The following is a 53,930-nucleotide window of genomic DNA, read 5'->3' on the forward strand; positions in this document are numbered from 1 at the left end:
GAGGGGCAGATTGCCATTTTGGCGCAGACGGCGGACACGGCCGCCGGTGCGGCCTTCCCGCCGGATTTGCGCCATCTGACGCCTCGCCTGAGGGGCCTGATCTGGGATGAGGCCTGTCTGCGGCAGAACCTCGGTCTATCACCGGCCAGCGACAGCAACGGCCAAGATCTGACAATGCTTGCCCGCACGCAGCTTCTCCTGTCGGCGCGCGCCGCAGGACTGATGGCATTGTCTACCCTGCCTGAGGATGTGGCGTTTGGCGCGGACGCCGTAACACTGTTGCCGCAAAGCCAAAAGGCAATGCAGCTCGGGTTTGACGGTGTCATCGTCGGATCGCGATCTGCGAAAGCCATCCGGGCCATTCCCGGTCCGTCCGCGACAGTCTAGGTTTCAGCCGCGCGGCCGCGCAATCTGGAACACGTCCGCGCCGCCATCGGCATAGTCCATGTAGCCCATGCGCGCCACGGGGCGGGCAAGCGCCATGTCGATGCGCCCGTCGCGGATGATCGTCTCGCTGATGTGGATACCGACGACCTGACCAAACACCATCACCGATTCGGAAGCCTCGCCATCAAGTCCGTGCGGAACGACGATCTGCGTCACCCGGCATTCGAGCGCCGCATGCGCCTCGGCCACATAGGGCGCATCGACCAGTTCGCCGTCCTTCGGCGTCAGACCGGCCAGCGCAAATTCGTCCACGCCATATTCTACCGGCGCCGAGGAAGCGTTCATCTTCTCGACGATGAAACGGCTGACGAGGCTTGCGGTAAAGACGCCGGTTTCCTCGGCGTTCTTCAGGCTGTGTTTCCTGCCGCTCGAGGAGAACATCACGATCTTCGGGTGATCCGAGACGATGTTGAAGAAGGAATAGGGCGAAAGATTGCGCGAGCCATCCCTGCCCTTCGTGCCGATCCAGCCGATCGGCCGCGGTGCAACGATCGCCTTGAAGGGATCATGCGCCATGCCGTGGCGGTTTTCATCCGTGGCGTAGAACATCAGGCGTCCTCTTCCCCGGTCCAGGTCACGATGTCGGACAGGTTCGGGCGTGGCCGGTCGGTCTGCGGGAAGGTGGTGGAACCGATATAGAGGAAACCGGCCACCTTCTCGCCCTGACCAATGCCGAGGATTGCCTTGGCATCGTCGTCGTAGGCCACCCATTCGGACAGCCAGTTGGCGGCGAAGCCATGCGCATTGGCGGCCATGAACAGGTTGAGGCAGACGGCGCCCGCCGAAAGCTCCTGTTCCCAGACGGGGATCTTCACATGCGGGGCTGCGGTGCTGACGACGGCAATCACCACCGGCGCGCGGGTCAGCCGGCTGCGCTCCACCGCCTGCATCTCCGGGGAGAGCGCCGGGTTCTTCGCAACAGCAAGGTCGCACAGAGCCGCACCAAGCCGGGCCCGCTCCCCGCCGCGATAGACGATGAAGCGCCAGGGCGCGAGCTTGCCGTGATCCGGCACGCGCGAGGCGAGCGTCAGGATCGATTCGATCGTCGTGCGGTCAGGACCGGGCTCGGTCATCTGCGGGGCCGGGATGGAACGACGGGTGGACAGATACTGGAAAAGGGAAACATCGGTGGTCATGACTGGATGGGCACCCTGCTGACGGTCACGGAAACGGAAGGCGATCCGCCGGTCACGCCACCGGGAGTGGCGGTCGCAACCGGTGCAAATGCAAGGAGCCCGCGCACTGCAAGGTCGGGATGGACGTCCAGAGCGTGCTTTAGGCCTTGAATTTGCCGCCTCGTTGGTCTTCAAGTGGCTGCTGTGCAACAAAGAGTCAACGGTCGCCACGGCATGAAATCTTCTCCCCTCGCGGTCGCACGTCTGGCCACGCTCCTGCTTTCGCTGGGCGCCACCTGTGCCGTGCCTGCGGGCGCCCGCGCCGAGGACGCCTTCAAGACGTTCAAGCAGCTGGACGGCACGGTCAAGATGCCGAAGCTCAACGCCTTTGCCGGCGCTCCAGCCCCCAAGGCACCCGTCGTGCGTGACGTCACGCTGCAGGCAACGCTCACCCAGGGCGGACCGATCATGCAGACGGGGCTTAACTGGCGCGTCTTCAGCCCGATCCCCGGCTCGGATGGCAAGCTGCCGGTGGTGGCAAGTGCCGAAGGCGGTTCTGCCAATCTGCTGCTGCCGCCCGGAGACTATTTCGTCAACGTGGCCTTCGGCCGGGCCGGTGTCACGAAAAGGCTGCAGGTGCCGGCCAATGGCGATGTTGTGAAGCAGACCCTGGTGCTCGATGCGGGCGGCTTCGTGCTGAACGCGGTCGCCGGCTCCGACCAGCGCATTCCCGCCGACAAGCTGAAATTTTCGATCTACACCGCCGAAGCGCGGGAAGACGGCGAGCGCGGCCTGATCATGTCGGACGTCAAGGCCAATACCATCGTGCGGCTCAATGCTGGCACCTATCACGTGGTCTCCGAATACGGCACCGTCAATTCCGTCGCCCGCGCCGATATCCAGGTCGAGGCCGGCAAACTGACGGAAGCGACGCTGCAGCACCGTGCGGCGCAGATCACATTGAAACTGGTGTCCCAGCCAGGCGGCGAGGCGGTGGCTGATACCGCCTGGTCGGTGCTGACCTCCGGCGGCGACGTGGTCAGTGAAAGCGTCCGCGCCTTTACCACCATGGTGCTGGCGGAAGGCGAATACACCGCGATTGCACGCAACAAGGACAAGATCTACCAGCGCGACTTCACCGTGGCCCCCGGCCGCAACAAGGATGTCGAGGTACTGATGAAGGAAGCCCAGCAGGTAAGCGGCATCGACGCCGACTGACCGCCCTCATCTCGAGCGTTTCCGGCGAAAACGGAATCACCCGGAACGTTCTATCGGCCCGTTTTCAGGCGATCGCGCGGGCAGGAAATCGGTCCCCGCTTTCGCCGGAATTGTTCCTGGCGCCGCCAGCCTCCCTTGTGGGAGTCAGCCCGCCTTGCGGAAGCGCGGCTTCGGGCTTTCCCGCATCACGAACACGGCGTGATAGAGCTGCGCCAGCAGATCCTTGCGGTCGGAAAACGCGGCCATCTGTTCCCATGTCATCAACGGACCGATCTTCGCGCGGATCGTCGTGCCAGAAAGACGCTTGAACTCTCGGATCAGCAGGGAAAGCCTGAGCGTCAGCGACACGCGGCTTGCCAGATGGAAGAGCCGGCCATTCTGGCCGTGGAAATACACAGGAATCACGTTGGCCCGGGCAGCCTGGATGAGACGGGCCGGAAACATCTTCCACGGGAGATCCTCGGCCCGGCCGAACCCTTTCTTCGCCGTCGCCACCCCGCCGGCCGGAAAGATGATGATGGTGACACCTTCCTTGAGAAGCCGCACGGCCTCGCGGCGTGTTTCCATGTTGATGGCCAGCGCCTCCTTCGTTTCCTCGAAGCAGACGGGCAGCGAATAGGGCGCGATCTCCGGCACCTTCAGCAGTTCGTTGTTGATCAGCACCCTGAACGGGCGACCAAGCTGCTCGGCCAAAGCCAGGATCGCGATGCCATCGCCGATCCCGAAGGGATGGTTGGCAACGATCACCAGAGGCGTGTCCGGAAGGTCTTTCGGCGGCCAGGCGCCGTCCACGGCAAGCCTCACCTTGATGAGGTCCAGCATCTCGCCGAACACACGCTCCGACTTGCCAACCACATCCTTGCGCCAGATGTCGTAGAGACGGATGTAACGGTCGCGACCGGAGAGACCTTCGATGGAGCGGATCAGCCACCGTTTCAGGCGCGGATCCCGTTCATTGGCGTAAGACAGTTCCTTGAAACGCAACTTGCCTCTCTCCGGGCAGACGAAATGAGGATGACACTATTATTGCACGTTCATGTCAGAATGCTGACAGCCCCGGCCTTTTCCAAGGCCGGGGCTGTCTTCTGTATCACTCCGCAGCGGCCTTGCGCAGGGCAAGACGCCGCTTGACGTCCGGCGGCGTTGCCTCGTCGGTCAGGGCGGCGACCGCATCGGCAAGCGCCATCGGGGTCTGAGCCTGGGAGCCCAGACGACGGATGTTCACCGTGCGGTTTTCCGCTTCCTGGCGACCGCACACAATGATGACCGGCACCTTGGTCACCGAATGCTCGCGGATCTTGTAGTTGATCTTCTCGTTGCGGAAATCCTCCTCAACGATCAGGCCCGCATCACGCAGCGTCTGGACGACCTCGCGGCCGTAATCATCGGCATCCGAGGTGATCGTCGCGACGACGACCTGCAGCGGCGCGAACCACAGCGGCATGTGGCCGGCAAAGTTCTCGATCAGGATGCCGAGGAATCGCTCCATCGAGCCGCAGATGGCACGGTGGATCATCACCGGCTGCTTCTTGTCGGAATTCTGGTCGATGTAGAAGGCGCCGAAGCGTTCCGGCAGGTTGAAGTCCACCTGCGTGGTGCCGCACTGCCATTCACGACCGATCGCATCCTTCAGCGTGTATTCGAACTTCGGACCGTAGAAGGCGCCCTCGCCCGGCAGGATGCCGGTCTTGATGCGACCACCGGACTGTTCCTCGATGGTCTTCAGCACCTCCATCATTACGCTTTCGGCGCGATCCCAGAGCGCGTCGGAGCCGACGCGCTTGTCGGGACGCGTGGAGAGCTTCACGACCACCTCGTGGAAGCCGAAATCCTCGTAGACGGAGAGGATCAGATCGTTGATGCGCAGGCATTCCGCGGCCATCTGCTCCTCGGTGCAGAAGACATGCGCATCGTCCTGCGTGAAGCCGCGCACGCGCATCAGGCCATGCAGGGCGCCGGAAGCCTCGTAACGATGCACCAGTCCGAATTCGGCAAGGCGAACCGGCATTTCACGGTAGGACTTCAGGCCATGCTTGAAGATCTGCACGTGACCGGGGCAGTTCATCGGCTTCAGCGCGAAGACGCGGTTGTCGGCGTCCTTGTCGTCCGGATGGGTGAAGGCATAGGCGGATTTCACCGCAAACATGTTCTCCTGGTACCAGCCCCAGTGACCCGAGGTTTCCCAGAGCGAGGAATCGAGCACCTGCGGCGCATTCACCTCCTCATAGGTATTGGCGAGACGCCGGCGCATATAGGCCGTCAGCGTCTGGAACATGCGCCAGCCCTTGCCATGCCAGAAGACCACGCCCGGCCCCTCTTCCTGGAAATGGAAGAGATCCATCTCGCGGCCGAGCTTGCGGTGATCGCGCTTTTCCGCTTCCGCCAGCACGTGCAGATACTGGTCGAGTTCCTCCTGGGTCGCCCAGGCGGTCCCGTAGATGCGGCTTAAGACAGGGTTGTTGCTGTCGCCGCGCCAGTATGCGCCTGCTACCTTCATCAGCTTGAAGGCGGTGCCGATCTGGCCGGTGGAGGCCATGTGCGGACCGCGGCAGAGATCGAACCAGTCGCCTTGGCTATAGATCTTCACGTCCTGGTCGGCCGGGATCGCATCGACCAGTTCCACCTTGAAGCGTTCGCCCTTTTCGCCGAACACCTGCTTGGCCTTGTCGCGGGACCAGACCTCCTTGATGAACGGCTTGTTGCGGCCGATGATGTCCTTCATCTTCTTTTCGATCTTCGGCAGATCGTCGGGCGTGAACGGCCAGTCCTCGCCGCTCTCGGCATGAACGCGCTTGAAATCGTAGTAGAAGCCGTTCTCGATGACAGGACCGATGGTGACCTGCGTGCCGGGCCAAAGCTCCTGCACGGCCTCGGCCATCACATGGGCGGCATCGTGGCGGATCAGTTCGAGCGCACGGCCATCGGTGCGGGTGACAATCTCGATCCGGCCCTCGGTGACGGGGTCGGAGAGATCGCGCAGTTCGCCGTCGATCGCAACGGCGACCGCCTTCTTGGCCAGCGATTTGGAAATGGATTCGGCGACCGCAAGGCCGGTCGTGCCGGCATCATAGGTGCGGATCGAGCCATCGGGGAAAGTCAGGGAAACGGACATTGTGTGCTCCTGTCATCCAGTCCCGCCAACGAATGCGGGTGGTTTAATCTTGCCGTCGGCAGACGGCGTCCAACGCGCGCGTTGATACGCGCGAAACGCACCGGAGTAAAGCAAGGACGCGAGGGTAATAGGGGCGGCTTCAGGCCCTGAAACCCCAGAAGGCAAGCGCGCCGTCCGGCAGTTGCCGAAGCACCGCTTCCAGCCGCGCATCGTCCACATGCCGGCGAATGGCGGCCGTCACGTCCTCGATGGCCGTCGGCGTCGAGAGATTGTGGTTGTGGCGGAGCAGCCTTACCTCGGCCATCAGCGTGTCGCGATCGGCAAACGGACGCCGCGGCTCGGCCGTGTCCCAGTCGCTGACGAAGATCGCCCGCACCACCGGCGGCAGCAGATCGGCAAAGGCAATGGCCTGCGGCAATGTCAGGCGGCGGCGAAACACCTGCAGCACCGCCTGCAGCATCGTATAGGCCTGATGGCGGGTCTGAAGCATCGAAATCTCGATGAGATCAGCCATGAAGGCCTCGAAATCGCGGCCGGCGTGATGGTATTCCATGGGAATCGGCATGAATCACCCTCTCCTTGACGGCCGACCGCGCACGATTATCCCTGCGCGGCGATTGCCAGGCAATCCAGCTTCTTCTTCTTCAGGGCGGAGCAGGCCTTGTTGGCATCCACGCTGGAGGCAAAACCCGCGAAGCGCACCTTGAATATCTGCTGCTGGCCCTTGCCGCTGCGCACCACCTCGCCCCTGGCCTTGGGATTGCTGCTCTTCAGAACGGTTGCGACCTTGTCCTTCAGCGCATTGGCCCCGTCACGGGTGGCGGAGGTTCCGGCCTGCACTTTCCAGCGTCCGGCTTCGGCTTTTTCCAACGGCTCTCCACCGTCGCCCTGCTCCAGTTCGACAGCATCGCCGCGCTTGCCCTTGCCGCGGATCTTCGCCGAATGCGCCTTCGGCACCGAGGTCGACGCAACCGTCATCGGCTTTGCATCAGGCTGGTCGTCCTCGTCCTCCTCTTCGGCCCGGGCAACAGCGCCCGATGCCTTGGAATATTTGGTGAGCAGTGCCGCCATCTTGTCGTCGCGGCTGCGCGCCGTCGCACCACCCAACACCACCCCGATCAGATGGTGGCCGTCTGCATTCAACGAGGACACCAGATTGTAGCCGGACGCGTCCGTATAGCCGGTCTTGATCCCATCGACCCCGCCATAGCGATACATCAGATTGTTGTGACCATGCAGCTGGCGGCCGCGGAAGGTAAAGGCCCGCTGGGCAAACAGCGGATACTGGGCGGGAAAATCGCGTTTCAGCGCCAGCCCCAGCCGCGCCATGTCCTCCGGCGTCGTCACCTGCCGGGCCTTGGCCGTGAGGCCGGACGGCGTGACGAAAATGGTGTTCTTCATGCCCAGCCGATGCGCCTTTTCCGTCATCATGCGGCCGAACGCGGCTTCCGAGCCGGCCAGGTGTTCGCCCATTGCCGTGGCGGCATCATTGGCGGAGATGATGATCATGCCATTGACGGCTTCACGCACGGTCAGCGTCGTGCCGGCCTTGACGTTCAGCTTCATGCGCACCTTGGAGGCGGCGTTGCTGGACATCGTGATCCTGTCATCCCAGTGCAATCGGCCGGAGCGCAGCGCCTCGAAGGTCAGGTAAAGCGTCATCATCTTGGCGAGCGACGCAGGCGGATGCAGCGTGCTGCCGCCCTCATCCGCAATGATGCGGCCCGTGCGGGCATCCATGACCGCCCAGGACACCTGATGTCCCGCGGCCGATGCGGTGGCGGTGAGTGATGCGGCAAGCAGCAAACCGAGCGCGAGCCGGCGCGCCATCCATGTCCAGATCTGCATAAACCCTGTCCTGGCGATGTTCTTGTATATCCTGCGCGATGGCCGCCAATCGCGACGCAAATCCGGACGGACTCGGTCGAATCGGGCGGCCCGCGGCAGAATCCGCAAACGTCACTAACAGAGCGTTAATCAGATTTTTGGAGCGCCAGAACCCGCGCGGTAACGCCAGGGCATAAACCAGCGCTGCAGTGGCGGGCGCTTGTCCGGGACAGGGTCGAGACCGGAGGAGCCGAAGGGCCCGCAGCACATCACCCGGAAAACGGTCATCCAGCCGCCGAACCACAGTCCATGGCGAGCGACCGCTTCATAACCGAATTCGGAACAGGTCGGGATATGACGGCAGGAATTGCCGACAAAGCCTGACAGCGTCAGCTGGTAGAGACGGATCAGCCCCATGCCGATCAGGCGGTCAGGTGTCTTGCGAAAGGGGCCGGCATAGTTTCGCCCGCGTCTGCGCGGCCGCTCCTCTTCATCGTCCTCCAGCTGCTCGCAATGCTCGCACATGGGTCAGCCCGCCCTTGCCACCTGCCCGGCCTCGATCTGGTCGAGACAGTCGACCACCGCATCGAAGGTCAGCATGGTCGAGGCATGACGCGCCTTGTAGTCCTTGACCGGTTTCAGCACGCGCATCTCCTCGAAGCGACCGTCAGGACCTTCGCCGCCCTCCTTCAGCATGGCCAGCATCGCCTCGCGGGCCGCCCGCACCTCTTCGGCTGTCGCGCCCACCACGTGGCGGGCCATGACCGAAGACGAGGCCTGCCCCAGGGCACAGGCGCGGACCTGATGTGAAAACGCGGTGATGGCGCCGTCCTGCATCTTCAGGAACACGCGCACCCTGGAGCCACAGAGCTTGGAATGCTTTTCCGAACTGGCATCGGCCCCATCCATTGGGCCCGTCAGCGGAATGTTTCCGGCGAGTTCCAGGATTCGGCTGTTGTAGATATCGTCCATGCGGGTCTGCCTTCACGGGTCTCTGGCGCCGGGCGTAATGGTTCGCGCGGGGCGCGCAAGGCGAACACTGTGTCAATTGCACCCTGCTGGCGCAAGCTTGAACTCCGCTCTATATGAGGGGCGAACACGCAGGCATCAAGACGCAATGTTTTGCCCCAAAGCCATGCGAAAGCAGGAAAGCCTGTCTTGTCAAAAAAGATCCGGCAGGTCAGATAGCCCGTAACGCTTCATCGGGGTGCCGGACATGCCCATCCGCATGCCAACCCGAAGGCTGGTCAGGTGCGGCCTTGAACCGCATCAGGAGACGATAAAATGGACGCCATCGTGAAGAATTTTCCTGCCGGCCAGAAACAGGCTCGCCCCACCCAGCAGGAAGCGGAAGAGGCCGTGCGGCTGCTTCTGCGCTGGGCCGGTGACGATCCGACCCGTGAAGGCCTTCTCGACACGCCGAAGCGTGTGGCTGCCGCCTATCGGGAGCTGTTCTCCGGCTACGAGCAGACGCCGGAAGAGATTCTGGGCCGCACCTTCGAGGAGGTTGCCGGTTATGACGACATGGTTCTGGTGCGCGACATCCCGTTCTTCTCGCATTGCGAACATCACATGGTGCCGATCATCGGCAAGGCGCATGTCGCCTATCTGCCGAAGGGCCGCGTGCTCGGCCTCTCCAAGATCGCCCGTGTGGTCGATGTCTATGGCCGCCGCCTGCAGACGCAGGAGGCCATGACGGCACAGATCGCCCACGCGATCCAGGAGGTGCTGCAGCCGCGCGGCGTCGCCGTGATGATCGATGCGGAGCATATGTGCATGTCGATGCGTGGTATCCAGAAGCAGGGCTCGACCACCCTGACCACCACCTTCACGGGCGAGTTCCAGAACAATGCGGCGGAACAGGCACGCTTCCTCACCATGATCCGGCGGTGATCGCCCGCCTCCTCGACTGACAGGATATCTGGCATGACGATCGAGTTTCTCGCGCCCTCCGCCGACAAGACGGTGCTCGAAGGCGAAGGCGCCTTCACACCGCGCTTCGATGAGGCGGGGCTGGTAACCGCTGTGGTGACCGACGCGCGCGACGGGGCCGTGCTGATGCTGGCGCACATGAACAGCGAGGCGCTGGCGCTGACGCTTCAAACCCGCATTGCCCATTATTACAGCCGCTCCCGTGGCAAGATCTGGAAGAAGGGCGAAACCTCCGGAAACCTGCAGAAGGTCGTCGAGGTCCTGACCGACTGCGACCAGGATGCCGTTCTGCTGAAGGTCTCGGTCGCCGGCCACGATGCCAGCTGCCACACCGGCCGCCGCTCGTGTTTTTATCGCGCCGTCCGCATCGATGACGGAGCCCCCCTCCTTGAAGTCGTCGATGAACAGCGACATTTTGATCCCCATGCCGTCTATGGCGAGGGTGCCCACTGAGCAGGCAAAATGCCTTCTTTCCGGTAACCGTCGAAGCATCAACGGTTTCTAAACCGGAACGGGCGCTGAATGTCTCTCTGGGAGACGTTCAGCCGGAGGAGCGGGGCATCACATGCTGAGCTGGAGTTGGAACAGAACCGAACCGCAACTGGCACAGTCAGAGGCAGGCTCCGCGGTGCCGGCAACACCGGCGCAAGTCGCGACCCCGCCACGCCGTGCCAAGCTCGCCCTGGCACTGGGCGGCGGTGCCGCACGCGGCTGGGCCCATATCGGTGTGTTGCGTGCCCTGGAGGAAGCGGACATCGAGGTCGGCATGATCGCCGGCACCTCGATCGGCGCACTCGTTGGGGGCTGCTACCTGGCCGGGAAGCTGGACCAGCTCGAAGGCTTTGCCCGCTCGCTCACCATGCGGCGTATCGCGGGGCTTCTCGATCTGACGATTGGCGGCGGCGGCCTGTTTGGCGGCATGCGGCTCACCAAGCGCATGCAGGAGGATCTCGAAGACATTGCGATCGAGGATCTCGACCGGCCCTTCGTCGCCGTTTCCACCGAGCTCAATACCGGCCACGAGGTGTGGATCACCAATGGTTCGCTGATCACGGGCATGCGCGCGTCCTACGCGCTGCCCGGCATCTTCGAGCCGGTGAAGTGCAACAACCGCACGCTTGTGGACGGGGCGCTGGTCAATCCCGTTCCAACCTCCGTCTGCCGCGCCTACGAGCAGCCGCTCGTCGTCGCCGTCAACCTCAACTATGACATATTCGGCCGCTCTGCCGTGGTCAAGCACAGTGCCAGCGTGCAGCCCATCGTGCAGGGGCAGCATACGCGGGTGCGCGAAGCCAATATCGGCATGACGGGGGTGATGGTGCAGGCCTTCAACATCATCCAGGAGCGCATTTCGCGGGCACGCCTCGCCGGCGATCCGCCGGATCTTGCCCTGCATCCGCGGCTCAGCGATATCGGCCTGTCGGAATTTCACCGCGCCGGCGAAATCATCGACCGTGGCTACCAGGAAGCCCGCACCCGCATCACCGAGCTGAAGCGGATGCAGGACGTTTTCGCGACCTAGAACGTTTCCGGCGAAAACGGAATCGCCCGAAACCCTCTATCTTTTTCGCTCTACGCAATTCCTGACGCGAAACCGGTCCCCACGTTCGCTGGAACTGCTCCAGGCCGCGTGTCTCATGAACGGCAACCCAGACACCTGTCGGCGCGACGCGTCCGACAGGTATCTTATGGACGGCAGTGCAGCCTCAGCCGGCGATATAGGCCAGCATCTGCTCGCTCTCGGCCTCCACTTCGCGAATGCGCGCCTTGACGATATCACCGATCGAGATGATGCCGACGAGCTTGCCGGCATCCTCGACCGGGACGTGGCGGAAGCGGCCGCTGCTCATCACTTCCATCAGTTCGTTGAGGGTGGTTTCCTCGCGGCAGCGCGTCACATTGGTGGTCATGACGGACGAGACCGGTTTGTCCAGCACGGCAGCGCCACCTTCCGCCACGCCCCGCACCAGATCGCGCTCCGTGAAAATGCCGGCGATTCGCCCTTCGAGACTGGTGACGACCACCGCACCGATACGGTTTTCGTGCAGGATCGCCGCCACTTCGGCGATCGTCTTCTCACGCGAGACGGAAACGACGTTGCGTCCCTTGGCATCCAGCATGTTTTTGACGGAAACAGGCATTCATTCCTCCTATGGCCAGTGTCCTGGAGGCGCCGCCCCTTCAACTCCCACCCAAGGCCGCCCCTCCGTCAGAAGATGGTGCGCGCAGTCGTGCGGCTTTGCAACAGCTGAAAGCCGGGGTTTTCCGGATGTTTAAGCAATTTCTGATTCAGACGGTAACGGATCGAACAGGCCAAACAGCAGATAGCCGAACAGGAAACCGCCGATATGCGCATCCCAGGCGATCGCCCCCATGTCGGATCCGACAAGCGGCAGACCGAACGCAATCAGCACGTTGCCGAAGAACCACAGCAGCGTGAAGACCAGAACGGTACGGTTGCGAAGCGCCCCGACGATGCCCTGACGCGGCAGCACATGGGCCTTCATCCGCCGCATGCCGCCCCCCTCCTTCGGAAAGGCAAAACGGCAGGCCGCTCCCATGAGTGCGGACACCACGCCGGAGGCACCGATCAGCAGCGTCTCCTGCCCCCAGTTGAGCGCTGCATGGAAAAATGCCGCCGCCGCCGCGGATGTCATCCAGAACAGGACGTAGCGAACCGTGCCGATGCGGCGCACCACAGGTGCCCCGAACGCCGTCAGCCAGAGGCTGTTGAACACGATATGCTCGACACCCCCGTGCAGCAGGGAATAGGTCACTGGCGTCCACAGCCATTCGAGCCCCTGCTGTCCGAGCGGATAGACATAGCGCAGAGGGGTAAAGGCGAGTTCGAACAGCACAAGGCCGCGCGCGTCCTCGTTGAGCACGTAAGCGTCGACCAGATAGAGCAGAATGAGCAGGGCAAGCGTTACAGTCAGCGCGGTCGGAAGATTGAAGGCCGGCTGTGGCGGCGGACGCCAGCGCGGTGGCTCGCTTTGTCCGCTCTGGTCGGCACCGGCCTCGGGCAGCGTGTTGCGACGGGGCGGTTCACCGCCGTCCGGCGAGGTGTGACGGGAATCATCCATGAGCCTTCAGCCTTTCCTTCAGTACCCAGACATACATGAGGCCCCCTTCAGCGAAAACCCGGACAGCATCACAAGGCAGTGGGCCTTGCCCAAAGAAATCGGGGAAAACATCAGGGTTGTCAGAAAACTGTCGCAGCAATCCACTAAGCGCCATGCCGCAGCGCACAAGATTGATGCGGACGCCATCGGCCGTGCGGCCTCCTCCCTCCGGCGCCGCTCGGTTCGACGCTGATGCTCCGCGAGGCTGCCACCCGCCGGCACCCGCAAACCTGAAGGAACAGTTCTTGATGAACCGCTGCGTTCTCTTGTCCCTCACGGCCAGCCTGTTGCTGGCGACAGCCCTGACCCCGGCGCTTGCCGATTCGATCGTGCTGCCGGCCCCGCCGGCAGGTGTCGGCCATGCCGACAGCGCGCCGCCGCCGGCCGGTGTTCCGGCCTATGTCGATCTCGGCGCCACCAACCAGCGCGGTGATGCCTGCCACGCCACGCTGGAAACCAATGCCGGCGTACGCCTGCTGTCCGGCTTCCTCGATCTTTGGACGCCGCGCAGCCCGTTCGTTGATGCAGACCAGGACGCACCAGCCAAGGACGGCTGCCCCGCCGTGGCGAAGTCCGACTGGGACGGGCTGCCGCGCAGCGCAACCGACGGCACGATGAAGCATCCGGAAGTGCACGCCGCCAATCTGGATTATGTGATAAAGACCACAACGGCCAACACGCCGGAAGACGATCTGGAAGCCTATCTGGACGATCGCCGCGGCAAAAGCGTCAGCATGACCGATGGCCTTGGCCCGCTGGCGGATGCGTGGCGCAAGGGCGTTCAGCAAACCACGACGATCACCGGGATGCCGGCCGATGCGACGACCGTCAAATATGACGACAAGGGCAACAATCGCGGCGTCGGCAGCGCCAAGGGCAATACCGACATGGGCAAGGCCGTGGATCTTGTGGATGCCGGCAGCGCCGATGGTTCGACCGAACCGGCCAAGCGCTATTTCAAATATGCCCGCCCCTATCGCTGGAGCGACAAGGTGCGCGTCGTGCCACAGCTGGTGCCCGCCAAGAGCGACAAGCCGGCTGGTGACGGGGGCTTCCCGAGCGGTCACACTGCGGAAGCCTGGCGCGATGCTCTTGTGATGGCCTATCTCGTGCCGCAGCGTTATCAGGAAATGATCACCCGCGCCGTTCGCATGGGCGAGAACCGCATCCATGCCGGCATGCACCAGCCTTTTGACGTGATCGGCGGCCGCATGCAGGCCCTTGCCGTCGTCTCCTACAATCTGAACCGCTCGGACTATGCGACACTCAAGCAGGAAGCCTATGCACAGACGCAGAGCTTCCTGCAGAAGCAGACCGGATCGACGGGCTTCGCCGACCTCCTGGCACGCGCCCACTCCGCTCCTGCATCGGCTGATCGCTTCGCGGATCGGGAAGAAAACGCCGCCTTCGTCCAGCCCCGCTTCACCTATGGCCTGCCGAAAATCGGCGCAAGCGGGGCGCCGGTCGTGGTGCCGAAGGGAGCGGAAGTGCTGCTGGAAACCCGCCTGCCCTATCTCACCGCCGAACAGCGCCGCGTCGTGCTGAAGAGCACCGCTCTGCCTTCCGGATTCCCGATCATGAGCGATGCGGAAGGGTGGGGCCGCCTCAACCTGTTTGCCGCTGCCGACGGCTATGCCAGCTTCGACGGCGATGTAGCGGTGGTCATGGACGCGGCCAAGGGCGGCTTCAACGCCGCCGACAGCTGGAAAAACGATATTTCCGGCGCAGGCAAGCTGACCAAGGATGGCAGCGGCAGCCTGATCCTGTCCGGCAACAACAGCTTTGCCGGCGGCGTGGTCGTCAACGGCGGGCTGCTGGTCGCCGCATCGCCGACGGCCTTCGGCAAGGGTGACCTGTACATCGCCGGCGGCGGCCTCGCTGTGGCGAGCAGGGATCTCTGGCTCGGCGGCAGCCTGACGGTGCGCAAGTCAGGCCGTCTCGAGGTCACCGTTTCCGGCAAGGATGGCGGCATTACCGCCGCCAATGGCGCCGCAATCGAAGGCGGCACCCTCGAACTTGTCCCTGCTGCCGGCTACAAGCCGACCAAGGGCGATGAAATCCCGGTCATCCGCGCCGCCAATTTCGTCGGCACCTTCGACAAGATCACACTGGACGGGCATACGCTGACGCCTGTCTATCGTCCCGATGGACTGTCGGTGCGCATCGAAGGCTGATCCTGCCGAACGCAGCACGGCATCCTCGCATACGGCCCGCCCGAATGTCGCCCGGGCGGGCCGCTTGCTGTTCGTGACCGATCTCGTCGGTTGCATGCGAGCACCTGCCTCGCCCACGGAACCGGATGTTAACGTATCGAGCGCTATCTGTTCGGATCGATGCAACCGACGAAAGTCAGCGATGTTCTCGGCCCAGAACACCCCGGCGACGGCACAGACGATGCCGCAGCGACAGTTCCAGCGGGTCTCGGTCAACATGCCGGGCCGCCTGATGCTGGCGAACCATGAGGAATATCCCTGCACGGCGAGCGACATGTCGCCGGGCGATGTGGTGATGTCCTGCGTTGGCACGCCCTCGCCCGCCGAGCGCGTCATCGCTTATCTTGACCATCTTGGCCGCATTGAGGGTCATGTCCTGCAACTGACCCATGATGGCTTTATCATGTCGATCAATGCAACGGACCGGAAGCGCGAGAAGCTTGCCGCACAACTGACCTGGCTTGCCAATCGGCATGAACTTGGCCTGGCCGAGGATCGCCGTCACGATCGCCTGGCGCCCCGCATTACCCGAGCCGAACTGACGCTGCCCGATGGCATGCGCTACCCCTGCCGTCTGGTCGACCTGTCGCTGTCGGGTGCCGCGCTCGACATCGACGTTCGCCCGCCGATCGGCACACCGGTTTCGCTCAATCATCTGCGCGGCCGCGTGGTCAGACATTTCGCGGAAGGCGTGGCCGTGGAATTCGCCAGCGTCCAGACGCGGGAAAGCCTGCGCGGCTTCTTCTGATTTTATGGAGATAACCAGAATGGGCAGCCGGCGGACCTTGTCTGCCGGCTGTTTGCGTTCGCTGACCGTAACATCCGCCAGCCCTCCCCCAAAATGATCCCGATCCAGCACATTTTTTTGAAGGCGAAAAAGGCCGGAAAAAGCGGCAGGCATCGCCATCTTGTCGCCTGACACGTCACCGGCATGGCCTCGGAAGGCTGACCAACACCGCGACGGAAGGCAGAACAGAGCGTCCGGCAACGAGGCCTCGCATAAAAAAAGCGAAAGAGAATCAGGTCCTTCGGCGCAAATCATCGCAAACTGATTCAAACTTGCCGAAATTTCGCTCCGCATTTTAGGCGAATACAGATTGGATTTTCAGCGCAATCGAGGCGAATTTTGCGCTCTTTCGAATGGTATTCGACTAAAACAAGCCCTTGTTTTGACTATGGAATTTGGCGGTCAGTCAAACCCCGTATGGCATGGTTTTTCCACCCACGGAGAAACCATGCATGTTGCACATACGACCCATCGGCACTGGCATTGCCGCCCTGTGCCTGACACTTCTGTCCAGCCAGTCGGCCTTTGCCTTTGCCGGCAGCATGCGCATTACCGCCACAGCCAATCCGCCGATCGGCCATTACGAATTCTGTCAGAACTATCCGAGCGAGTGCCGGCGCACCTCGGGCGATGCCGGGCCGCTGGTTCTGACCGAAGAGAAGTGGCGCAAGATTCTCGACGTCAACTACACCGTCAACACCACCATCCAGCCGGCGACCGACCAGGAACTCTACGGGGTGGAGGAGCGCTGGACCTATCCGACAACCGCCGGCGACTGCGAGGACTTCGCCCTTCTCAAGCGCAAGATGCTGATAGAAGAGGGCTTTGACGCCTCGGACCTGCTGATGACCGTGGTTCTGCAGCCGAATGGCGAAGGCCATGCTGTCCTGACTGTCCGCACCGATCGCGGCGATTTCGTGCTCGACAACATGCGCAACCGCGTAATGCTCTGGTCTGAAACGGAATACACCTATCTCAAGCGCCAGTCAGCGGATGATCCCGCACGCTGGGTGCGCCTGCAGGACGGCCGCGCCACGGCAGTCAGCAGCGTGCGCCGCTGACTGATCGCCCAAGTTCATGAACGAGACTGTGAGATGCGGCCACAAGGCCGCATCTGCGTTTGGGGGCGCCTCACCGCGCTCCGCCCCCGGGAGCGCGTCACCCGACTCCCGTCCCGAAAATCCCGACCTCACCACATTCACGCCGCCTTCGACACGCAAAAGGCGAGCAAGCCGATCCGGGCGCACGCCAACGAGCGGTAAATTGCCGGCGAAAATCGTAACCTGGCGTTCATCATAAACCACTTGGTAACGCTGTCCCCTTAAGGTGCCGCAAACGGATGCTGCCGGGGATGCGCCCGGATAACAATAACATGCAATGAGTGAGTGCCGCTGTGCTGAATAGGGTCAACACAACATCCTGGTCCCGGGATGGTGCCTCGATAATCAAAAATGCCGCTGGTTTGGTCGTAGTCTTGATGGCAATGATGCTGCTCGGCATAGAGCCTGCGGCTGCCGATCCGAAATATGCCGGCATCGTGGTCGATGCGAAGACCGGCAAGGTCCTCTACAGCGAGGACGCCGATTCGCTTCGCTATCCCGCGTCGCTGACGAAGATGATGACACTCTATCTCACCTTCGAGGCGCTCGAATCCGGTCGGCTGACCCTTGATTCGCCGGTTCCCGTTTCCGCCCATGCCGCGTCCCAGCCGCCGTCGAAGCTCGGTGTTCGTCCGGGCGGGGCCGTCACCGTCGAGCAGGCGATCCTTGCCCTGGTTACCCGCTCCGCCAACGACATGGCAACGGCGCTGGCCGAACGGGTCGGCGGTTCGGAAGATCGCTTTGCCCAGATGATGACCACGAAGGCCCGCGCACTCGGCATGACGCGCACGACCTATCGCAACGCCAACGGCCTGCCAAACACCGCACAGATGACCACGGCGCGCGACCAAGCCCGCCTCGGCATCGCGCTTCGCCAGCACTTCCCGCAATATTACGGTTACTTCTCCACCCGGGTCTTCAAGTTCGGCAAGCAGACCATCGGCAATCACAACCGCCTTGTCGGAACGGTGCGTGGCGTCGACGGCATCAAGACCGGCTATACCCGCGCCGCCGGCTTCAACCTGGCCACCTCCGCAGAACTCGATGGTCGTTCCATTGTCGGCGTGGTCCTCGGTGGCAGCAGTTCCGCATCGCGTGACGCGCAGATGCGCAAGCTCGTCGCGACCTACCTGCCGAAGGCATCCAAGGGTGCCACCAGCAACCTGATCGCCCAGGCGCGCAGTGTCGCTCCGCCGCCGGCCGCCGCATCGGTCCCCGTTCCTGTCCAGCCGCAACCCGGCATTCGCGCGGCCGTGACCGAAGTGGTGGCCGAAGCCGAGTTGCCGACCAGCGCGCCGGCCCCAAGCGCCCGCATGCCCCAGGAAAAGCTTGCCGGCGCCTCCGCCTATGCCGCAGAGCCGACGTCGCAGGGCGCGGCCGCAGCCGTCGCTGCCGCGATGAGCCGTCCGTCCGTTACCGCCCCGCCCCGTGCGCCGGAGCCAGCCCGGCAGATGGCTTCTCGTGACGAGGAGCCGGTTGTCACCGACAAGCTGACGACGGCCTCGACCCGCGCCTCTGCCACCCAGAAACTACCGGAAGGCTGGGTCGTCCAGATCGGCGTATCCGACAGCAAGGACCGCGCGATGGACATGCTGGAAAGCGCGCAGGGCAAGGTTGGCCACGCGCTTCGCTCCGCCACGCCCTTCGCCGTTGCCGTCAATACCGGCGGCTCGCAGGTCTACCGCGCACGCTTCGGCGGTTTCGATGACCAGAAGTCCGCCGTCAATGCCTGCAATGCCCTGAAGAAGAAGGGCGTACAGTGCTGGGCTGCCCAGCAGTAACCGGTCACGATGGGCCGGCAGTGCCGGCCCGTCCGGGCGGTGTGAACCGCCCGATCCTGCTCCTCGATTGTTTTTGCGTTACGAGGTCGTCATGGCAATGAATGAAAACAACATCGACTTCCATCTGCCCGAAGGGGCAAAGGGTAAGCTGATGCAGGGTGCGCTTCACCCGCTGCACGAGGCCGCGATGCGGCTGGCCGGCATGGGTATTCCCAAGCCGCGCGAGCGCACGCGCGACCTCGTCGGCATGCTTCTCTGCCACGGGGCGCGTGCCTGGCGCCACTCCCAGCCGGAAGCGCAGATTCATCTGCATGTTTCTGCCCGCGCCGGCCGCGCGCCGATCTACATGAAGCTTCGTTGATGCAATCCAAACGGCGCAGGGCTGTATGCGTTCCGCCGGATGCCTGCCGACACAGCGGCGCAGGAACTGTCCTGCGCTCGCAGCCCGGGTCCGACGAGAACCGGGCGACGTACAAGATGCCGCAGGCGGGGAAACCGCTCAGAGCAGGCCGAGATCAGCCAGTTCGCGTCTCAGATGCTCCGGCATCTCCGCAAGATCCTCGCCAACGGCACCCAGATCGCGCGGCACATCCTCCTGCTTGTAGTAACGCCAGCCCTGGAAGGGCCGCTTGGGCTGCGGCGCTGTCTCGATGATCTGCGGCGAGAGCACCAGCACGCAACGGGCAATGCCATCCGCGCCCGTGGTGGTCTGGATGTCGAGGAGCGGTTGGCGCGCAGCCACCTGCCCCTTGATCACCCAGTAGAGCGATCCGCCATCCAGCAGTTCTTCCACCCGCTTCGGCACCATGCGCGTCACATGGGTGGTGTGAGGCTCGAGGCCGGCGGCGATTGCCGTGATAGAGCGCTCGTTCACCCAGTCCCGAAGGTCCTGAAGGGAATCGGCGCCGACGCAGAGCTTGATCAGATGGAGTGCCATGGCCTGCTTGAAGCGGTTTCAGGCCGCAAGGTCAAGATGAAACCTCAAGGCCGCGCTTCAACATTCGACCACGTTGACGGCAAGGCCTCCGGTCGATGTTTCCTTGTACTTTTCGCTCATGTCATGGCCGGTCTGGCGCATGGTCTCGATCGCCGCATCAAGCGGCACGAAATGGGTGCCGTCCCCCTTGATGGCGAGCGACGCCGCCGTGACAGCCTTCACGGCGCCCAGTGCATTGCGTTCGATGCACGGGACCTGCACGAGGCCGGCGACGGGATCACAGGTCATGCCGAGATGATGCTCGAGGGCTATTTCGGCCGCATTCTCGATCTGCTCCGGCGAGCCGCCCATCACGGCCGCCAGCCCCGCCGCCGCCATGGCCGCCGCCGAACCCACCTCGCCCTGACAGCCGACTTCCGCACCCGAGATCGAGGCATTGTGCTTGATGATGCCGCCGACGGCCGCCGCCGTCAGCAGGAAGGTGCGGATGTCATCCACGGTGGCATCCTCGTGAAAATGCAGGAAGTAGCGGATGGTGGCCGGAATGACGCCGGCCGCCCCGTTGGTCGGCGCGGTGACGACACGCCCGCCGCCTGCGTTTTCCTCGTTGACGGCCATCGCATAGACGCTCAGCCAGTCATTGGCGAGAAGCGGGTTCAGCCGGTTGCTGCGCCATTCGTCCGTCAGCTTGTCATGGATCGCCTTGGCGCGACGCTTGACCTTGAGCCCGCCGGGCATGATGCCTTCAACCTTCAGACCCCGGTCGATGCAGCTGTTCATCGCCGCCCAGATGCGGTCCAGCCCCTCGTCCAGTTCCGCGGCACTCATCTTGGTGAGTTCGTTGGCGCGCTTCATCGCGGCAATGCCAAGCCCGGACCTGCGGGCCATGTCCAGCATCTCGCGGGCCGAGGCAAACGGATAGGGCACCCTGTCGGCGGACTTTGCCTGCTGGCCCCGCATGGCCTCCAGTTCGGTGTCCGTCACCACGAAGCCGCCGCCGATCGAATAATAGATCCGCGACAACAGCAGGCGACCATCCTTGTCATGTGCGGAAAAACGCATGCCATTGGCATGGCCGGAGAGCGGCACCTTCTTGTCGTAGACCAGATCGTCCTTCGGCTGGAAGACGTAATGCGGATGGCCGGGTGGCGTCACCTGCCCCTGCCGCTCCACGGTCTCCAGGATCTCCTCCATCCGGTCCGGATCAACGCTATCGGGTGCCTCGCCCATCAGGCCGAGGATCACGGCCCTGCCCGTTCCATGCCCGATGCCCGTAAAGGCGAGTGATCCGTGCAGGCTGACCTTCAGATGCCGCACCGCAGCACCTTTCGGCCGGGGCCATTCATCTGACACGATCAGATCCAGAAAGCGGTTGGCCGCCGACATCGGCCCCATGGTGTGGGAGCTGGAGGGGCCAACGCCAATCTTGAAAACATCGAATACGGAGAGAAACATGGCGCGCGATCCTGAATTCTGTTCAAGTCAGATCGCACAAAACCTAGACATGCGAAAGGCACAAGTCCGGCGACGCTCCGACACGCGATGAAGCGGATGCGACAGTACCGCTGTTTCCGGTCGCAATGGAGCAAAACGCCTGTCAGGACGCCGATGTCTCAGAAGGTGCCGCAGAGATAGGCGAGTGCAACGATGGCGGCGAAACCTGCGAGCGCCTTGACGGTCACTCCCCAGCAGGACTTCTGAAGACTGTCTTCCATGGTCTCTCCGATGGCACGCCTGCGCGATCTGCGCACGAGGCTGTAACCGTATATTAATGACGCTTCATCTTCGCAACCGCAAAACCGCGCTCCGCACCACTTTTTTGCCATAATTCGAACGGGCGAGAGCCGCCCTCGCCGTGCAGATCGCGTCAGCTATCCGTGAGCTGCGCCGCCGCTTGTGATCCTGCGGCAATTGACGCATGAAGTGGCCAACGATGCCGGATTCGTCGTGCCACGGAGCCCTGCCATGACCCTGATCGATTATGGTGCCCTCGCCCTGTTTGCGGTCCTCTGGATCGGCTATTCCTGGCTGACCAGCGGGGAGCCGGTCCTGTCACGCCAGAGCCTCAACCAGGCCATGGCCGAACGCCGGCGGCAGTGGATCTACAATTCGCTCTCGCGCGACCTCAAGATGATCGATACCCAGATCATGGCCGGGTTGCAGAACGGCACAGCCTTCTTCGCCTCAACCTCGATCTTCGCCATCGGCGGCTGCTTTGCCCTGCTGGGGCAGACCGACCGCGTCGATGCCGTCTTCCGGGATCTGGCCTTCGTCGAATACAGCGGTCGTGCCGCCTTCGAAATGAAGGTGGTCGGACTGACCGCCCTGTTCGGCTATTCCTTCTTCAAGTTCGGCTGGTCCTACAGGCTGTTCAACTACTGCACCATCCTGTTCGGCGCCCTGCCGATGATGCACGATACCCATGCCGACCGGGCCGCCGCCGAGCGCGCGGCCGATCAGGTGATCCGCATGAACATCATCGCCGCGCGCCACTTCAATGCGGGGCTCCGGACGATTTTTCTGTCCATCGGCTATCTCGGCTGGTTTATCGGGTCCTATATGTTCATGGCGTCAACGCTGTTCGTGATCTTCGTGTTGATCCGTCGTCAGTTCTTTTCGGAAGCCCGACGCGCCATCATGGATCACCTCCAACCCTGAATCCGGATTGTCCGCTTGTCTTCCACCGATGCCTCCCTGCCCGTCGCCGGCTCCCGCACGCCGCGCATCCTGCTGATCGATACGCTGCGCGGGGTAGCCCTTCTTGCGATGGCCTCCTACCACTTCACCTGGGATCTCGAATTCTTCGGCTACCTCGAAGCGGGCACCGCCACGCATGGCGCCTGGAAGATCTATGCCCGGGTGATTGCCAGTTCCTTCCTGTTTCTGGTCGGCGTCAGCCTGCTGCTCGCGCATGGGTCCGGTGTGCGCTGGCAGGCATTCGGCAAGCGCCTCGCCATGGTTGCTGGCGCAGCGCTCGTCATCAGCATCGCCACGCGCTTCGCGATGCCGGAGGAATGGATCTATTTCGGCATCCTGCACAACATCGCCCTCTCCAGCCTGATCGGACTTGCCTTCCTGCGCCTGCCGCCGCTTCTCACCGGGCTGCTATCGCTGGTGATCGCTGGCCTGATGGTACTGAACAATTGGGTGGCGCCCGGCATTCTCGACAGCGAGATCTTCAACACCCGCATGCTCGCCTGGATCGGCTTTGCAGACACCATGCCGCGGTCCAACGACTATGTGCCGGTCTTTCCATGGATCGCCGCCGTTCTGGCCGGCATTGCCGTCGCCGGACTGCTGCGCAAGCACGGTGGCTTTGTGCGGCTCGCCAGCCTGCAGGGAAAGGCGAACAGACTGACCTGGCTTGGACGCCACAGCCTCGTCTTCTATCTCGTCCACCAGCCGGTGCTGATCGGCCTTGTCTATCTGGCCACGCTCGTCGCACCGCCACCGGCACCCGATCCGCTGGCAAGCTTCACCCGCAGTTGCGAGCGATCCTGCCTTGACGATGGCAACGATGCCGGCCTGTGCACACGCTTCTGCGGCTGCACCGCCGAACGGGTGGTCTCCCAGTCGCTGTTCCAGCCGATGCTGAACGGCACGCTGGACGCCGCCGGCCAGGAGAAGGTCCGGTCGATCGCGCAGGAATGCACGGCGATCAGCCGCTGACAGCCGCAACGCGCCGCCACACCTCGCCTTGTACGGCAGCGCAAAGAAGCGCTCCGCACGAGGCGGAGGATGCCGCGTTGGAATGGAATCAGGTGCCCACGCCGATTTCGGCGAGCCGCGTCAGGCAGGCTTCCTCGACATTATCGAGTTCGTTCAGGGTGTCATCGATGTCCTTGCGCTTCTGGCGCAACTCGTCGCGCTTTTCGTCGATGCGCTTCATCAGGAGCTTCAGCTGGCCCATCTCGCCCGGCGGCTCCTTGTAGACCTGAATGATTTCCCGGATCTCGGCGATGGTGAAGCCGATGCGGCGGCCGCGCAGGATTTCCTGGATCAGGCGACGATCGGCCGCGCGAAACAGCCGGGTGCGGCCACGCCGTTCCGGGTGAATGAGGCCTTCATCCTCGTAGAACCGCAGCGTGCGTGTCGACACGCCGAATTCCCGGGTGAGCTCGGTAATGCTATAATATTTTTTCAAGCCAGCTTCCTGCATCGCGCTCTCACCGTAATTGACTTTTACGTAACAGTCAATTTTACGCCGAGGCATGGCCTCTGGCGGACCTGCCAGGCAAGACGCCACTCAGCCGATGGCAAACCACCAGGTGGCAAGGCCGAGGAAGGAAAAGAAGCCGGTCACATCCGTCACCGTGGTCACGAAGACGGCGGAGGAAACGGCCGGATCGGCGCCGATCTTGTCGAGCAGCAGCGGGATGAGGATGCCGGCCAAAGCCGCAGCCATCATGTTGATCAGCATGGCCGACGCAATCAGGCCGCCGATGCTGGTATCCTGAAACCAGAGGCCGGCACAGACCCCGATCAGCACGCCGAAGATCAGGCCGTTCAGCAGGCCGACGCCGGCCTCGCGGCGCACGACGCGCCAGGCATTGTGAATGTCGAGATTGCGGGTGGCGAGCGCGCGCACCGTGACCGTCATGGTTTGCGAGGCGGCGTTGCCGCCCATGCCGGCAACGATCGGCATCAGCACGGCGAGCGCCACGATCTGCTGGATGGTCGCATCGAACAGCGCGATGACGGAGGCTGCCAGGATGGCCGTCAGAAGGTTCACCAGCAGCCACGGCACGCGCGACCGCGACGTGTCGACGACCGTGTCGGACAACTCTTCGTCACCCACGCCGCCGAGGCGCATGATGTCCTCTTCCGCCTCCTCCTGGATCACGTCGACGACGTCATCGATGGTCAGCACGCCGACGAGGCGGCCGTTCTCATCAACGACCGCCGCCGAGATCAGGTCATATTGCTCGAAAAGCTGGGCCGCCTCTTCCTGGTCCATGTCGGCGGGAATGGGATAGTTGGTCTCCCGCATCACCGCCTCGATCTTCACCTGGCGCTTGGTGCGCAGGATCCGGTCGAGATCGACCACGCCGAGCAGCTTGAAGGTGGGATCGATGACGAAGATCTGCGTAAAGCTGTCCGGCAGATCCTCCTCTTCGCGCATGTAGTCGATGGTCTGCCCGACCGTCCAGAACGGCGGCACCGCGACGAATTCCGTCTGCATGCGGCGACCGGCAGAGCTTTCCGGATAATCCAGCGCGCGGCGCAGGCGCACCCGCTCGGTAAAGGGCAGCTGCGCCAGGATCTCTTCCCGGTCCTCCTGGTCGAGGTCTTCCAGAATGTAGACGGCGTCGTCCGAATCAAGCTCGCCAATCGCCGCGGCGATCTGCGCGTTCGGCATCTGGTCGACGATTTCGAGACGGATCGCCTCGTCAACTTCGGTCAGCGCCGTCAGGTCGAATTCATTGCCGAGCAGGCGCACGAGTGCCAGACGCTGGTCCGGCAGGATCGATTCGAGCAGGTCACCCAGTTCCGATTCGTGCAGGCTGGCCACGTTATGGCGCAGGAACAGCAGATCGCGGTCGGCGATCGCGGCCCCCACCATGGCGAGGAAATCGCCGCGAATGGAGCCGTCTTCGGCGTAGATGTCGTCATGTGGCTCATCCACATGATGGCGCACGCGGTCTTCTTCGATGTTCGTCATGCCCGCCCTCGCCTGCACATCTGTGGGTCGCCCTTGGCTGCCGATGGCAGAATGGCTGCGAAAAGCCGAATGTCAACAATTGGATAGGACGGAAATCCGGGAAGGCTGCACGTGCCGCCGACAAGCTGATAGAAGGCTTGGCGGGAACCTTCGCCCGCCCGCCCCGAACCGCCACGCCAGACGGAAGATGCCGTGCCTGTCAGACCGATTCTCCGCTATCCCGATCCCCGCCTCTCGACGCCCGCCGCCAGGGTCGACGAGTTTGATACGATCCTTCGCCAACTGGCCGACGATCTCTTGGACACCATGCGGGCCGCCCCCGGCGTCGGCATCACCGCGCCGCATATTGGCGTGATGCGGCGGATCTCCGTCATCCAGCTCGCGCCGGACGCGCCAGTCCTCGTCCACGTCAATCCCGAAATCATCGCGGCCTCCGGCCCGGAGCAGCGCTTTACCGAAGGCAGCGTCTCCATGCCGGGCTTCACGGAAGAGGTGGAGCGCCCCGGCCACATCCGCTTCCGCCACCAGGACCTTGATGGCACCTGGCACGAGGGCGAGGCGGACGGCTTTCTTTCCACCTGCATCCAGCACGAGATTGACCAGCTCGACGGCATTTTCTGGACACGCCGCCTTTCGCGGCTGAAGCGGGACAGGCTGCTGCGCAAATACGAGAAAAGCAGCCGCTGACATCACCCTGACGACAAGGTCACCATTATGCGCGGCACACTTTTGCGCGACCCGTTGCTGCGCGGTCGAACCATCCGGCTGCATCTGCGTTAAGGGCCCAGCAGACATCAGGAGGCACAGATGGCGTCGAACAAACCTGTCAACGACACTTCCCGCGAGGAAGACTATCGCGACTACGACAGCCGCAACATTGATGACGGCTGGCCCTATGCGGATGCCGCCCGCGCCGGACAGGTTGACAATGCAGCCTATGGCGACACGAGCGCCAATGTCGACCGGGAGCGCAACAGGGGCTACGGCGTGGATACGGCGGATGTGGAGGGACAGGAAGAACCGGTTCGCGACAGCAACACACCGGCAACCATCGGTGCGGAACAGGCCGACGATCTGGAAGAAAGGGTCAGCGACACGATCGAGGCCCTGGATCTCGTAGCCATGGAAACCATCGACGTGCGCGCAGACGGCGGCACGGTAACGCTGGAGGGTGAGGTGGATGACGATGCCACCGCCCGCAAGATCGTCGCCGCCGTTCGGCGCGTGCCTGGTGTTTCCCGCGTCGTCAACGACCTGACGCTGCTCGGCATCGACAGCCTCATCCCGGACGAGGACTGAGGAAACACGCAGCCGTCAAGCGGCCGCTGCGGTGACGGTGATCTCCGGAAGCACGGACAGCGTGTTGCTGACGGTGCAGAGCTTCTTCGCGAGCGCGACAATCTCCTGACGCTGCGCGTCGGTATAGGCACCGGCGATACGGATGTCGGCATGGATGGCCGCAACACGCGACGGCCCCTCATGCGCCTTTTCACCGGCCACATGCGCGGTCACGCTCTCGAAAGCGTCCAGCAGGTGCAGCTGCGACACGGCGCCCTTGACACTGAGCACCAGGCAGGCTGCCAGCGACGCATAGAGCATGTCGAGCGGATTGAAGCCCGGATCGGAAACGCCTGTCGTGACGTCCAGCGCTCCGCCGGTCTCGCTGACCAGCGAGGCATGGCCACGCGCCGCCATCGTTGCGGTGGCGCCGGTTGCGCGCGTCTTCATCTTGATCTCGACCATATTGCCGTCCTCGTCCTGAATGTCGACCGGGTGAACAGTGCTCACAGCCAGCCAGAAGCATTGCAAGGATATCGGCGAGTCTTCACCAAGCCGTCAATGCCAAACCGGTTTCCGATGGTCGCGTGACAGCCGTGCATGAAGGAAGCACCCTCGGGCTCGTATTCCATGGCTCAGATGAAGAGAATGACGGCAGCCGGGCACCGGAACGAACTTCGCACCATACCCGAGACAATGTCGGCAAGTGGCTGCCAGACAACAAAAAACCCGGCTTGCGCCGGGTTTGTTTGGTGCGGTCGAGAAGACTCGAACTTCCACGGGTTGCCCCACAGCGACCTCAACGCTGCGCGTCTACCAATTCCGCCACGACCGCATCGTGGTAGGCCGTCTTGCGTCGGCGAGGGAGCATCTAGCAAAGGGTTTTCCCCGGCGCAAGTGTGCCGTGACAGTTTTTTGAAAGATAAAATCACGCGGGAAAATCCTATATAGGGAAATCCCGCATTTGCGGGCTTTCCGCCTGTGGATAGTCCGCCGCCATTTCGTTTGAAGAGAAAATGCCATGCTGACCCGCACCGATCTCGACCATACCATGTTGCCCGCAGAAGGTTCGCCGCCCGTACGCTGGCGGATTTCCGATTCCCTGGTGCCCTATGACGAAGCGCTTTCGGTGATGGATGCGGAGGTGGCAGCGATCGCAGAGGGACGGGCAGACGAACTCGTCTGGCTTCTCGAACATCCGCCGCTCTACACGGCGGGCACCAGCGCCGACTCGGCCGATCTGATCCAGCCGGACCGCTTCCCGGTCTTTGCCACCGGCCGCGGCGGCGAATACACCTATCACGGTCCGGGCCAGCGGGTCGCCTATGTGATGCTGGACCTGAAGCGCCGGCGGCAGGACGTGCGCGCCTATGTGGCCGCCCTCGAGGAGGTGATCATCCGCTGTCTCGGTGCGATGAACGTGCGCGGCGAGCGGCGCGAGGACCGTGTCGGCGTCTGGGTGCGCCGCCCGGAAAAGCCGCTTCTGCCGGATGGCACGCAGGCCGAAGACAAGATCGCTGCGCTTGGCATTCGCCTGCGCCGATGGGTGAGCTTTCACGGCCTGTCGATCAATGTCGATCCGGACCTCGCGCATTTTTCCGGGATCGTGCCCTGCGGGATCTCCGCCTATGGCGTGACCAGCCTGGAAGATCTCGGCATGCTGGTGATGATGCAGGATGTCGACACAAGACTGCGCCAGGCCTTCGAAGAGGTGTTCGGCCCCACGGTGAACGACGGGGCCTGATGCCGGCCGCACGGATAGCGGCGGCCCGAGGCTTGTAAGGGCGGGGCGTCCTGTGGTTGAAAGAGGCGCCACAGGAAAGCCGCCCATGCCCAAGACCGCCGCCTCTGCCGAAACCTCCGTCAAGGGCATGGCGCTGATGGCCTGCTGCATGGTCGTGCTGCCGATGATGGATGCGATCGCCAAATACATGGCGACCTTCGAGACCATGTCGCCGGGACAGGTGACCTTCTACCGCTTCTTCGTGCAGCTTGTGGTGCTGGCGCCGCTGTTCTTCTGGACGGTGGGCGGCTTCGGACAGGTCAGGCGCCCCTGGATGAACATGCTGCGCGGTGCCCTGCATGCCGGCGCCAGCCTGATGTTCTTCACCGCCGTCAAATACATGCCGCTTGCCGATGTCTTCGCCATCTATTTCGTCGAGCCCTTCATGCTGACGATCCTGTCGGCCCTCTTCCTCGGCGAAAAGGTCGGCTGGCGGCGCTGGCTGGCGATTCTCGTCGGCTTTGGCGGGGCGATGATCGTCATCCAGCCAAGCTTTGCCATCTTCGGCTGGACCTCGCTGCTGCCGGTCGCCTGTGCCGCCCTCTTCACGCTCTACCTGTTCCTCAACCGCGCGCTCGGCGAGGGCGATTCGCCGCTGACCATGCAGATGATGTCCGGCGTCGGCGGCACGCTGTTCATGGGTGTCGTGCTCGTGGCGGGGCACATGGCAGGGATTGCCGATTTCCACATGTCCCTTCCCGGCTCCGGGCTTGGCCTCGTGCTGCTTCTCGTCCTCGGCTCGCTGTCCGGCTATGTGCACCTGCTCGTGGTGCGCTGCTTCCGCATGGCCTCCGTCTCGCTGCTGGCCCCTTTCCAGTATTTCGAGATCATCTCCGCGACAGTGCTGGGCTACCTGCTGTTTGCCGATTTTCCGACGCCATCGAAATGGATCGGCATCGTCATCATCGTCGCCTCCGGCCTCTTCATCATCTGGCGGGAGCAGCGTCAGAACCGCATAGCCGAGACGCCGGCCTGAGAGGACGGCTTGAGACGGGCGCCTGCCGCTTTCAGGGTTGAGCCCCGTCCCCGTGCATGCCACAACCGGTCCCGGAATCAGAACACTCAGGGAGAAAGCACATGGACGTCCGCGCCGCCGTTGCCGTTCAGGCCGGCAAACCGCTTGAAATCATGACCGTGCAGCTGGAAGGCCCGCGCGCCGGCGAGGTGCTGGTCGAGGTCAAGGCGACCGGCATCTGCCATACCGACGACTTCACGCTGTCGGGCGCCGATCCGGAAGGCCTGTTCCCGGCAATCCTCGGCCACGAAGGTGCCGGCATCGTCGTCGATGTCGGGCCTGGCGTCACCTCGGTGAAGAAGGGCGATCACGTGATCCCGCTCTACACCCCGGAATGCCGCGAATGCCCCTCCTGTCTGTCGCGCAAGACCAATCTCTGCACGGCCATCCGCTCCACCCAGGGCCAGGGCCTGATGCCGGACGGCACCTCGCGCTTCTGGATCGGCAAGGACAAGATCCATCACTACATGGGCTGCTCCACCTTCGCCAATTACACGGTGCTGCCGGAAATCGCCGTCGCCAAGGTCAACCCCGACGCGCCCTTCGACAAGATCTGCTATATCGGCTGCGGCGTGACGACGGGCATCGGCGCCGTCATCAACACCGCCAAGGTGGAGATGGGTTCGACGGCCATCGTCTTCGGTCTCGGCGGCATTGGCCTCAACGTCATCCAGGGGCTCCGTCTTGCCGGTGCCGACATGATCATCGGCGTCGATCTCAACAACGAGAAGAAGGCCTGGGGCGAACGCTTCGGCATGACGCACTTCGTTAACCCGAAGGAGGTCGGCGACGATCTGGTGCCGTTCCTCGTCAACATGACCAAGCGCGGCGCCGATCAGATCGGCGGCGCTGACTATACCTTCGACTGTACGGGCAATACCCGCGTCATGCGCCAGGCCCTGGAAGCCTCGCATCGCGGCTGGGGCAAGTCGGTCGTCATCGGGGTTGCCGGTGCCGGCCAGGAAATCTCGACGCGCCCCTTCCAGCTGGTCACAGGCCGCACCTGGATGGGCACCGCATTCGGCGGCGCGCGCGGCCGCACCGACGTGCCGAAGATCGTCGACTGGTACATGGAGGGCAAGATCGAGATCGATCCGATGATCACCCACACCATGCCGCTGGAGGACATCAACAAGGGCTTCGAGCTGATGCATTCGGGTGAAAGCATCCGCTCGGTCGTGCTATACTGACACAGGGCGTTGAGGACGACAGCCTTGCGAAAGGCACGTCCCGGAGAAGACAAGAGGGCGCCGACGGGCGCCCTTTTTTTGATGAGAGGCAGCCGTCCGGCACGGCGGGGGATGACATGGCGGATCGCATCATATCGGGCTCGGTCAAGGCAGATGGCAGCATCCTGCAGGGCCAGGGCTTCCAGGTCAGCCACAAGGGCGCCGGACACTACCTGATCGTCTTCCAGCCGCCGCTGCTCGAGGTAGCCGGCGGCATGGTGCAGTTGATCGATGCGCAGGGCGCACGTGGCTGGCGCGCGGGCGTGGGCTCCGTCGACGGACTGCATGCGACGATCCGCATCGACGATGCCGCGGCGCGTGCCTCGGACGCCCATTTTTCCTTCGTCTTTTCCGGCCGCGGCCATGGCAGCCGGCGCGCCGAACCCGCAGCAACAATGCCACTGGACCCGACGCAGGTGATGGCGGAGCCTGCGATCGGCAGTCCGCCCCCCGTTGTTTCCTTCCCGATCAGCGAACGGATCCGCCGGGCCATGACGCCCGAGCCGCCCACGCCCGCACCGGCAGCCCCGGCCGATTCCGTCTCGCTTGCCCAGCAGGCGCAGATCGACCGGCTCAAGCAGATGACCCAGCAGGTGCTGCAGCGGTTGCAGATGGAAAACCGCATGCTGAAATCGAGGCTCGCGCTGCTGTCGCCGGACGAGGCGCCGGAAAGCGAAGCCGCACGGCAGGCACCCTCGCATCTGGGCAACGGACCGGGCATGCCCGCCCTCGCCCGTCTTCTCGATCTGCCGTCGGCGAAACGCGTGCTCGATATCGGCCCGGGCTGGCAGGATCGCGCCCCGCATCTTCTGGCCGCCGGAAAGACGCTGAGCGTCGCCGTCCGCGACGATGCGTCGGGCGACACAATCGCGGGCGTCTCGCAGATCCCGTTTCCGCTGGCGCCCGAAGAACAAGCGGAGCCCTTCGATGCCGTGATGGCCTGCCACGCGCTGCAACGGGAGGCAAACCCGCATCGGTTTCTGCGCGCTCTGCATGCCGCCCTTTCGGAGAGGGGGTGCCTGTTGCTGTCCGTGCCGAGCCTGCGGTTTCCCCTCTTGAGCGGCGACCTGACGCTGTGGACGGGCGGCCTGTTGCTTTATCATCTGGTGCTCGCCGGCTTCGACTGCCGGGAAGCCGGCTTGCAGGTGGACCGTGGCGAACTCTGCCTTGCTCTTGTCAAGCGCAGTTGCCCCGCCTGGACGGAAGGCACAGCCCTGCCGGCGCTCGAATCGCTTCGCCCGTTGCTGCCGCCGCAGCTGGATTTCATTGCCGAGGCGGAAGGCCGCTGCTTCAATGGCGACATCCGGCGTCTGAACTGGTAAGCGATCCTGACCGAAGCGACGAAAGACCCTGAACCTTGATCTATGTGGATGCCGATGCCTGTCCGGTGAAGCCGGAAATCCTCAAAGTCGCCGAGCGGCACGGGATCGAGGTAACCTTCGTTGCCAATTCCGGCCTGCGTCCCTCCCGCGATCCCATGGTGAAGAACGTCATCGTCTCCGGCGCCTTCGATGCGGCCGATGACTGGATTGCGGAACGGGCCGGGCCCGGCGACATCGTGGTGACGGCCGATGTGCCGCTCGCCGTCCGCTGCGTGGCGCGCGGCGCCCTCGTGACTGGCCCCACCGGACGCGTGTTCGATGAGGCGAACATCGGCATGGCGAGCGCCATGCGCGATCTCGGCGCGCACTTGCGCGAAACCGGCGAGAGCAAAGGCTATAATGCCGCCTTCACGCCGCGCGATCGCTCCAGTTTCCTTTCGACGCTCGATCGCCTGTGCCGACGCGCCAGACTCACCCCCGGAGATTCGGCAGGAGAACAGCCCGCATGACCGAACTGCCCAACAGCTGGCGCCACCGCCGCCAGAGCCCGTTCTACATGGCCGGGCTCGCCGGGCTTGTGCCCCTGCCGATCCTGCTGGTGATCGTGCCCAGACTTGCCATCGAACTCTCCGTCATCCTGTTCTTCCTCGTTTATCTCGGCAGCATCGCGCGGCGCATCCCCCACCTTACGGTGAACCGGCTGAAGACCAGCCGCGAACGCGACGATGCCCCGGCCTATACCATCCTGGTCGTCACCCTGCTGGCCGTCGTCGCCTCCGTCGGCGCGCTGTTCAATGCGCTGAACCGCTCGCATGATCCGAGCCTGTTCGAAGTCGTCATCGCCTTTGCCTCGGTCATCGGCGGCTGGCTGACCATCCACACCATGTTCGCCATGCATTACGCCCACCACTACTGGCGGCGGGTGGATGACGGATCCGGCGGGCTCGTGCTGCAGGGCGGACTGAGCTTTCCCGAGACGAAGGAGCCGGCGGGCTATGATTTCCTCTATTTCTCGCTGGTGATCGGCATGACGGCGCAAACCTCCGACGTCGCCATCACCACCACGACCATGCGGCGGATCAATCTTGCCCATGCGGTACTTGCCTTCTTCTTCAACACCATCCTCGTGGCAGCAGCCGTCAATGCCGTCGTGTCGTTGGCCGGCTAAACCCGTTCATTCCCCCATCATAATCTCCAGGGAGACCACCGCGATGAAGATCCTCTCGCAGAACACCGCCTTCGGCGGCATGCAGGGCGTATTCCAGCACGAATCCGAGGCCTGCCAGTGCGACATGACCTTCGCCGTTTTCGTGCCGCCGCAGGCGATTTCCGAGCCGCGGCCGGTGCTGTGGTATCTTTCGGGCCTTACCTGCACCCATGCCAATGTAATGGAAAAGGGCGAGTACCGGCGGCTTGCCGCAGAACTCGGGCTGATCATCGTCTGCCCGGACACCAGCCCGCGCGGCGACGACGTGGCGGACGAGAAGACGAACTGGCAGATGGGCAAGGGGGCCGGCTTCTATCTGGACGCCACCGAAAAGCCCTGGGCGGACCACTACCGGATGTACACCTACGTGACCGAGGAACTGCCGGCGCTGGTGGCCGAGCACTTTCGCGCGGACATGGGCCGTCAGGGCATTTTCGGCCATTCGATGGGCGGTCACGGCGCCATGACCATCGCGCTGAAGAATCCGGACCGCTTCCGCAGCTGCTCGGCCTTCGCGCCGATCGTCGAGCCCTCGACGGCGGACTGGTCGGCCCCGGCCTTCGAAAAATACTTAGGGGCGGACAAGGCGGCCTGGCGAGCCTATGATGCCTGCGCGCTGGTCAGCGATGGCGCACGCTTCCCCGAATTCCTGGTGGATCAGGGCAAGGCCGATGGTTTCCTCGAAACCGGCCTGCGCCCCTGGCTGTTCGAAGAGGCGATCAGGGGCACCGACATCCGGCTGAAGCTGCGGATGCACGAGCGCTACGACCATTCCTACTACTTCATTTCCACCTTCATGGACGATCACCTGCGCTGGCACGCGGAGCGGCTTGCGTAAGCTGATCTCGACATTTCGACCGGCAGGTCTTGATCCTCGCCCGTCCTGTCCCACATCAGGTGTACGCGGACGACCGCGTGCACCGGCAGCTCCCGGTGCGGATGAATCGCGGGGACGGCCCTGATCTCTATTCAGGGAGCATTCTCATGGCCTGGATCCTTCTCCTCCTTGCCGGCATTTTGGAAACCGGTTGGGCCATCGGCCTCAAATATACCGAAGGCTTCACACGTCTCGTTCCGTCGCTCGCGACGATTGCCTGCATGGTGGCCAGCATCGGCCTGCTCGGCCTTGCGCTGCGCGATCTTCCCGTCGGCACCGCCTATGCGATCTGGACCGGAATCGGCACGCTGGGCGCCGTCACCCTCGGCATCGTTCTGTTCGGCGATCCGGCAACCCCGCTTCGGCTCGCCTGCATCGGCCTGATCATGGCCGGCTTGATCGGGTTGAAGCTCGTGGGATGAGGCGGCAGCAAAAAACCCTCGCGCCGTGTGCCGGTGCGAGGGTCCTTAAGTCATGGCCGCGAGACTGATCAGGCCTTTTCGCGGTTGTCCACCGACAGCGCGCCGGCGCCCGCAAAGACGAAGAACAGGAAGATGAAGCAGTAGAGCACGGCCGCATCGCCGCCGTTCAGCGATGGGAAGAAGCTCTTCGGGAAATGGAACATGAAATAGGCGACCGCCATCTGGCCGGACATGATGAAGGCAGCCGGCCGGGTGAGGAGCCCGATTGCCACCAGGGCGCCGCCGATCAGTTCGATCAGGGCGCCGACCAGGAACAGGGTGGACAGCGTATCACCGGCTCCCGGCTGCGGCCCGGGGAAGGCAAACAGCTTCATGGTGCCATGGGCGAGAAACGTCAGGCCCGAGATGATGCGCAGCGCGGCAAGCGCGTAAGGTTGGAATGCGTCGAAACGTTCAGACAAGGACAATACCCTCTCCTGCAAGACAATGAACGTCCGAGCGTTATCGTTGCAGTGCAGCAATGAACAATCAACTGCACTCCCACCCCATCACATCCGCTTGATCGTGCTGCACAAATTGCCGCAGAGAGCGGCGAGGCGCCGCGTTACTGCGCCGTCAGGTGTTCAAGCCGCAGCCCCTGGGCCGTGCGGTTGCGAAAACCTTCCCAATAGCTGTGGCCGGACTGGCGCCGTCCATCCTTGTCCACGGCATAGACACCGTCCTCGGACCGCTCGACGAGATCGAGATAACGCCCCCTGGCCAAATCGCCCTTCAGCTTGAGGTCGAACCAGACGGTCGCGAAATGCTCTGCGATATTGTTCATGCGGACCGTGTCCCAGACGGGATCAGCATAATGTTCGAACGGCGCAAAACCGAGTTCGGGACTGACGGCAAAGCTTTCCGCCGGCGCGGGCATTGGCGCCGCAGCATTGTGGTTGGCATGGTCGAAGGTCAGAAGATAGCGGTCCACGGATTTCGCACCCGTAAACAGCGGACGGATACCCTTCTGGTAGTCGGACACATCGTCGGCGCTGCCGGCCATGAAGAAGATCGGCACCTTTACCTCGGAAAGACCCGCCTCGTCCCACATGCCGCGCTGCATCCCCCAGGGCGCTATGGCGAGGATCGCCTTGAAGCGCGGCTCGAACAGGGCAGCATGGCTGCCACTGCCCGCCTGATGCACCGCCAGCAGGCCATCCGGCGCGCTCCAATCCGCCTTGACCGCCTTTTCGGACACGCCGGCACCGGCGGTGATCATGGCGCCATAGCCGCCCATGGAATAGCCGATCAGCCCTGCCTTGCCGGCATCCACCAGACCGGACAGGAAATTGCCGTCCTGCCCGCTCATGGCGGCGATTTCCGACAGAACGAAGCGCTGGTCGAGCGGCCGGTTGACCAGCGTGCTGCCGAAGGCCGCGCGGTCATTGTAGGTGCTGTCGGTATGATCGATGGAGGCGACGACATAGCCCTTGCTCGCCAGGTTCTCTGCGAGCGGCGACAGCAGATAGCGGTTGCCTGGATAGCCATGCGAGACGATGACGAGCGGATATGGATCGGCACCCTTTTCCGGTGCCGCGTCGCGCACCGCCTGCCCCGCAATGCTGACTTCCGTCTTGCCGTCGCGCAGAAAGACCTTGTAGGTGCCACCGGGCTTGTCGACCACGGCCGGATACCAGATTTCGACCGTCAGCGGACGATCATAGCGTGGGGCCGGTTTGCCGGCTTGTGCATTCACAACGTCAATCTGGCCGGGATTGGTGAGCGTCAGCGTACGCACGCCGACGCGATGCGAACCATAGGCGGCAAGCTCGGGCGCATCCGGACGGATGCGATCGATGCGGTTTTCGTCGGCAAGGGAAACGGCGGGCAAGAAAAGGCTCACGAACAGCGTCAACAGCGGGCGGTGCATCACGGGTTTTCTCCTCTCCAGGGCACATTGGCAAGATGGCCGACCGGAAACATAGGTCAACGCAGGCCAACGCACAGGCCCGCCCGTGATGGCGATGAATGGCAACATGCCTGTGACAGGCGTCAGGGGAAAAGTGCGGTGGCGAGCGTCGAGGGCACCGTATCCTGCAGGCGGAAATCCTGCACCACACGCTCGGCGATCCGCTCCGCCAACCGCGCATCCGCATGGGTGGCATCGAGGGCAAAGGCGGAAACGGCAAAGCTTCCGACAGCCACTTTTTCTCCCGTCACGACCGAAACCGCCTCGACCGTGACCTGTGCCCTGAAACGCCCGCCGAACAGCAGCGGGAGATAGACGGTATCCTCGATGCGGATGGTAAGGACCGCGCGTGGCAAGGCCTGCTGCCGGAAGGTGGCGCGAATGGCGGACGCCACCAGACGATCCGTGGCCGACAGGAGATTGTGGGACACCTCCGGACGCGCCGTCACGAAGGCGGCGCGGACATCATAAAGCAGCGTTTCGGGGCGCGCTTCGTCAGCCGGCATCCGGAAGCTGCCGAGCAGCAACCAGGCCATCACCAGGCAGAACAGACGAAGAGACCGCAACAGCATCAATCACCGGAGAGATTTTCCCCGATGATCTAAAAACAGGGTTAGGAGAGCGTTAAGCCGGAGCGCGCAATGCCGCAAAAACGGCCACCGCTGCCTGCATTTCCACCAGTCGCTTGGCACGACGAGCCTCGGCCTCGGCGTCCGTGCCCCAGTGCTCGTTCGTCCAGTCCTCCTCAAGATGCGCGAGCGACCAGATCGCCTCGGCATCACGAAAGCCTTCCGCGAAGGCGATCGCAAGGAGCGCCGAGCCCGTCAGCGTGGTCACCGTATGCAGAGCCGCAAGATCAAGCGGCGTCGAATGGCGGCGAAGGGCCAGCGAGAGTGCTGCAATCGCTTCCGGCGGCTGTTCCTGCGGCATGATGCCTTCGATCAGGATGAAGCGGGCGCCAAGCGTCGAGGCCGCCCAGTCCAGCACCGGATCCCAGGCCTCTGCCTGGCGCGCCACCAGTTCGGCCGGCGCCTCGGCCCGGTAGCAGAGCATGTCGCTGCCGGCAAAGCGCAGGATTTCTTCGAAGACCGCCTCGCTGGCCGCAGCAACACCATCGATCGCCGTGTTGACGAGACGCGTCACCGGCATGGTCGAAGGGTCGATCACCTCACTCTGGGCGGCCCATTCGGCGCGGATCAGATCGGCGAGCGCTGCCGTCGGCACCGTCAGCGCGTTTTTCGCCGGCGTCTTCACAGGGCGGCCATCGAGCTGGATCGCATGTCCGTCCGGGCCGGCCGCAACGCCGGTTTCGGTGTAGAAGCGCTTCGGCAGTGGCTTCTTCATCTGGATCTGCGCACGGCGCGTCGGATCGGGGTGGCTCAGCCCGTCGGGCAGGTCAAACAGGTCGCGCATGAAATCTTCCTCAGCCGATGTGGTGCAGCAGATCGAGCGGATGATCGACGATCACGTCGGCACCGGCCGCACGCAGGTCGGGAACGGAGGCATAGCCCCAGGACACGCCGATGGCCGTGGCGCCTGCCGCCTTTGCCATCTGCATATCATAAATGGCATCGCCGATGACAAGAGTGTGTTCCGGCCGCATGCCGGTTTCGTCGCAGCACTCCGTCACCATGGCCGGGTGCGGTTTCGATGGGCAATCGTCCGCCGTGCGGCTCACCACGAAGAAGGGACGGAAGCCATGCGTGTCGAGGATCATGTCGAGGCCTCGGCGCGACTTACCGGTGACTGCGCCAATCAGCAGATCCTCGCGCGGGGCAATCGCGTCCATCACGGCGCGGATTCCCTCGAACAGCGGCTCGCGATAGTTCAGATCGCTGCGCACCACGGAGAACAGCGACTTGTAATAGGCCATCATGCGAACGGCCTCGTCATCCGCATGCAGCTTGCCGTCGATGCGGGCAATGGCGATATCGAGCGTCAGGCCGATGATCGACTTCGTCGCCTGGAGCGTCGGCTCCGGCTTGTCGAAGTGCAGGAAAGTGCGGCGCATGGTTTCGTGGATCAGCGCCACACTGTCGACCAGCGTTCCGTCGCAATCGAAGAGAACCAGCTTCATTGGTCGTCCCTGTCGCCGAGTGTCTGGTCGAAGCCGAGCAGGTTCCAGCTCTGCACCATGTGCGGCGGCAGCGGTGCCGTGACCTTCAGCCGTCCGCCGGAGGGGTGCGGAATGTCGATGTGACGCGCATGCAGGTGGAGCCGCTTCTGCATGCCGCCCGGAAAGTCCCAGTTCGGATCATCCTCGAAATATTTGGGATCGCCGATGATCGGATGGCCGAGGTGCAGCGCATGCACGCGCAACTGGTGGGTGCGCCCGGTATAGGGCTCCATTTCCAGCCAGGCGAGGCGCTGCGCCGCCGTCTCGATCACCCGGTAGAAGGAAACGGCATGATCCGCTCCCTCCTCTCCGTGTTTGGCAATGCGCATGCGGTCGCCATCCGGCGTCTGCTCCTTCACGAGCCAGGTCGAGACCTTGTCCTCGTGCTTGCGCGGCACGCCCTTGACCAGCGACCAGTAGGTCTTCTTGGTGTCGCGCTCGCGAAAGGCCGCCGTCAGCTTCTGGGCGGCGCCGCGGGTACGGGCAATCACCAGAACCCCGGAGGTGTCGCGGTCGAGACGGTGCACCAGGCGCGGCTTCTCCCCCTTCTGGTTGACCCAGGCATCCAGCATCTTGTCGATATGGCGGGTGACGCCCGAGCCGCCCTGCACGGCAAGGCCGGCCGGCTTGTTCAGCACGAAAACCTTGTCGTCCTCGTGCAGCAGCATGCGGGCGAGAAGCTCGGCATCCTCGCCGTGCTTCAGATCCTTGCCGCCGATCGGTCCGGATTTCGGGCCGCGCGCATCCACATCCATCGGGGGCACGCGCACCATCTGGCCGGGCTGAACCCGGCTGTCGGATTTGACGCGGCCGCCATCCACCCGGATCTGGCCGGAGCGCAGCAGCTTCTGCAGCGCACCGAAGCCGAGCCCCGGATAATGTATCTTGAACCAGCGGTCGACGCGCATGCCGGCTTCGTCCGCCTCGACGCGGATATGCTCGATGCCTGCCATGAATTCTCTTTCTGTCTGGATTGGCCGCCAAACGGCCCTTTGCCCCAGCCTTTAGATGATTTCAGGCCGGAAGGGAAAGAGGAAATCCGGGATGCCCGTCACAGAACCGCGCGGCCGACGGCAAGGCCGCCGAAAGTGGCGGCAAGCGAAATGATCACGCTGAAGAGAATGTAGCCGAAGGCCGCGACGATCGCGCCGCGCTCGTAAAGCGCAATCGTATCGAGCGAGAAAGAGGAGAAGGTTGTGTAGCCGCCGAGGAAACCGACCACGATCAGCAGCCGCATTTCCATGGAGGCGTTCAGCTTGCGCGCCACGAGTTCGGTCAGGAAGCCGATGGCAAAGGAGCCAGCGATGTTGACCGTCAGCGTTCCCCAGGGGAAGGCCATGCCCAGCAGTCGCGTCATGATGACGCCGGTCAGATAGCGGCAGACAGAACCGACGGCGCCGCCAAACGCTACCAGCAGAATATGGATCATGGCCATTCCCATCCTTGAAATCATACATTGATCGGCATTCTAGCGAATGGATTAATGCCTGGCCAAGAGTTGAGCCAGTATCCTGTCACATTCAAGGAGATGGCGTGCAATGACACAGGTACTTTCCGTTTCTGCCGTCACGGCCGGCTATGTCATGGAGGCGGCAAAGCCCGCGCGGCGCGTGGCAACGGCTGACAAGGTGAAGGATGCGCAGGTGGATGCCGAGCGCAACGAGGTGCGCAAGGCCGGTGCCGATGCGTCAGAGGTTGCGGGCCTCATCCCGGCTGTCGCCGTCAGCTTCGATGTCACGACCAGCCGCCAGCATCAGCCGCAGCAGCAGGCAAGCCTGCAACAGGCACGCAACGCCTACGAGGAAATCTGATCGGGCCCATTCGGGTTGCTGCGGTGCCGGGCATGCCCCCGGCACCGGTCGTATCTTGCATTCGTGAGGCGATCAGTTGTGCTGGTGACCCCCGGGGCCTGCAGCCGCGACCGGCAGCACGACATCAACTTTGCCCGCCTTCTCGAAGGTGAAGGTCACCGGCACCGTCTCGCCCTGCTTGAAGGGTTGCTGCACCTTCATGAACATCAGGTGCAGGCCACCGGGCTTGAGTTCGACCGTCTCGCCGGCGGGAATCACAATCCCCTTATCCAGCTGACGCATGACCATCACATCCCCCTTCATCGCCATTTCGTGCAGTTCCACGGTGCCGGACCGTGCCGATTCGGCGGAAACGAGGCGGTCCGCTTCCTTGCCGTTGTTGGTCACGGTGATATAGCCGCCACCGACCGGCTGGCCGGGCAGCATGGCCTTCAGATAGCCATGACCGATCGACAGCGAGCCGACCGTGACCGGCTTCATGTCGACATCCCCGTCAGCAGCCGCAACAGCGTCCTTCATCGCGCCATGGCCGGCATCGCCATGCCCCATGCCGGCGTGATCCATTCCCGCATGATCCATTCCGGAATGGTCCATGCCGCCACCCGCAGGCTTCTCACCACCGGCGCTGACCTTCAGCAGCGGCGCCGGATCCTTCAGCGAATGCGGGTCGGTGCCGGGTGCGGCCACTTCGTCCCATTTCTCGGTATCGCCGCCGCAGACCTGGATGGTCTTGAACGGCAGCGCGGTTCCATCGGCCACACCCGCAAGCTTGCCCTGCATGACGAAGACATCATAGTTGTCATCCGGCAGGCTGCCATTCTTCCAGCGAATCTCCAGCGGCCCGGATGTCTCCTTGGTACCGTGGTTGTCATAGGGCTTGGCATAATCGCCCTTGATGATCTCAAGGTCCCAGCCAGCCTTCGGCTGCGGCTTGGCGCCGTAAAAGCCGTCCGGCAACGTCACCCGCACTTCGTTCGTCGGCTTGCCGGCGCAGCCATGGGGTACCTGCAACTGGATGACGACATAGGAATCGGGCTTGGCCGGGCCATTGGCCAGCGTCACATGCGCCTCGGCTGCGCCTGTCATGCAAAGAGTCGCGAGTGCGGCACCGGTCAGGAATTGGGTTCTCGTCATGGGTCAGTCCCTCCAGCGGCGGGGCCTCTGGCCGTCCAGCCGCTCAATCCGTTCATAGGTTTGTCTTGAAGCGAAAGGATCAGGTCAGGACGGGCGGTGCGCGTGAACGGGCCTGCGGGATGGACAGGCCGCCGGAAATCGCGGCCTGTTCCACCGGGCCGTTGAACAGGGAAGCCGCAGGCTTGAGAAGCCAGCATTCGCTGGCTGGTGTCGGCAGCAGCAGGCTGGCGGCCAGCAGGCAGACCTCGCAGGCGAAGGATGCGGCCGGATGCGGCCGGTCATCCGGGTGCTCACCCAGGTGTTCCGCGCACAGCGACGCGAAGGTGCCGTCCGGCAGGCGATAACTTTCCGCAAGCTCGGGCCGTGCTGCGGCAGAAAGCGGCGCATGCGGGGCAAGCCCCAGCGACAGGAAGACCATGGCGCACAGCATGCGCAGGATCTTCCGCCCTGAACTCCGGCCTGACGCCATATTCCTCTCCGTTTGCCCGTTCCTTAGCCCAGATTGGCGCGATGTGCAAAAGTCGGATTGTCGCGGGCCGGAAAGATCCGGTGCCGCATTCTGTGTGCAGGGCGACAGAATTCGTGTCACCTGCGACATTTGGCTCTTGCCAAGCAGGGGGTCCCGCCCATAATGAGCGCAACCCCGCTGGGAGAAACCGCTTCGATGCGGCGCCGAAGGAGCAACCGCCCCGGAAACTCTCAGGCAAAAGGACCAGCGGGACCTGCAGGACTCTGGAGAGAAGCCTTTTTACGCGAAGGGCTCGCCGAAGGGATAACAATCTCAGGCGCGAAGGACAGAGGGGGCTCATGAAACGGCGTGACATCGCGCCAGATACTGAGCTCGTGCGGACGTGGATCCGCGCACGACCTGGAGGCTTTCCTTGACCGATACCGGCCAATTGCTGACCACCCCTTTGCATGCCCTTCACCTGTCGCTCGGCGCCCGCATGGTGCCCTTCGCCGGCTATGACATGCCCGTGCAATATGCCGCCGGCGTGCTGAAGGAGCATCTTCACACCCGCGCCAAGGCCGGTCTGTTCGACGTGTCGCACATGGGTCAGGTCATCGTGAAGGCGGCATCCGGCGCCTATGCCGATGCGGCCGCAGCGCTTGAGAGGCTGGTTCCGGTCGATATCCTCGGCCTCAAGGAAGGCCGCCAGCGCTACGGGTTTTTCACCGACGATCAGGGCGGCATTCTCGACGACCTGATGATCACCAATCGCGGCGACCACCTGCTCGTGGTCGTCAACGCCGCCTGCAAGGCTGCCGATGTGGCGCATATGCAGACGCATCTCTCCGGCTGTTCCGTGACGCTGCTGGAGGACCGGGCGCTGATTGCCCTGCAGGGGCCGGCGGCGGAAGCCGTGCTGGCATCGCTTGCGCCGGATGTCGCCGCCATGAAATTCATGGATGTTCGCGATGTGACGCTGGTCGGCGCCGCCTGCATCGTCTCCCGCTCCGGCTATTCCGGCGAAGACGGCTATGAGATCTCCGTGCCCGCGACCAAGGCCGAGGAACTGGCCAGGGCCCTGCTGGCGCACCCGGATTGCGAGGCGATCGGCCTTGGCGCCCGCGATTCGCTGCGGCTCGAAGCCGGCCTCTGCCTCTACGGCAACGACATCGACACGACGACCTCGCCGATCGAGGCCGCCCTCGAATGGGCCATCCAGAAGGTCCGCAAGGCCGGTGGCGACCGTACCGGCGGTTTCCCGGGTGCAGACCGCATCCTTGGCGAACTGGCGAACGGCACAACCCGCCGCCGCGTCGGCCTGAAGCCGGAAGGCAAGGCGCCGGTGCGCGCGCATGCCAGACTGTATGCCGACGCCGAAGGCCAGACGGAAATCGGCGAAGTGACGTCAGGCACTTTTGGTCCCTCGGCCGAAGGCCCGGTCGCCATGGGCTATGTGCCGACGGAATTTGCCGATGCCGGAAAACAGGTCTTTGCGGAAGTCCGCGGAAAATACCTGCCGGTCACCGTCGCCGCCCTGCCCTTCGTCACGCCGACATACAAGAGATAGCTCTCGGATGCTTGCGTTCACGCCCCCCTTTGTTCGCTCGGACAGAGGGGACTGCACGGTAAAACGAACCATGTCTTTCAACAGATCAAAGAGGACCTCCCATGCTGAAATTCACCGCTGAACACGAATGGCTGAAGCTCGAGGGCGATGTCGCAACCGTCGGCATCACCCAGCACGCCGCCGACCAGCTGGGCGACCTCGTTTTCGTGGAACTGCCGGAAGTCGGCGCCACGTTCGACAAGAACGGCGAGGCCGCAACCGTCGAAAGCGTGAAGGCGGCCTCGGATGTCTATTGTCCGCTGTCCGGCGAGATCGTCGAGATCAATGAAGCGATTACCGCCGACCCCTCGCTCGTCAATTCCGATCCGCAGGGAAAGGGCTGGTTCTTCAAGCTGAAGCTCGCCAATGTGACCGATGCCGACGACCTGCTGGATGAAGCCGCCTACAAGGAGCTGATCGGCTGATGTCTGACACCCGCGATTTCCACTTCACCGATTACCAGCCCTATGACTTCGCCAACCGGCGTCATATCGGCCCCTCGCCCTCCGAAATGGCGGAGATGCTGAAGGTGATCGGCTACCGTTCGCTCGATGCCCTCATCGACGCGACTGTGCCCTCCTCCATCCGCCAGCGCGAGCCGCTGGCCTGGGGTGCAGCACTCACCGAACGCGAGGCGCTCGACCGTCTGCGCGAAACCGCAAACAAGAACCAGCCACTGACCTCGCTGATCGGCCAGGGCTATTACGGCACGATCACGCCGCCGGTCATCCAGCGCAACATTCTGGAAAACCCGGCCTGGTACACGGCCTATACGCCCTACCAGCCGGAAATTTCGCAAGGCCGTCTCGAAGCGCTCCTGAACTTCCAGACGATGATCTGCGACCTGACGGGCCTTGATGTCGCCAACGCCTCGCTGCTGGATGAGGCAACTGCAGCCGCGGAAGCCATGGCGCTTTGCCAGCGTCAGGCAAAGTCGAAGGCGACCGCGTTCTTCGTCGATGCGAACTGCCATCCGCAGACGATCGCGCTGATCGAAACCCGCGCCGCCCCGCTCGGCTGGAAGGTGATCGTCGGCAACCCGTTCACGGATCTCGATCCCGTCGATGTGTTCGGCGCGATCTTCCAGTATCCGGGCACGCATGGTCATGCGCATGATTTCGCCGGCCTGATTGCCCGCCTGCACCAGACCGGTGCCGTGGCTGCCGTCGCCTCCGATCTGCTCGCGCTGACGCTTCTGAAGTCGCCCGGCGAGATGGGCGCGGACATCGCCATCGGTTCCTCGCAGCGCTTCGGCGTGCCGATGGGCTATGGTGGCCCGCATGCAGCCTTCATGGCGGTCAAGGATGCGCACAAGCGCTCCATGCCCGGCCGTCTCGTCGGCGTTTCCGTCGATGCCCGCGGCAACCGCGCCTATCGCCTGTCGCTCCAGACCCGCGAGCAGCATATCCGCCGTGAAAAGGCGACGTCGAACATCTGCACCGCACAGGTGCTGCTCGCCGTCATGGCCTCCATGTATGGCGTCTTCCACGGCCCCGAAGGCTTGAAGGCGATTGCCCAGCAGGTGCACCGAAAGGCCGTGCTGATGGCCAAGGGTCTCGAAAAGCTCGGCTATACGGTAGAACCCGAAACCTTCTTCGACACGATTACCGTCGACGTGGGCCACATGCAGGGGCTCATCCTGCGCGCCGCCGTGGCCGAAGGGGTCAACCTGCGCAAGGTGGGCACCACGAAGATCGGCATGTCCTTGGATGAGCGCACACGTCCGGTAACGCTGGAAGCCGTGTGGCGCGCCTTTGGCGGTAATTTCAAGGTTTCGGATTTCGACGCGGACTATCGTCTGCCGAAGGACCTGCTGCGCACGTCACCCTACATGACACATCCGATCTTCCACATGAACCGCGCCGAAAGCGAGATGACCCGCTATATCCGCCGGCTCTCGGACCGCGATCTGGCGCTCGACCGGGCAATGATTCCGCTCGGCTCCTGCACCATGAAGCTCAACGCCACCGCGGAAATGCTGCCGATAACCTGGCCGGAATTCTCCGACATGCATCCCTTCGCTCCGGTCGACCAAGCCGCCGGCTACAAGGAAATGATCGAGGATCTGTCGGCCAAGCTCTGCCAGATCACCGGCTATGATGCCTTCTCGATGCAGCCGAATTCCGGCGCGCAAGGGGAATATGCGGGGCTTCTCACCATCCGCAACTACCACATCGCGCGCGGCGATACCCATCGCGATGTCTGCCTCATCCCAACCTCCGCGCATGGCACCAACCCGGCCTCGGCGCAGATGGTCGGCATGAAGGTGGTGCCTGTGAAGGCCAAGGAAAACGGCGACGTGGATCTCGATGATTTCCGCGCCAAGGCCGAACAGCATTCCGCCAATCTCTCGGCCTGCATGATCACCTACCCGTCGACGCATGGCGTGTTCGAGGAAACAGTGCGCGAGATCTGCGAGATCACGCACGCGCATGGCGGTCAGGTCTATCTGGACGGCGCGAACATGAACGCCATGGTGGGTCTTGCCCGCCCTGGCGACATCGGCTCCGACGTCTCCCACCTCAACCTGCACAAGACCTTCTGCATTCCGCATGGCGGCGGCGGTCCCGGAATGGGTCCGATCGGCGTCAAGGCGCACCTTGCCCCCTACCTGCCCGGTCATCAGGAATGGGACGGGCGCGACGGTGCCGTCTCGGCCGCTCCGTTCGGTTCGCCCTCGATCCTGCCGATCAGCTGGTCCTACTGCCTGATGATGGGGGGCGAAGGCCTGACGCAGGCAACCAAGGTGGCGATCCTCAACGCCAACTACATCGCGGCCCGCCTCGCAGGCAGCTATGACGTGCTCTACAAGTCCGCATCGGGCCGCGTCGCGCATGAATGCATTATCGATACCCGCCCGCTGGCGGCTTCCGCCGGTGTGACAGTGGACGATATCGCCAAGCGCCTGGTCGATTGCGGCTTCCATGCGCCGACCATGAGCTGGCCGGTGGCCGGCACGCTGATGATCGAGCCGACCGAATCGGAGACCAAGGCCGAGATCGACCGCTTCTGCGACGCCATGCTGGCGATCCGCGAAGAAGCGCGTCAGATCGAGGAAGGCAAGATGGACCGGGAGAACAATCCGCTCAAGAACGCCCCGCACACGGTGGAAGATCTCGTTGGCGAATGGACGCGGCCCTATTCCCGCGAACAGGCCTGCTTCCCGCCGGGCTCGTTCCGCGTGGACAAATACTGGTCGCCGGTCAACCGCATCGACAATGTCTATGGCGACCGCAATCTCGTCTGCACCTGCCCTCCGATGGAGGACTATGCGCAGGCAGCGGAATAAAAGCCGCATCCGCAGACGAATGCCTGTCACGCTCTCCCTGCCCGCCAGGGGGAGCGCTTTGTCGAGACCTCGGCGATAAGGCGGCAGCGCCCGAGGGGAAACAGCAGCAAAGCCGTGCCGCCGCCGCACAGGAGGTTGCAAAGCGGTAAACCGAAACGGTCGAGGTTTACCACGCTTCATCCTTCATCAAGCGTGCCGCAGGCCCGCGCAAGACAGATGTGATCCGGTCGCTATACTCCGGCCCCAGGCATATTTGCCCGGAGAGGTGGGGAAGGATGACACTGAGCGCCGTGAGCAACACCGCATTGTCGGGCATGCAGGCACAGCTTATGCGGCTTTCCGCCACGGCCAACAACGTTGCCAATGCCGATACCACCGGCTATTCCCGCCTCTCCACCCAATTCTCCACCAGCCCGACCGGAGGCGTGACGGCACAGGTGAAACCGTCCGACACGGCGCAAGGCAGCGAGCCGCTTCAGGACATGCTCGCACAGACCGAGGCGTCGATCGGCTTCAGGGCGAACGCCATGGTATTCGAGACCGGTGCCGATCTGTGGCAGATGCTCTCATCGATCAACAGAAGCTAGAGTATGCCGGCGAAAGTGGGGACCGGTTTCGCGTCCGGAATTGCTTGAAAACAAAAAAGATGGAGCGTATCGGGCGATTGCGTGTTCGCCGGAAACGCTCCAATGCAGCCGACAAACGCATTTTGGTCACGGCGCCAGGTCAACGGAACGTGAAGGAACATTTTCCGGCGGCAGCAACCATGTTCCAGGCCGCGCATTAAGGATGCGGCTTTCACAACATCTGGTTCCCGATGTCCGTCGCGTCCTCTCCGCAAACCGGATCTTCGTCCGGCTTCCTCACCGACCGTTCTCTTGTTGCCCTTGCCGTGCTGAACTTCTTCCTGGCAGATGCGCGGGATGGGCTGGGGCCGTTTCTGGATGCCTTTCTCGCCACGAATGGCTGGTCGTCCATGGCGCTTGGCGCCATCGCCACCGCCGGTGGGCTGATCGGTCTCGTTGCAACGCCGATCTTCGGCGAACTGGTCGATAACAGCCGCTGGAAACGCGCCCTGATCGCAGGTCCGGTGATCTTCGTCACCATCGCGGCTCTCGTCACCCTCCTCTCTCCAAACCCCGCCGTGGTGTGGTTCGGGCAGATGGGCACGGCCCTCGTCGGCGCCGTCATCGGGCCGGCACTCGCCGGCCTCACGCTCGGCCTTGTCGGAGAACGGCTGTTTGCCCGGCAGATCGCCCGCAACGAATTCTGGAACCACGGCGGTAATTTTCTCTCGCTTTTCGCCGTGTTTCTCGTGGTGCCGGCTTTCGGCACCGGCGGCATGACCTGGCTGATGATCGCAACCGCCCTCGGAACGCTTGCCGCCATCGTCGCGATCGATCCGAACCGCATCGACCATGATGTGGCGCGCGGCCTGGACAAGGATGCGGGCAGCCATGCCCCATCGGGCATCCGTGTTCTCCTGAGGGAACGCGGCCTTCTGCTTTTGGCGATCATTCTCCTCATCTTCCATTTCGGCAATGCCCCGATGGGGCGTCTGATCGCCCAGGATTTCGCGCTGGAACTGCAGACACCGTTTCGCACGACGGCCATCATCACCGGCGTCGCCCAGGCTGCGATGATCCTCGTGGCCGCGCTTGCGCCGATGCTGATCCGGCGTTTCGGTCTGTTGTTGATCTTCCTCGTTGCACTGAGTGCGCTGCCGCTGCGCGGCCTGCTGGCCGGCAGCTTTTCCGGATTCTGGGTGATCTATCCCGTGCAATTCCTCGATGGCGTCGGCGCCGGCCTGCTCGGAATCCTGACGCCGGTCGCCGTCGAACACATGCTGAAGGGCACCGGCCGCTTCAACCTCGGCCTCGCCTCCGTCATGACGATCCAGGGCGTCGGCGCCTCGCTCAGCAATGTGGTGGCCGGCTGGCTGGTAACGAAGGGCGGCTTTGCACTGTCGCATTTCGTGGGCGGCGGCATCGCCTTCCTCGCGATGATCATCTTCATCCTGTTCCGGAGAGATATCATCGTCGACGACAAGGCGTCGCAGACATAGCCGGCCTTCAGGATGCTGTCAGCTTTCGGGTCCATCGTTCCCCCGGCTGACACACGGAGAAAACCCCATGGCCTTTTCACTGCGCTATTCCACACTCGTTGCCGCCTCGCTGCTGCTTTCCACCCAGGCCTTCGCGGCCAGCACCATCATGGTGAAGGAAGATGGCGAAGGTGGTGGCCCGATGACGATCACGCTTGACCGCACCACAGTGCCGGCCGGCGACGTGACGTTCAAGGTGCACAACGACGCCATGACCGAAGAGCACGAAATGGTGCTGATCAAGCTGAAATCGGCCGATCAGACGATCCCGGTCAATGCCGCCAAGCACCGTGTCGATGAATCGAAACTGAAGAGCCTCGGCGAAGTGGCAGACCTGAAGGCCGGCAAGGACGGCCAGTTGAAGGTGAAGCTGGCGGCCGGCGAGTACCTGCTGCTCTGCAACATCAAGGGGCACTTCGAAGCCGGAATGAAGGCCCGCCTGACAGTGACCCCGTAAGACCGATCGGCGGCATGCCACGCACGCCATCGCCGCATAGAGCGCGGGCCGCACCCGACCGAGAGCGGCCCGTTGCGTTCGCGAACACCCGGCCTGCCCCGCGTTACGCTTGACGAACGCCACAACGGCTAATCTTCAGAGACGCACACTGTCATTCGATTGTGTAGGTTCCGACCTCGCACACATCCAGCTTGTCGCTGACATTCTCATAGCCCTGCTGGTAATCGGGCGCCTCGAACTCCGCGAAGATCGAGTAGAGGCAGGTCTTGCCGTCCGTCGGCACGACCAGGGTCCGGGACTTGCCGGCCGCCAGACCGCGCTTCTTCAGCAATTCAACCTTCTGGCCCTTGCCATCCGCCGGCCGCACGGTGAAGCGGATGATCATGCCATCCGTCTTGTTCTCCAGCACCAGTTCCTCATTGGCCTGCGCCACGAGAGGCAGCAGCAAAAAGCTCGCCCCCATCAGGGTCGAGAGCAAAAAGGCGGCAGCGCGCATTCAGGTCATCTCCGATCACAGAATGTCAAAACCTCGCATGAGGATCAGCAGCCTCACAAGCGGGTGATCGCCGGCTGGGATTTTATGTCAGTTGTCTGGGACGCGATGTTGGCGCCGTCCTGGACAGGCCGCAGGCGAATAGTTGCCATCATGGGCGGGAAATACGGCTGCAAGCGCCCGACCGTATCCGCGCCCGGCCCCTCGCCTTTGGGCTCAGGGCGTCCGTCACTGCCATCGATTCACTGGATCGATGGCTCGGGCGCAAGCGCCCGACCGTTCTTGCCCGGCCCCTCGCTTTGGCTCGCGGCGTTCGTCACTGCCATCGATTCACTGGATCGATGGCTCGGGCGCAAGCGCCCGACCGCTCCTGCCCGGCCCCTCGCTTTGGCTCGCGGCGTTCGTCACTGCCATCGATTCACTGGATCGATGGCTCGGGCGCAAGCGCCCGACCGTTCCTCACCCCACAAATGCCCGTTCGATGACGAATTCGGCGGGCTTGTTGTTGGCGCCTTCCGTCAGGCCCGCCTTTTCCAGGAGGTCCTTGGTGTCCTTCAACATGACAGAGGAGCCGCAGATCATGCCGCGGTCCACCGCCGGATCAAGGGCCGGCACGCCGAGATCGGCAAACAGCTTGCCATTCGCCATCAGGTCGGTGATGCGGCCCTGGAACGGGTAGTCTTCGCGCGTCACGGTGGCATAATGCTTCAGCTTGTCGCCCACCACTTCGGCCAGGAATTCGTGATTGCGGATCTCTTCCACGAGGTCGAAACCGTATTTCAGCTCTGCCACCTCGCGGCAGGTGTGGGTGAGGATCACTTCCTCAAATTTTTCGTAGGTTTCCGGATCCCGGATCAGGCTGGCGAAGGGTGCAATGCCGGTGCCGGTCGAGAACATGTAGAGGCGCTTGCCGGGGGTGAGCGCATCGAGCACCAGGGTGCCCGTAGGCTTCTTGCGCATCAGCACCGTGTCGCCCGGCTTGATCTTCTGCAAGTGCGAGGTCAGCGGGCCATCCGGCACCTTGATGGAAAAGAATTCCAGCTCCTCGTCCCAGGAGGGGCTTGCGATCGAATAGGCGCGGTAGATCGGCTTGTCGCCGACCATCAGGCCGATCATGGCAAACTCGCCGGAACGGAAGCGGAAGCCGGCCGGCCGCGTCATGCGGAAGCGGAACAGACGATCGGTATAATGCTCCACCGACAGCACCGTTTCGGCATAAACACCGTCCGGAATCTTCGCGACTGCCTGTTCGGCAAATTCTTCGGTCTTGGCGGAAACGTTCATGTCCGTCGTCTCGTCTCATGGAGTTGTTTTGCGCATGCGAAATATACCATGCGCGCGCATTTTTGAAGGCATCCGCGTTCTTATGCCGCGGATGCGAGAAAAAATATGCCTTTGCTCGTCAGGTTTTCAGGCCGAGCGACGCCGCCAGCTATAGGCCTCGCCGCCAGCTGCAGCACGTGCCGTCGGCTGATAATGGACGGAGATGCCCGGCAGCCGGTTCTCCGCAAGGCGCTTCAGCGCGGTGGCATTGGTCACCGCAAAACTGTCGAAGCCGCAGCGCAGCATCAGCGGCACCTGGTCGATCAGCACATCGCCCACCGCACGCAGCTCGTTCTTGTAGGCCAGACGCTCGCGCAGAAGAGAGGCGTGGCTGAAACCGCGCCCGTCGTTGAAGGCCGGGAATTGTACCGCCACCAGTTCCAGCCGGTAGAGATAAGGCTCCAGCCGGCGGACGTCGTCTGCCGGCTTCACCAGCACACCGAAGCCAACCTCGTTGCTGCTATCGGCCACTTCGATCAGTTGGTCGATGGAGAGCAGCGGACGTTCATCGCCCTCTGCCTTCCGCTCGTCCGTCTCGATGACCCAGGGATCGTTCTCGACGAAACCGGTTTCTGTCCAGATGCGTGTCATGTCGCTGTTCCCTGCCTCAGGCTGCCTTGGCCGTTTCGCCGTAGAGCGCATCCTTGAACGGCTGCGGCCCGACACGACGATAGGCTTCGAGGAAGGTTTCCTCCTTCGACAGGCGCAGGCCGAGATAGGTATCGACGACCTTCTCCACGGCATCCGTCACCTTCTCCGGCTCGAAGCCGCGGCCGATGATTTCGCCGATCGAGGTGTGCTCGTCGGCGGAACCGCCGAGCGTGATCTGGTAGAGTTCGGCGCCCTTCTTCTCCACCCCGAGCAGGCCGATATGGCCGACATGGTGATGGCCGCAGGCATTGATGCAGCCGGAGATCTTGATCTTCAACTCGCCGATCTCGGCCTGGCGCGCCGCCGAGCCGAAGCGCGAGGATATGGCCTGGGCCACCGGAATGGAGCGGGCATTGGCAAGCGCACAGTAGTCGAGCCCGGGACAGGCGATGATATCGGTGATCAACCCGGCATTGGCGGTGGCCAGCCCCTGCGCCGCCAGCGCCCGATAGACGGGCTCCAGATCGGCCAGCGCCACATGCGGAAGGATGACGTTCTGCTCGTGGCTGATGCGGATTTCGTCGAAGGCATATTCCTCGGCGATCTCGGCAATCGCCTCCATCTGCACATCCGTCGCGTCGCCCGGAATGCCGCCGATCGGCTTCAGCGAAATGGTCACCATGCCGTAATCGGGATGCTTGTGCGGCTGCACATTCTGCTGCACCCAGCGGGCAAAGCCCTCGTCTGCCTTCTTCCAGCCGGCAAGCTGCGCCCAGCCTTCCGGCCGGTCTGCAAGCGCCGGTGGCGCGAAATAGGCGATGATCGCCTGGATATCGGCCTCCGGCAGCGTCAGTTCCGCGCCTTGCAGATGGGCGAATTCTTCCTCCACCTGGCGCGCCAGTTCCTCCGTGCCGGTTTCGTGCACGAGGATCTTGATGCGGGCCTTGTACTTGTTGTCACGCCGGCCATGCAGGTTGTACACGCGCATGATCGCCGTGGTGTAGGACAGAAGGTCGGCTTCCGGCAGGAAGTCGCGGATCTTCTTTGCCACCATCGGCGTGCGGCCCTGCCCGCCGCCGACATAGACCGCAAAGCCGATCTCGCCCTGATCGTTCTTCTTCAGATGCAGGCCGACGTCATGCACCTGGATCGCCGCGCGGTCGCGCTCGGCACCGGTCACGGCAATCTTGAACTTGCGCGGCAGGAAGGAAAACTCCGGATGCACGGACGACCACTGACGCAGGATTTCCGCATAGGGGCGCGGATCGGCCACCTCGTCGGCGGCGGCACCGGCAAAATGGTCCGCCGTCACGTTGCGAATACAGTTGCCGGAGGTTTGCAGCGCATGCATTTCCACCGAGGCAAGCTCGGCGAGGATGTCCGGCGTGTCCGACAGTTTCGGCCAGTTATACTGGATGTTCTGGCGCGTGGTGAAGTGACCGTAGCCGCGATCATACTTGCGCGCGATATGCGCGAGCATCCGCATCTGACGGGCATTCAGCGTGCCATAGGGAATGGCGACGCGCAGCATATAGGCATGCAGCTGCAGATAGACGCCATTCATCAGGCGCAGCGGCTTGAACGCATCCTCGGCCAGTTCACCGGACAGGCGGCGGGCCACCTGATCACGGAACTGTTCCACGCGACTGGACACAAAGGCGTGGTCGAACTCATCGTAACGATACATGAAATTCCTCAGGCAGCGATGAAGGCGGGATCGGCCGGTGCGAAACCGCTGGCATAGTCCATGGTCGGGCCGGCGGCACGGATGCGCTCGCGCAGACGCAAGGGTCGGATCTGCCCGGACACCTCTTCCACCTCGATGACATTGACGTCAACGACAAGATTGGCCGAAAAATCGCGCTTGCCGATCGCCTCAAGCGAGGCAACAGCTTCCACATGCCGTGCGACCAGCGCATCCTGCAGCCGCTCGGTCCACTGACCGCTGGCATTCAGCCAGACGGCGATGCCGTCCGTGAGCCGGTTTGCGGTCAGAACCTTGTCTGTCATGGCCATGCCTTCCTGTGCGTCATGGTTCGGGATCCCGAAGGGGAAGCCTGCGTCGGAATCCGAACTTCTTTTCCACTGTGCCCAGATTATGTCAGAACCGTCCAGAGGCTTGAAGAAACGCAAATCCTTCCTGATTGGACCTGTGGCATTTCTGTTCCGGCATCGCCGGGAAGCGGAGAAAATGCACCCGCTGCAGCAGGGCGCCGGCCTT

General features: G+C 63.2%; 59 protein-coding genes, 1 tRNA gene and 1 riboswitch (1 of these 61 only partly in view). Of the genes, 30 read left to right on the forward strand and 30 right to left on the reverse strand.

Annotation, left to right across the window (positions count from 1 at the left end; all coding sequences use genetic code 11):
• A protein-coding gene (locus F3H95_RS16265) for an aldolase/citrate lyase family protein (RefSeq protein ID WP_149746768.1) crosses the window boundary here: on the forward strand, window positions 1–387 show its 3' portion. Its footprint begins 330 nt before the window's first position; the window shows 387 of its 717 coding nt (coding positions 331–717); its start codon lies beyond the left edge, outside the window; the stop codon is at window positions 385–387.
• Window positions 388–390: 3 nt separating this feature from the next.
• On the opposite strand, the gene F3H95_RS16270 is transcribed toward F3H95_RS16265, so the two are convergent.
• Window positions 391–996: a flavin reductase family protein gene (locus F3H95_RS16270; RefSeq protein WP_142880939.1), complete on the reverse strand. Its 606-nt coding sequence runs from the start codon at window positions 994–996 to the stop codon at window positions 391–393.
• On the reverse strand, window positions 996–1,583 hold the full coding sequence (locus F3H95_RS16275) for a nitroreductase (protein ID WP_149746769.1): 588 nt from the start codon (window positions 1,581–1,583) through the stop codon (window positions 996–998). The genes F3H95_RS16270 and F3H95_RS16275 overlap by 1 nt, the downstream gene beginning before the upstream one ends.
• Before the next feature lie 213 nt (window positions 1,584–1,796).
• Between F3H95_RS16275 and F3H95_RS16280 the strand changes: the two genes are divergently transcribed.
• Window positions 1,797–2,780, forward strand: a complete 984-nt coding sequence (locus F3H95_RS16280) for a hypothetical protein (RefSeq protein WP_142880941.1) — start codon at window positions 1,797–1,799, stop codon at window positions 2,778–2,780.
• 144 nt (window positions 2,781–2,924) lie between these two features.
• Here the strand turns inward: F3H95_RS16280 and F3H95_RS16285 are convergent, their stop codons facing one another.
• The 6 genes from F3H95_RS16285 to F3H95_RS16310 all read right to left on the reverse strand — a co-directional run bounded on the left by F3H95_RS16285 (window position 2,925) and on the right by F3H95_RS16310 (window position 8,691).
• Complete coding sequence (locus F3H95_RS16285; RefSeq protein ID WP_142880942.1) at window positions 2,925–3,764, reverse strand: lysophospholipid acyltransferase family protein; 840 nt, start codon at window positions 3,762–3,764, stop codon at window positions 2,925–2,927.
• Between the two features lie 106 nt (window positions 3,765–3,870).
• A complete protein-coding gene (thrS, locus tag F3H95_RS16290) occupies window positions 3,871–5,892 on the reverse strand; it encodes a threonine--tRNA ligase (RefSeq protein ID WP_142880943.1) in 2,022 nt (673 codons plus the stop codon).
• Between the two features lie 139 nt (window positions 5,893–6,031).
• The gene (locus F3H95_RS16295) at window positions 6,032–6,457 is read right to left on the reverse strand and encodes a DUF2267 domain-containing protein (protein WP_149746770.1); all 426 of its coding nucleotides are present in this window, start codon (window positions 6,455–6,457) and stop codon (window positions 6,032–6,034) included.
• Between the two features lie 35 nt (window positions 6,458–6,492).
• A complete protein-coding gene (locus F3H95_RS16300; RefSeq protein WP_244618044.1) occupies window positions 6,493–7,740 on the reverse strand; it encodes a D-alanyl-D-alanine carboxypeptidase in 1,248 nt (415 codons plus the stop codon).
• A 129-nt stretch (window positions 7,741–7,869) separates the two neighbouring features.
• Window positions 7,870–8,244, reverse strand: a complete 375-nt coding sequence (gene yidD / locus F3H95_RS16305; protein WP_149746771.1) for a membrane protein insertion efficiency factor YidD — start codon at window positions 8,242–8,244, stop codon at window positions 7,870–7,872.
• Window positions 8,245–8,247: 3 nt separating this feature from the next.
• A complete protein-coding gene (locus F3H95_RS16310; protein ID WP_149746772.1) occupies window positions 8,248–8,691 on the reverse strand; it encodes an iron-sulfur cluster assembly scaffold protein in 444 nt (147 codons plus the stop codon).
• A gap of 312 nt (window positions 8,692–9,003) precedes the next feature.
• On the opposite strand from F3H95_RS16310, the gene folE reads away from it, so the two are divergent.
• From folE to F3H95_RS16325, 3 genes are all read left to right on the forward strand, one after another.
• Window positions 9,004–9,612, forward strand: a complete 609-nt coding sequence (gene folE, locus F3H95_RS16315; protein ID WP_149746773.1) for a GTP cyclohydrolase I FolE — start codon at window positions 9,004–9,006, stop codon at window positions 9,610–9,612.
• Between the two features lie 33 nt (window positions 9,613–9,645).
• Complete coding sequence (gene hisI / locus F3H95_RS16320; protein ID WP_149746774.1) at window positions 9,646–10,104, forward strand: phosphoribosyl-AMP cyclohydrolase; 459 nt, start codon at window positions 9,646–9,648, stop codon at window positions 10,102–10,104.
• A gap of 112 nt (window positions 10,105–10,216) precedes the next feature.
• Window positions 10,217–11,173, forward strand: a complete 957-nt coding sequence (locus tag F3H95_RS16325) for a patatin-like phospholipase family protein (RefSeq protein ID WP_142880949.1) — start codon at window positions 10,217–10,219, stop codon at window positions 11,171–11,173.
• A 184-nt stretch (window positions 11,174–11,357) separates the two neighbouring features.
• Here the strand turns inward: F3H95_RS16325 and F3H95_RS16330 are convergent, their stop codons facing one another.
• Complete coding sequence (locus F3H95_RS16330; RefSeq protein WP_149746775.1) at window positions 11,358–11,792, reverse strand: CBS domain-containing protein; 435 nt, start codon at window positions 11,790–11,792, stop codon at window positions 11,358–11,360.
• A gap of 132 nt (window positions 11,793–11,924) precedes the next feature.
• A complete protein-coding gene (locus F3H95_RS16335) occupies window positions 11,925–12,734 on the reverse strand; it encodes a rhomboid family intramembrane serine protease (RefSeq protein ID WP_149746776.1) in 810 nt (269 codons plus the stop codon).
• Here F3H95_RS16335 and F3H95_RS16340 point away from each other — a divergent pair.
• The 6 genes from F3H95_RS16340 (at window position 12,733) to F3H95_RS16365 (ending at window position 19,015) form a co-directional block, all read left to right on the forward strand.
• Complete coding sequence (locus tag F3H95_RS16340; RefSeq protein WP_149746777.1) at window positions 12,733–12,966, forward strand: hypothetical protein; 234 nt, start codon at window positions 12,733–12,735, stop codon at window positions 12,964–12,966. The genes F3H95_RS16335 and F3H95_RS16340 overlap by 2 nt on opposite strands.
• 55 nt (window positions 12,967–13,021) lie before the next feature.
• Window positions 13,022–14,947, forward strand: coding sequence for a phosphatase PAP2 family protein (locus F3H95_RS16345; RefSeq protein WP_149746778.1), 1,926 nt, complete (start codon window positions 13,022–13,024; stop codon window positions 14,945–14,947).
• 181 nt (window positions 14,948–15,128) lie between these two features.
• A complete protein-coding gene (locus tag F3H95_RS16350; RefSeq protein WP_149746779.1) occupies window positions 15,129–15,734 on the forward strand; it encodes a PilZ domain-containing protein in 606 nt (201 codons plus the stop codon).
• Between the two features lie 491 nt (window positions 15,735–16,225).
• Window positions 16,226–16,834 carry a transglutaminase-like cysteine peptidase gene (locus F3H95_RS16355; RefSeq protein ID WP_149746780.1) on the forward strand — a complete coding sequence of 203 codons (609 nt, stop codon included), beginning with the start codon at window positions 16,226–16,228 and terminating at the stop codon, window positions 16,832–16,834.
• Window positions 16,835–17,250: 416 nt separating this feature from the next.
• Window positions 17,251–18,654, forward strand: a complete 1,404-nt coding sequence (locus F3H95_RS16360) for a serine hydrolase (protein ID WP_149746781.1) — start codon at window positions 17,251–17,253, stop codon at window positions 18,652–18,654.
• A 91-nt stretch (window positions 18,655–18,745) separates the two neighbouring features.
• Complete coding sequence (locus tag F3H95_RS16365) at window positions 18,746–19,015, forward strand: hypothetical protein (RefSeq protein ID WP_142880955.1); 270 nt, start codon at window positions 18,746–18,748, stop codon at window positions 19,013–19,015.
• Between the two features lie 138 nt (window positions 19,016–19,153).
• Here the strand turns inward: F3H95_RS16365 and F3H95_RS16370 are convergent, their stop codons facing one another.
• Entirely contained in the window at window positions 19,154–19,591 is a 438-nt protein-coding gene (locus tag F3H95_RS16370) for a DUF1489 family protein (RefSeq protein WP_142880956.1), read from the reverse strand.
• 57 nt (window positions 19,592–19,648) lie between these two features.
• The gene (locus F3H95_RS16375; protein ID WP_149746782.1) at window positions 19,649–21,046 is read right to left on the reverse strand and encodes an L-serine ammonia-lyase; all 1,398 of its coding nucleotides are present in this window, start codon (window positions 21,044–21,046) and stop codon (window positions 19,649–19,651) included.
• 510 nt (window positions 21,047–21,556) lie between these two features.
• Here F3H95_RS16375 and F3H95_RS16380 point away from each other — a divergent pair.
• Together F3H95_RS16380 and F3H95_RS16385 are read left to right on the forward strand one after the other, a co-directional pair.
• Complete coding sequence (locus F3H95_RS16380; protein ID WP_149746783.1) at window positions 21,557–22,249, forward strand: DUF599 family protein; 693 nt, start codon at window positions 21,557–21,559, stop codon at window positions 22,247–22,249.
• Between the two features lie 15 nt (window positions 22,250–22,264).
• Window positions 22,265–23,260, forward strand: a complete 996-nt coding sequence (locus tag F3H95_RS16385; RefSeq protein ID WP_244618045.1) for a DUF1624 domain-containing protein — start codon at window positions 22,265–22,267, stop codon at window positions 23,258–23,260.
• An 88-nt stretch (window positions 23,261–23,348) separates the two neighbouring features.
• Here F3H95_RS16385 and F3H95_RS16390 read toward each other — a convergent pair whose 3' ends face one another.
• Both F3H95_RS16390 and mgtE read right to left on the reverse strand, forming a co-directional pair.
• Entirely contained in the window at window positions 23,349–23,735 is a 387-nt protein-coding gene (locus F3H95_RS16390) for a MerR family DNA-binding transcriptional regulator (RefSeq protein ID WP_143127970.1), read from the reverse strand.
• Between the two features lie 102 nt (window positions 23,736–23,837).
• The gene (mgtE, locus tag F3H95_RS16395) at window positions 23,838–25,253 is read right to left on the reverse strand and encodes a magnesium transporter (protein WP_149746784.1); all 1,416 of its coding nucleotides are present in this window, start codon (window positions 25,251–25,253) and stop codon (window positions 23,838–23,840) included.
• A gap of 192 nt (window positions 25,254–25,445) precedes the next feature.
• Here mgtE and F3H95_RS16400 point away from each other — a divergent pair, with 192 nt between their 5' ends.
• Complete coding sequence (locus F3H95_RS16400) at window positions 25,446–25,940, forward strand: peptide deformylase (protein ID WP_149746785.1); 495 nt, start codon at window positions 25,446–25,448, stop codon at window positions 25,938–25,940.
• A 120-nt stretch (window positions 25,941–26,060) separates the two neighbouring features.
• Window positions 26,061–26,552: a BON domain-containing protein gene (locus F3H95_RS16405; protein ID WP_149746786.1), complete on the forward strand. Its 492-nt coding sequence runs from the start codon at window positions 26,061–26,063 to the stop codon at window positions 26,550–26,552.
• Between the two features lie 15 nt (window positions 26,553–26,567).
• On the opposite strand, the gene F3H95_RS16410 is transcribed toward F3H95_RS16405, so the two are convergent.
• Both F3H95_RS16410 and F3H95_RS16415 read right to left on the reverse strand, forming a co-directional pair.
• Complete coding sequence (locus tag F3H95_RS16410) at window positions 26,568–26,996, reverse strand: OsmC family protein (protein ID WP_143127827.1); 429 nt, start codon at window positions 26,994–26,996, stop codon at window positions 26,568–26,570.
• A 285-nt stretch (window positions 26,997–27,281) separates the two neighbouring features.
• A tRNA-Leu gene (locus F3H95_RS16415) sits at window positions 27,282–27,366 on the reverse strand.
• Between the two features lie 186 nt (window positions 27,367–27,552).
• Here F3H95_RS16415 and lipB point away from each other — a divergent pair.
• The 8 genes from lipB to sugE all read left to right on the forward strand — a co-directional run bounded on the left by lipB (window position 27,553) and on the right by sugE (window position 34,386).
• The gene (lipB, locus tag F3H95_RS16420) at window positions 27,553–28,275 is read left to right on the forward strand and encodes a lipoyl(octanoyl) transferase LipB (RefSeq protein ID WP_149746787.1); all 723 of its coding nucleotides are present in this window, start codon (window positions 27,553–27,555) and stop codon (window positions 28,273–28,275) included.
• A gap of 85 nt (window positions 28,276–28,360) precedes the next feature.
• Window positions 28,361–29,290, forward strand: coding sequence for a DMT family transporter (locus F3H95_RS16425; protein ID WP_244618046.1), 930 nt, complete (start codon window positions 28,361–28,363; stop codon window positions 29,288–29,290).
• A 101-nt stretch (window positions 29,291–29,391) separates the two neighbouring features.
• On the forward strand, window positions 29,392–30,519 hold the full coding sequence (locus F3H95_RS16430) for an S-(hydroxymethyl)glutathione dehydrogenase/class III alcohol dehydrogenase (protein ID WP_149746788.1): 1,128 nt from the start codon (window positions 29,392–29,394) through the stop codon (window positions 30,517–30,519).
• Between the two features lie 116 nt (window positions 30,520–30,635).
• The gene (locus tag F3H95_RS16435; RefSeq protein WP_149746789.1) at window positions 30,636–31,880 is read left to right on the forward strand and encodes a methyltransferase domain-containing protein; all 1,245 of its coding nucleotides are present in this window, start codon (window positions 30,636–30,638) and stop codon (window positions 31,878–31,880) included.
• A gap of 35 nt (window positions 31,881–31,915) precedes the next feature.
• Window positions 31,916–32,389, forward strand: coding sequence for a YaiI/YqxD family protein (locus tag F3H95_RS16440; RefSeq protein WP_143127823.1), 474 nt, complete (start codon window positions 31,916–31,918; stop codon window positions 32,387–32,389).
• A complete protein-coding gene (locus F3H95_RS16445; RefSeq protein ID WP_149746790.1) occupies window positions 32,386–33,048 on the forward strand; it encodes a DUF1345 domain-containing protein in 663 nt (220 codons plus the stop codon). The genes F3H95_RS16440 and F3H95_RS16445 overlap by 4 nt, the downstream gene beginning before the upstream one ends.
• Window positions 33,049–33,091: 43 nt before the next feature.
• Window positions 33,092–33,925 (forward strand): S-formylglutathione hydrolase, encoded by an 834-nt coding sequence (gene fghA / locus F3H95_RS16450; RefSeq protein ID WP_149746791.1) that lies wholly within the window; start codon window positions 33,092–33,094, stop codon window positions 33,923–33,925.
• A 146-nt stretch (window positions 33,926–34,071) separates the two neighbouring features.
• Window positions 34,072–34,386 carry a quaternary ammonium compound efflux SMR transporter SugE gene (gene sugE, locus F3H95_RS16455; RefSeq protein ID WP_143127820.1) on the forward strand — a complete coding sequence of 105 codons (315 nt, stop codon included), beginning with the start codon at window positions 34,072–34,074 and terminating at the stop codon, window positions 34,384–34,386.
• A 68-nt stretch (window positions 34,387–34,454) separates the two neighbouring features.
• Here sugE and F3H95_RS16460 read toward each other — a convergent pair whose 3' ends face one another.
• The 7 genes from F3H95_RS16460 to crcB all read right to left on the reverse strand — a co-directional run bounded on the left by F3H95_RS16460 (window position 34,455) and on the right by crcB (window position 39,879).
• Window positions 34,455–34,853, reverse strand: coding sequence for a DoxX family protein (locus F3H95_RS16460; RefSeq protein WP_149746792.1), 399 nt, complete (start codon window positions 34,851–34,853; stop codon window positions 34,455–34,457).
• Window positions 34,854–34,990: 137 nt separating this feature from the next.
• On the reverse strand, window positions 34,991–36,295 hold the full coding sequence (locus F3H95_RS16465; RefSeq protein WP_188134414.1) for a dienelactone hydrolase: 1,305 nt from the start codon (window positions 36,293–36,295) through the stop codon (window positions 34,991–34,993).
• 122 nt (window positions 36,296–36,417) lie between these two features.
• Entirely contained in the window at window positions 36,418–36,906 is a 489-nt protein-coding gene (locus F3H95_RS16470) for a hypothetical protein (RefSeq protein WP_143127817.1), read from the reverse strand.
• 52 nt (window positions 36,907–36,958) lie between these two features.
• Window positions 36,959–37,747 carry an ATP12 family chaperone protein gene (locus F3H95_RS16475; protein ID WP_149746795.1) on the reverse strand — a complete coding sequence of 263 codons (789 nt, stop codon included), beginning with the start codon at window positions 37,745–37,747 and terminating at the stop codon, window positions 36,959–36,961.
• Window positions 37,748–37,757: 10 nt separating this feature from the next.
• Complete coding sequence (locus tag F3H95_RS16480) at window positions 37,758–38,411, reverse strand: HAD-IA family hydrolase (RefSeq protein WP_143127815.1); 654 nt, start codon at window positions 38,409–38,411, stop codon at window positions 37,758–37,760.
• Window positions 38,408–39,403, reverse strand: coding sequence for an RluA family pseudouridine synthase (locus F3H95_RS16485; RefSeq protein WP_149746796.1), 996 nt, complete (start codon window positions 39,401–39,403; stop codon window positions 38,408–38,410). The genes F3H95_RS16480 and F3H95_RS16485 overlap by 4 nt, the downstream gene beginning before the upstream one ends.
• Window positions 39,404–39,501: 98 nt before the next feature.
• Window positions 39,502–39,879, reverse strand: coding sequence for a fluoride efflux transporter CrcB (crcB, locus tag F3H95_RS16490; protein ID WP_149746797.1), 378 nt, complete (start codon window positions 39,877–39,879; stop codon window positions 39,502–39,504).
• A 109-nt stretch (window positions 39,880–39,988) separates the two neighbouring features.
• Here crcB and F3H95_RS16495 point away from each other — a divergent pair, with 109 nt between their 5' ends.
• Window positions 39,989–40,261: a hypothetical protein gene (locus F3H95_RS16495; RefSeq protein WP_143127812.1), complete on the forward strand. Its 273-nt coding sequence runs from the start codon at window positions 39,989–39,991 to the stop codon at window positions 40,259–40,261.
• Window positions 40,262–40,333: 72 nt separating this feature from the next.
• Here F3H95_RS16495 and F3H95_RS16500 read toward each other — a convergent pair whose 3' ends face one another.
• Together F3H95_RS16500 and F3H95_RS16505 are read right to left on the reverse strand one after the other, a co-directional pair.
• Window positions 40,334–41,395 (reverse strand): copper chaperone PCu(A)C, encoded by a 1,062-nt coding sequence (locus F3H95_RS16500; protein WP_143127810.1) that lies wholly within the window; start codon window positions 41,393–41,395, stop codon window positions 40,334–40,336.
• A gap of 79 nt (window positions 41,396–41,474) precedes the next feature.
• Entirely contained in the window at window positions 41,475–41,864 is a 390-nt protein-coding gene (locus F3H95_RS16505) for a hypothetical protein (RefSeq protein WP_149746798.1), read from the reverse strand.
• Window positions 41,865–42,032: 168 nt separating this feature from the next.
• Window positions 42,033–42,120: riboswitch (glycine riboswitch) on the forward strand.
• A 156-nt stretch (window positions 42,121–42,276) separates the two neighbouring features.
• Between F3H95_RS16505 and gcvT the strand changes: the two genes are divergently transcribed.
• The 6 genes from gcvT to F3H95_RS16535 all read left to right on the forward strand — a co-directional run bounded on the left by gcvT (window position 42,277) and on the right by F3H95_RS16535 (window position 49,302).
• Window positions 42,277–43,413: a glycine cleavage system aminomethyltransferase GcvT gene (gene gcvT / locus F3H95_RS16510; protein ID WP_149746799.1), complete on the forward strand. Its 1,137-nt coding sequence runs from the start codon at window positions 42,277–42,279 to the stop codon at window positions 43,411–43,413.
• Between the two features lie 101 nt (window positions 43,414–43,514).
• On the forward strand, window positions 43,515–43,877 hold the full coding sequence (gene gcvH / locus F3H95_RS16515) for a glycine cleavage system protein GcvH (RefSeq protein WP_149746800.1): 363 nt from the start codon (window positions 43,515–43,517) through the stop codon (window positions 43,875–43,877).
• Window positions 43,877–46,741 (forward strand): aminomethyl-transferring glycine dehydrogenase, encoded by a 2,865-nt coding sequence (gene gcvP / locus F3H95_RS16520; RefSeq protein ID WP_149746801.1) that lies wholly within the window; start codon window positions 43,877–43,879, stop codon window positions 46,739–46,741. The genes gcvH and gcvP overlap by 1 nt, the downstream gene beginning before the upstream one ends.
• 275 nt (window positions 46,742–47,016) lie before the next feature.
• A complete protein-coding gene (locus tag F3H95_RS16525) occupies window positions 47,017–47,328 on the forward strand; it encodes a flagellar basal body protein (RefSeq protein ID WP_143127995.1) in 312 nt (103 codons plus the stop codon).
• Between the two features lie 230 nt (window positions 47,329–47,558).
• The gene (locus F3H95_RS16530; RefSeq protein WP_149746802.1) at window positions 47,559–48,806 is read left to right on the forward strand and encodes an MFS transporter; all 1,248 of its coding nucleotides are present in this window, start codon (window positions 47,559–47,561) and stop codon (window positions 48,804–48,806) included.
• Between the two features lie 67 nt (window positions 48,807–48,873).
• Window positions 48,874–49,302, forward strand: coding sequence for a plastocyanin/azurin family copper-binding protein (locus F3H95_RS16535; RefSeq protein WP_149746803.1), 429 nt, complete (start codon window positions 48,874–48,876; stop codon window positions 49,300–49,302).
• Window positions 49,303–49,453: 151 nt separating this feature from the next.
• Here F3H95_RS16535 and F3H95_RS16540 read toward each other — a convergent pair whose 3' ends face one another.
• The 5 genes from F3H95_RS16540 to F3H95_RS16560 all read right to left on the reverse strand — a co-directional run bounded on the left by F3H95_RS16540 (window position 49,454) and on the right by F3H95_RS16560 (window position 53,719).
• A complete protein-coding gene (locus F3H95_RS16540) occupies window positions 49,454–49,798 on the reverse strand; it encodes a hypothetical protein (protein ID WP_143127998.1) in 345 nt (114 codons plus the stop codon).
• Window positions 49,799–50,254: 456 nt separating this feature from the next.
• Complete coding sequence (locus tag F3H95_RS16545) at window positions 50,255–51,079, reverse strand: ferredoxin--NADP reductase (protein ID WP_142880971.1); 825 nt, start codon at window positions 51,077–51,079, stop codon at window positions 50,255–50,257.
• A 126-nt stretch (window positions 51,080–51,205) separates the two neighbouring features.
• Window positions 51,206–51,709 carry a DUF934 domain-containing protein gene (locus F3H95_RS16550; RefSeq protein ID WP_142880972.1) on the reverse strand — a complete coding sequence of 168 codons (504 nt, stop codon included), beginning with the start codon at window positions 51,707–51,709 and terminating at the stop codon, window positions 51,206–51,208.
• A gap of 16 nt (window positions 51,710–51,725) precedes the next feature.
• The gene (locus tag F3H95_RS16555; protein ID WP_149746804.1) at window positions 51,726–53,396 is read right to left on the reverse strand and encodes a nitrite/sulfite reductase; all 1,671 of its coding nucleotides are present in this window, start codon (window positions 53,394–53,396) and stop codon (window positions 51,726–51,728) included.
• Between the two features lie 8 nt (window positions 53,397–53,404).
• Window positions 53,405–53,719, reverse strand: a complete 315-nt coding sequence (locus tag F3H95_RS16560; protein WP_149746805.1) for a DUF2849 domain-containing protein — start codon at window positions 53,717–53,719, stop codon at window positions 53,405–53,407.
• Window positions 53,720–53,930: the final 211 nt, after the last annotated feature.

This window comes from Rhizobium sp. RU35A (assembly GCF_900156005.1).
Classification (GTDB): Bacteria; Pseudomonadota; Alphaproteobacteria; order Rhizobiales; family Rhizobiaceae; genus Neorhizobium; species Neorhizobium straminoryzae.

What these genes read in the sequence shown, in the direction of transcription:
- F3H95_RS16345 (WP_149746778.1), top strand. Translation starts at nt 13,022, where the DNA reads ATGAACCGCTGCGTTCTCTTGTCCCTCACGGCCAGCCTGTTGCTGGCG.
- lipB (WP_149746787.1), top strand. Translation starts at nt 27,553, where the DNA reads ATGCTGACCCGCACCGATCTCGACCATACCATGTTGCCCGCAGAAGGT.
- F3H95_RS16310 (WP_149746772.1), bottom strand. Translation starts at nt 8,691, where the DNA reads ATGGACGATATCTACAACAGCCGAATCCTGGAACTCGCCGGAAACATT.
- F3H95_RS16425 (WP_244618046.1), top strand. Translation starts at nt 28,361, where the DNA reads ATGCCCAAGACCGCCGCCTCTGCCGAAACCTCCGTCAAGGGCATGGCG.
- thrS (WP_142880943.1), bottom strand. Translation starts at nt 5,892, where the DNA reads ATGTCCGTTTCCCTGACTTTCCCCGATGGCTCGATCCGCACCTATGAT.
- F3H95_RS16335 (WP_149746776.1), bottom strand. Translation starts at nt 12,734, where the DNA reads ATGGATGATTCCCGTCACACCTCGCCGGACGGCGGTGAACCGCCCCGT.
- gcvH (WP_149746800.1), top strand. Translation starts at nt 43,515, where the DNA reads ATGCTGAAATTCACCGCTGAACACGAATGGCTGAAGCTCGAGGGCGAT.
- F3H95_RS16505 (WP_149746798.1), bottom strand. Translation starts at nt 41,864, where the DNA reads ATGGCGTCAGGCCGGAGTTCAGGGCGGAAGATCCTGCGCATGCTGTGC.
- F3H95_RS16300 (WP_244618044.1), bottom strand. Translation starts at nt 7,740, where the DNA reads ATGCAGATCTGGACATGGATGGCGCGCCGGCTCGCGCTCGGTTTGCTG.
- F3H95_RS16275 (WP_149746769.1), bottom strand. Translation starts at nt 1,583, where the DNA reads ATGACCACCGATGTTTCCCTTTTCCAGTATCTGTCCACCCGTCGTTCC.
- F3H95_RS16445 (WP_149746790.1), top strand. Translation starts at nt 32,386, where the DNA reads ATGACCGAACTGCCCAACAGCTGGCGCCACCGCCGCCAGAGCCCGTTC.
- F3H95_RS16465 (WP_188134414.1), bottom strand. Translation starts at nt 36,295, where the DNA reads ATGCACCGCCCGCTGTTGACGCTGTTCGTGAGCCTTTTCTTGCCCGCC.
- F3H95_RS16360 (WP_149746781.1), top strand. Translation starts at nt 17,251, where the DNA reads ATGGCAATGATGCTGCTCGGCATAGAGCCTGCGGCTGCCGATCCGAAA.
- F3H95_RS16405 (WP_149746786.1), top strand. Translation starts at nt 26,061, where the DNA reads ATGGCGTCGAACAAACCTGTCAACGACACTTCCCGCGAGGAAGACTAT.
- hisI (WP_149746774.1), top strand. Translation starts at nt 9,646, where the DNA reads ATGACGATCGAGTTTCTCGCGCCCTCCGCCGACAAGACGGTGCTCGAA.
- F3H95_RS16280 (WP_142880941.1), top strand. Translation starts at nt 1,797, where the DNA reads ATGAAATCTTCTCCCCTCGCGGTCGCACGTCTGGCCACGCTCCTGCTT.
- F3H95_RS16355 (WP_149746780.1), top strand. Translation starts at nt 16,226, where the DNA reads ATGTTGCACATACGACCCATCGGCACTGGCATTGCCGCCCTGTGCCTG.
- F3H95_RS16480 (WP_143127815.1), bottom strand. Translation starts at nt 38,411, where the DNA reads ATGAAGCTGGTTCTCTTCGATTGCGACGGAACGCTGGTCGACAGTGTG.
- F3H95_RS16370 (WP_142880956.1), bottom strand. Translation starts at nt 19,591, where the DNA reads ATGGCACTCCATCTGATCAAGCTCTGCGTCGGCGCCGATTCCCTTCAG.
- F3H95_RS16540 (WP_143127998.1), bottom strand. Translation starts at nt 49,798, where the DNA reads ATGCGCGCTGCCGCCTTTTTGCTCTCGACCCTGATGGGGGCGAGCTTT.
- F3H95_RS16500 (WP_143127810.1), bottom strand. Translation starts at nt 41,395, where the DNA reads ATGACGAGAACCCAATTCCTGACCGGTGCCGCACTCGCGACTCTTTGC.
- F3H95_RS16555 (WP_149746804.1), bottom strand. Translation starts at nt 53,396, where the DNA reads ATGTATCGTTACGATGAGTTCGACCACGCCTTTGTGTCCAGTCGCGTG.
- F3H95_RS16545 (WP_142880971.1), bottom strand. Translation starts at nt 51,079, where the DNA reads ATGAACGTTTCCGCCAAGACCGAAGAATTTGCCGAACAGGCAGTCGCG.
- gcvP (WP_149746801.1), top strand. Translation starts at nt 43,877, where the DNA reads ATGTCTGACACCCGCGATTTCCACTTCACCGATTACCAGCCCTATGAC.
- fghA (WP_149746791.1), top strand. Translation starts at nt 33,092, where the DNA reads ATGAAGATCCTCTCGCAGAACACCGCCTTCGGCGGCATGCAGGGCGTA.
- F3H95_RS16475 (WP_149746795.1), bottom strand. Translation starts at nt 37,747, where the DNA reads ATGCGCGACCTGTTTGACCTGCCCGACGGGCTGAGCCACCCCGATCCG.
- F3H95_RS16430 (WP_149746788.1), top strand. Translation starts at nt 29,392, where the DNA reads ATGGACGTCCGCGCCGCCGTTGCCGTTCAGGCCGGCAAACCGCTTGAA.
- F3H95_RS16535 (WP_149746803.1), top strand. Translation starts at nt 48,874, where the DNA reads ATGGCCTTTTCACTGCGCTATTCCACACTCGTTGCCGCCTCGCTGCTG.
- F3H95_RS16380 (WP_149746783.1), top strand. Translation starts at nt 21,557, where the DNA reads ATGACCCTGATCGATTATGGTGCCCTCGCCCTGTTTGCGGTCCTCTGG.
- F3H95_RS16340 (WP_149746777.1), top strand. Translation starts at nt 12,733, where the DNA reads ATGAGCCTTCAGCCTTTCCTTCAGTACCCAGACATACATGAGGCCCCC.
- F3H95_RS16485 (WP_149746796.1), bottom strand. Translation starts at nt 39,403, where the DNA reads ATGGCAGGCATCGAGCATATCCGCGTCGAGGCGGACGAAGCCGGCATG.
- F3H95_RS16325 (WP_142880949.1), top strand. Translation starts at nt 10,217, where the DNA reads ATGCTGAGCTGGAGTTGGAACAGAACCGAACCGCAACTGGCACAGTCA.
- F3H95_RS16410 (WP_143127827.1), bottom strand. Translation starts at nt 26,996, where the DNA reads ATGGTCGAGATCAAGATGAAGACGCGCGCAACCGGCGCCACCGCAACG.
- mgtE (WP_149746784.1), bottom strand. Translation starts at nt 25,253, where the DNA reads ATGACGAACATCGAAGAAGACCGCGTGCGCCATCATGTGGATGAGCCA.
- F3H95_RS16470 (WP_143127817.1), bottom strand. Translation starts at nt 36,906, where the DNA reads ATGCTGTTGCGGTCTCTTCGTCTGTTCTGCCTGGTGATGGCCTGGTTG.
- folE (WP_149746773.1), top strand. Translation starts at nt 9,004, where the DNA reads ATGGACGCCATCGTGAAGAATTTTCCTGCCGGCCAGAAACAGGCTCGC.
- F3H95_RS16375 (WP_149746782.1), bottom strand. Translation starts at nt 21,046, where the DNA reads ATGTTTCTCTCCGTATTCGATGTTTTCAAGATTGGCGTTGGCCCCTCC.
- F3H95_RS16365 (WP_142880955.1), top strand. Translation starts at nt 18,746, where the DNA reads ATGGCAATGAATGAAAACAACATCGACTTCCATCTGCCCGAAGGGGCA.
- sugE (WP_143127820.1), top strand. Translation starts at nt 34,072, where the DNA reads ATGGCCTGGATCCTTCTCCTCCTTGCCGGCATTTTGGAAACCGGTTGG.
- F3H95_RS16435 (WP_149746789.1), top strand. Translation starts at nt 30,636, where the DNA reads ATGGCGGATCGCATCATATCGGGCTCGGTCAAGGCAGATGGCAGCATC.
- F3H95_RS16350 (WP_149746779.1), top strand. Translation starts at nt 15,129, where the DNA reads ATGTTCTCGGCCCAGAACACCCCGGCGACGGCACAGACGATGCCGCAG.
- yidD (WP_149746771.1), bottom strand. Translation starts at nt 8,244, where the DNA reads ATGTGCGAGCATTGCGAGCAGCTGGAGGACGATGAAGAGGAGCGGCCG.
- F3H95_RS16495 (WP_143127812.1), top strand. Translation starts at nt 39,989, where the DNA reads ATGACACAGGTACTTTCCGTTTCTGCCGTCACGGCCGGCTATGTCATG.
- F3H95_RS16270 (WP_142880939.1), bottom strand. Translation starts at nt 996, where the DNA reads ATGTTCTACGCCACGGATGAAAACCGCCACGGCATGGCGCATGATCCC.
- F3H95_RS16295 (WP_149746770.1), bottom strand. Translation starts at nt 6,457, where the DNA reads ATGCCGATTCCCATGGAATACCATCACGCCGGCCGCGATTTCGAGGCC.
- F3H95_RS16530 (WP_149746802.1), top strand. Translation starts at nt 47,559, where the DNA reads ATGTCCGTCGCGTCCTCTCCGCAAACCGGATCTTCGTCCGGCTTCCTC.
- F3H95_RS16560 (WP_149746805.1), bottom strand. Translation starts at nt 53,719, where the DNA reads ATGACAGACAAGGTTCTGACCGCAAACCGGCTCACGGACGGCATCGCC.
- crcB (WP_149746797.1), bottom strand. Translation starts at nt 39,879, where the DNA reads ATGATCCATATTCTGCTGGTAGCGTTTGGCGGCGCCGTCGGTTCTGTC.
- F3H95_RS16330 (WP_149746775.1), bottom strand. Translation starts at nt 11,792, where the DNA reads ATGCCTGTTTCCGTCAAAAACATGCTGGATGCCAAGGGACGCAACGTC.
- F3H95_RS16525 (WP_143127995.1), top strand. Translation starts at nt 47,017, where the DNA reads ATGACACTGAGCGCCGTGAGCAACACCGCATTGTCGGGCATGCAGGCA.
- F3H95_RS16550 (WP_142880972.1), bottom strand. Translation starts at nt 51,709, where the DNA reads ATGACACGCATCTGGACAGAAACCGGTTTCGTCGAGAACGATCCCTGG.